The sequence below is a fragment of the Roseofilum sp. SBFL genome, from assembly GCF_017746885.1.
Lineage (GTDB): Bacteria > Cyanobacteriota > Cyanobacteriia > Cyanobacteriales > Desertifilaceae > Roseofilum.
The window spans coordinates 1-57,671 of sequence record NZ_JAGHZH010000157.1; the positions used below are offsets into that span (position 1 = coordinate 1).

Sequence of the window (57,671 nt, forward strand, 5' to 3'; positions counted from 1 at the left end):
CTTATAGCCCGGAAGTCAACCCGATTGAGCGATTATGGGAAGAATTAAAAGCCAAGCTAAGATGGCAGAACTGTAAAGACCTGAAAAGCCTACAGCAAAGGCTTTCACAAGTCCTTGATTCCTTCGATAAGGTAATGATCGCCTCGATAACTGGATGGGACTACTTGGTCGATGCCTTATTAAGCGCAACTTCATAGAGAAATGGGATTATTAGACATCTCCTAGAATTAGGCTGAAACCGTAATACTGTCGTTTAAAAAACGAAGTTTTAGGAGATGTCTATTGATTCAATTTCGACACCTTCGAGCCTGCCCACCCTACGATGACTACGATCGCTGAGGGACTTGAGTTATTTGGGCGATCACCGGCCCCAGTCGTGTAAAATGCTTGGGATTGAGCGTGAAGAGAGCATCAACTTCTGCTTTCAGGGCTGCTTGGGCAATCAGAGCATCAAAAATGCCCCCACCCGGAAGCTTAAGAGCAACCATACAGGCGATCGCGGTTTGATAAGCTTGTCTATCTAAAGAGATTAAAATCAATGTGAGCCAAAGAACCCGTTTCAATCACGAGCAGATTTTCTTTACGGCGCAGCCTGCTTTCGCCGACATCAGTAGAGGGGGGAGATTTAGGGCGATCTAGATCCGCTTGCAGAAATTCCAAGATCCTGAGTTTCTCAGCATCCGATAAATTTTGCAGGATTGGCAGCAACTCAGAAATACCCATGGCTGTTTTTCTAGGCTACTTCTTTAGGTTATCTCATCTCACATCCTTTAACCAACCCAACGGCGATCGCCTCCCAAAAGTAAACATCCGAATGTTCTTTTGGGCAAGGGATGAGAAAAATGCTGGGACAGAAACGGGCGATCGCCACGGAACCATAAAGAACAATCAATCACATCATGAGTACCCGTATTTTTGTTGTAAACTGGGGAAAGAGGATAAAACTAAGTATAAAATCAACAAAAAGTATCCCCACTCTCGGTACAAAGCTGAAAACTAAGGAATTATACGCAATCGCTAATTATAAACATCCGGATGATCCATAGGGTGAGAGTCTGTAAAAAAGGAGAGAGACTGTGTAAAATACCATTGTTTCCTAAAAAACACGGACTGGGACTTCAACAGCACAGAAGACTCGAATGTTGACCTCTGAACCAGTCAGTTCCCATAGCATCGGTATAGAGCCATGAATGACAAGCAGTTCGATCGCATACTCGAAGGACTCAACTCTATAGAGCAGCAAGTATTGGACGAATTGCTAAATGGAAGGGAAATCGCTACAACTGTCGCCAGTAACAAATCGGATGTACAGAAAATTAGGCGTGATATCTATAAACACTTTGGCGTGAACCAAGATGATGGGCGTAGAAGAGGACGCTTTTTTCTGATTGCACTATTTTTCAGGTATAAACCAGAGTTGGTGAATCTGCCCTGCCTGAAGAATTTCCAGAGTATGAGTGCAGAGAACTTTGAGCAACAATGCGATCGCCTCTCCCCCCAGGAAAAACCTGTCTTAGAGCAGTTCCTCCAGAACAAAACTGACGAACAAATTGCTGCTTCCCTCAACAAAAAACTCGGAACCAAAAGTCTTTTTTGGAGAGATCGAGCCCTAAAACGGTTTTTTCCATTGTTCTTCCCAACATCGGGTGTCTGGCCAGTGGCACTCACCGGCAGGATAAATCACTAACCTTGTTCATGCAGGCTATGCTCTCATGAGCGCCTTAGATACTCTCGAGTTTTTGGGGGCCTGTGTTCAGTTGGGTTGGCTTATCTACACGAGCAGATGAACAGGTCGTCATCTAAGGGGCGGGGGCAGGTTCACAATATTGATGGTTGAGTGGCGAAAATTTGGGTGAAACCTGCCCCTACGGGGATGGATACAATGGTTGAAAAGGGAGGACGGAACAATGTTAGAATAGGCCGATCGCAGCCGCTCTAAACATCTGGTAGACTTAATGCACAGCAACGACTTGTATCAAGGGGGCGAGATTACCGAAGCCGTGCAAGCCTTACTCCAGCGCTACGAAGCCTTGCAAACCGCAATCAACCAAAAACGCCAACCTCCCCAAAACTCCAGCGACAACAAAACCCTTGCCACCACTCGCCAAACCTTCGATACGTTTGTCGAGGATATCCAAGCCTTAGAAGCGGAAAAACAACAGGTTTGGCAAGCACTGCGCCGTCAAGATCCCGTTTTAGCCGGTTCCAAGGAAGTCGCTCCCCTGAGCTTAACCGAGATGCAGCACCTGCTCCCGGATACTACCACCGCTCTGCTCAGTTTCTACACGAATTGGGAAGTCTAGTAAGGTAAGCAAGATTTGCTTGTCAAGGTTGAAGGATCTTGCCTATTCTCCTGCCCACCCTGCGATCTGCGCTACGATCTCAGAAGCCGGGTTTCTCCGAGAAACCCGGCTTCTGGAGACTCTTCTCATGCCCTTTCTGTTTATCGCCCTAATGTCGCCGGGTTACCCAAGTCAAAGAGTCCGGCGATACAACCGGTCATTAAGGTGGCGAGAGTGGCGGCCCAGAGGGCTTTGAAGCCGAGGGAAGAGACTTCCGATCGCCGTTCGGGAATCAGGGAAGAAAGCCCACCGACGAAGATCCCATAGGACGCAAAGTGGGTAAACCCGCAGAGAACATAGCTGACGATGAGCATGGCGCGATCGCTAATGGCTCCTGCACGACTCAGATTAGCGAGACTAATATAGGGCGGCACATTGGTTTCAAACACCCGACGACCAATAATCACGGAAGCTTGCCAAATTTCATTAATATCCAGAGATACCCCCGTCAGAATAGTTAGGGGGAAAAACAAAAATCCCATGATATTTTGCAGCGTAACTACTTGAAATACCGTACCGACTGGTGCAGGTAATCCTGATAGGCTATCAAAGCCCATATTAATTAGCGCCACTAAACCCAAAATGGCGATAATTACAGCCGCAATACCAACGGCCATTTTCACCCCATCTAAGGCTCCCATAATCAGGCTATCCATGGGATTCGGTCGTTTTTCGGGGTCTTGCTCTGGCTCTTCAGGAATTTTGCCCAGGGTTTCAGGCACTCCAGTTTCCGGAACCAAGATTTTTGAAATCACGAAACAAGCGGGAATGGTCATAATTGAAGCGGAGACCAAATGACCGGCAATGGAGGGAAAGACAGGGCGTAAAAACCCAGCATAGAGTCCGAGAACAGAGGAAGCAATAGAACCAAAACAACTGGTGAGAATGGCACAGATTTCGCTGCGTGTCATTTTAGCCAGGAAGGGTTTAACGGCGATCGCCGATTCAATACCGACAAAAATATTGGCTGCTCCGGATAAGGATTCTGCCCCACTAATTTTCATCGTTTTCTGGAACAGTTGGGCAAAAACCTTCACAATCGGTTGAATAATATTCAATCGATACAATAGGGCGACTAATGCCGAAAAGAAGACCACTTGAGGTAGGGAGCGAAAGGCAAAGATATAGCCCGGATTGAGATGATCTGAGCCAAGTTTATCGCCAGGGATCGCTACATAGGGTTGACCAACTGCACGCATAATCCACCGTCCTGCCGGCCCCGGGCCAAGCACTCGGTTAGGATTAGGGACAAAAGCAGAAGTATCGCCACCAAACAGGAAGCGAGCGCCTGCTTCTGAAGCATCTAAAAGGGCATTGAGCAGATTATTGAGTTGGGCAATCAGATCGCGAGTGGGGAGAACAAAGACTAGGAGTCCGATCGTCATTTGTAGAGTAATGCCAATGGCGATCGTTCGCCAGGGAACCACTTTGCGGTCTTCGGAACCAACCCAAGCAATCAGACATAAGATAACGATTCCGAGGGCGGAGATCAGGTTTAAAATGGGATTCATGGGCAGAGTGCTTCCTCACAGTAGCCAGCCAATCCGGTGATGTCACACCACGTTGATTATTATCAGACTCCGGAATTACACCGATGTCAAGTCTAGGATAGCCATCATGGATGAAAAATTAGTGTTCATGGGTTTAAGCTTAGGGTATAAGCACTCCGTTGGTTTAGGGAGAATTTTAAGGTTTATGGAAGCGTTTGATATTCATCCACCAGCTTGGACAGAACAAGCTACCCATGCATTCAAGTTCTGTTGTCCTCGCTGTGCGGCGACTTCGAGGCAAGCTGAACGGGTGTGGTTAAATCGGCGATCGCCCGTTTACACAGAAGGCAATCGCCGTAAATGGCAAGAATTTTATTTATGTGAATGCGGACAAGCCTGGTGGGGTTGGAGCAACGAACGTCCTCCCTCAGAGTTGGCGGGGGAGGATCTTCCCCAACCCCAACCCCCGAATCCCTTTGATGGTCTTTAAAGGGAATTGGGATTAGGGTTGATCGACGGCGACTTGAGGTAAGCCCATACTGTAATTCACTGCCCGGCTTTCCAGGTTATAGCTGAGTTCCCCTTTTTGGAGGAGCGATCGGACAAAATGCTCCAAATCCGACCCAATCCGACGCAGATTATACTCGGTTAAATCCTGTCCTTCATAGGCTGCCACCAACTCCTCAAACTTACCATAGACCGCTTTTAGGGACGAATCCGTCCAATTTAATTCATTATCTGGGTCTACATCCAGAGTCAGCATATTGTCAGATGGATTAAGTTCTCCCTTTTCAATAACAGCCGTAAAAATGCGGATATGGCGGGTCGTAGATTTGAGTAACATATAATAGTCAATAAAAAACAGCCTATAGGTATTCTGTCATTGCTAGGCAAAGGACGCAATCTCTCAGCTATCTTAGGCAAAGATGCCATTGTATTGATCTCCCAGAAAGAATAACTTCAGAGCAGTTCCCGCTTCCCCCATGGCCAAAAGTAAACTCAAATCCAAAGGAAAAGCACCGAATCTAGCCGCCCTAGTCAAACCCCCTCCGACGAAAGAAGAACTAGCTGCCAAAAAACGTGAAGCTGCCAATGCTCGCAAAAAGTTCAATGGAGTCCTCGGACAGGCGATCGGAATTGGCTCTGTTTTCGGTTTAATTGGGTTCGCCGTTATGGGCGAACCTTCATTTTTCGTAGCCGGATTATTTGGGATTGGTGTTCTCATATTTGCCTTAAATTATCCCATTCAAGCTCTATGGGCTTTCTATATCTATATGCCCTTTAGCGGCACTATTGTTTATGGAGTGGGAGGAGGAAATGCACTCCTCCAGTTAGCCAAAGATGCGTTTTACATTCCCGGATTAATGGGCATCTATCAATACTGCCAACGATATCGTTTGCCGTTCCTTGTGCCCAAACCCCTAATTCCCTTCATATTTTCCCTATTAGGGTATTGTGTCTTTATCATCCTAGTCATCAATACAACTGGAAAAACTTACGGAGGAGATAAACCGATCTTATTAGGGATTTTAGGCTTAAAAGTATTCATGGGATACATCCCCTTAATCAGTTGTGGATTTTATATGATTCGGGGGAAAAAAGAATTGCTGTGGATTACCCGGATAACAACTATTTTGGCCATCATCACCTGTGTATTATGCGTCATGCAATATCGAGCGCTCTTATCCGGTGCATGTGAAGGCACTCGTAATGCAGTAGGAGACGATTTATTCAAAGCAAGTGTCGAAGCCAGATGCCTAGTTGGAGGATCTTTAACTTACAGTCCCCAGGTTGGTCAGATCCGTCTCCCCAGTACCTTACCTTCCCCTTGGCACTGGGGTTGGTATATGATTTGTAGCGCCTTCTTTACCTTTGCCACTGCTTTTTGCGATCCTTCTCCTCTATGGCAAATGGCGGGATTTGCTGGAATGGGATTAAACTTTGTTTGTTCTGTGATTTCAGGACAACGAATTGCGACAATGCTTGTCCCTGTGGTAACCGTTATTTTACTGGTGCTTACCGGTCAAGTTGCCAACCTAAAACGGTTCATTCCCATTGCAGTTGGATTAACCTTACTCTTGGGAGGTGCGGCGGTAGCTTTCCCCGATGTTGTACAAGAAAGATGGGATAGTTTAGTCGGTCGATTGGGTGCATCTAACCCAGCAGATTTTATTGCTGAACAAGCCGAACATTCTGCGAAGGAAGCGGGTTTCTTTGGCAATGGATTAGGACGGGCAACGAATTCGGCTAGAATATTTGGTAAAACTTTTTTGGTGGAAACTTGGTTCCCAAAAGTCCTCTTTGAATTAGGAAAACCAGGGCTTGCCTTATTTTTACTGCTGGTTACTGCTCTGACTTGGCAAACGTTTAAAGCTTATCGTTCGGTGAAAGATAAAAGCTTACGCAATTTTGGCGCTTGTTTTTGGGTATTTATTCTAATTATCAGTTACCAAACTTACTGGTATCCATTAGATACCGATCCGGTATGTGTCTACTATTGGTTATTTGCTGGTATTACCTTAAAGTTACCTGATATTGATAAGGAAGAACAAAAGAAACAGGAAGAACTGCAAGCGCTTCTGGAAGCACAAGCCGATCCGAAAAAACGCAAGAAATCTAAATCGGCTAAACCTGGCAAAAATGGGCGTAAATCGAGTAAAAAGAAGAAATAGAACTATAATCCCTGAGCGATCGCCGAATAAACAATGAATTTACCTTTTCTATCTGTGATTATTCCTACCTATGGGAGAGAAGAACCCCTACTCGATAGTATCCAGGATGTCCTGAAGCAGGATTATCCCAATTTTGAGGTATTAGTAGTCGATCAAACAGCCGAGCATAAGCCGGAAATTCAAGCATTCTTGGATGAGATGGCTAATTCAGGCAAAATTAAGCTGTTTCGGGTCAATTGGGCGAGTTTACCAGGAGCGCGAAATTATGCAGTACGGCGCTCTAGCGGAGATGTGGTGCTATTTATTGATGATGATGTGGTGTTACCAGAAGGCTATTTGATGGCCCATGCTCGCAATTACGATCGCCCGGAAATTGGTGCAGTAGCTGGTCGTGTTTTTGACCGCATGAAGTTGGGCGAGTCCAAGAATAGTTATACCATTGAAGAGTTACCGCCGCAAGCTTTTGACCCTGGAATTGCTTGGTATCACATTGATTTAGTCCATACGACAAAAGCCCAGGAAGTCATTTCTGCACGGGGATGTAATATGTCCTTCCGCCGTGACATTTTTAGCAAACATGGCTTGGAATTTGATGAGCGATTTCGCGGCAGTGCGGTACGGGAAGAGTCCGATTTTTGCCTGCGCTTGCGCCAGACGGGATACAAAATCTGGTACGATCCAGAAGCTAATTTGGTGCATTTGGGGGAAGAAACCGGAGGATGTCACGATATTTCCACGCGATCGCTAGAATATCAGATTACCTTCTACCATAACCACTTTCTCATGGGACTCAAGAATTTGACCGTAGGTCAACAAATCCGGTTCTTTAGCAAGTTATTTGACTGTCACGTTTTAGGTCATCCTCCCTGCAATAAAAGTGGCTCCCCCATCAAAATTGTTAGTCGCGCAGGGTTCTACACCATGGGTTACTTAAGTGCTTGGCAGACTCGGCTCAAAACATTATGGAAAACAGGGCAAACCTATAGCCAACAAGATGAACAATGGCAAGCTTCTGAATCGGTTTAATGGTGTTATTAGAGTCTAAATAATCATGAAAATTTTAATCGCCAGCCACACCTACATTGTCGATCTCAATCGAGAGAAATTAAGAAAATTAGCCCAACTCGATCCGAGCATAGAAGTAACTGTGGTTGTCCCCAAGCGATGGCGACCGGGAGGCGTGCAAAACAAAATCATTGAAACCCAACCCGTTGATGAGGGGAATTTTCGAGTTGTTCCCCTATCAAACTTGAGTGAAAATAACCAAGGCTTATTGACTTTTGGGCTGGATTTAGTGCAACTCCTCAAAACCTTCAAACCCCATATTTTGCAGACTGAGCAAGGAGCAAAAGCATTTAGCCATGCAGAATTAATTACCCTCAATAAGCAACTCAACTTGAACGCCAAAAATGTATTCTTTACTTGGTGGAATTTACCCTATGAAGTCAAATTTCCCATTTCTGTGTTAGAGGGATTTAATCTTAAACATTCCCATGGTATTATATCGGGCAACCAAGACGGAGCCGATGTACTGCGCGATCATGGCTATGATGGCCCCATCAAAGTGATGCCTCAACTGGGGGTAGATGAGCAGTTGTTTTCCCCCCAAGAGCAACCAGAATTGAGGATATCTTTGGGGATTGAGCCAGATGAATTTGTCGTAGGGTTTGTGGGGCGGTTTGTCGAAGAAAAAGGACTTTTGACTTTATTCAACGCCTTGAAAAAAATTACGGATTATCCGTGGAAATGGCTGTTGCTCGGTCGAGGTGACTTGAAACAAGATCTTTTAAACAAGGCTTCAGAAGTTGGATTGCGAGACCGGTTGATTTGTGTGGAAAGTGTTCCCCATGACCAGGTTTATCGCTATATTAATTTAATGGATGTCCTGGTTTTACCATCTGAGACCACCTATAAATTTAAGACGCTAACCGCAGCCGGTTGGAAAGAACAATTTGGCCATGTTCTGATTGAAGCGATGTCTTGTAAAGTGCCGGTCATTGGTTCTGATTCTGGAGAAATTCCCCATGTGATTGATGAAGCAGGATTGGTATTTCCAGAAGGGAATGTGGATGGTTTGCGAAACGGTTTGCGTCAAGTGATGGAAAATCAAGAATTCAGGCAAAATTTGGCGCAAAAGGGTTATGAACGGGCGATGCTTCACTATACCAATACGGCTTTGGCTAAAGAACAATACTCTTTTTATGAACAGTTGCTGTAGATTAATTCACGTTGAGTTCTTGTCTTTTCAATTGATTTCCCGCAACCTAAATCTTGCCCCATTCTCTATTCCCTAGCGCCAAGCGCTGTAACCATAATGCGCGTTTTACAAATTGTTCCTTCTATTTCTCTCGTCTATGGTGGTCCGAGTCAGATGGTCAAAGGGTTGTCTGCTGCCTTGAGTAATGAACCCGGTATGGACGTGACGATCTTAACTACAAATTCTAATGGTGATACGGGTGAAGCGCCGTTAGATGTGCCCCTAGACCGCCCCGTGGAGGAAAATGGCTATCAGACTCGCTACTTTCGCTGCTCCCCGTTCCGACGCTACAAATTTTCCCTAGATTTATTAAAATGGCTGTCCGAACATGCTTCAGAATACGATATTGCCCATATTCATGCCCTATTTTCTCCGGTTAGTTCGGCTGCTGCGACGATCGCCAGACAGAGGAGACTCCCCTATATTATGCGTCCTTTGGGAACGTTAGATCCGGCGGACTTACGCAAAAAACGCCAACTGAAGCGCATCTATACAGCTCTGTGGGAAAAGGGCAATATTAAAGGAGCTGCAGCGATTCATTTTACCAGCAGCATTGAAGCGAAAATTTCCGATCGCTTTGGCACCGATACCCCAGGCGTAATTGTACCTTTAGGGGTGCAACTGCCCCAACTACCAGAACCGGGCATGGCTAGAGAAAACCTGAATATCCCTGCCGATAAACCCTTAATTCTCTATATGTCGAGAATTGACCCGAAAAAAGGCTTGGATTTGCTCATTCCTGCTCTGGAAACCTTGGTGAATGAAAATTTTGACTTTGAGTTTGTTTTAGCGGGTGGGAATCCCCAAAATACCGCCTATGTGGAGCAAATTAAACAGCAGATCCAATCCTCTACCTTAGCCTCCTGTACCCAGTTTCCGGGGTTTGTCAGGGGAGCGGAGAAAGCGGCGCTGTTGCGAGATGCGGATCTGTTTGTACTGCCGTCCTACTATGAGAATTTTGGCATTGCTGTCGCTGAGGCGATCGCCTCCGGAACCCCTGTCGTTATCTCCACAGGCGTTTATATCTGGGAAGAAATCCAAAAAGCGGCGGCTGGATGGGTGTGTGGTTGTGATGTCAATTCGCTAACGGATAGCTTACGACTGGCTCTGAGCGATCGCCAAGAACGACTGAAACGAGGAGCAGCAGGGGCACAATACGCTAATACTCACTATAGCTGGTCGGCGATCGCCCAACAAACCATCGGCGTTTACCAACAGTTCGCGCGATCGTCCAGTTAAATTACTGTCCTGGTTTTCCCACTCCCTTCTCCATCGACTATCTATAGTACAAGCATCAGGTTAGAGAAAAAACCGAGATCACATCTTTCCAGGATATCTCTCACAGGCGATCGCCCTCTGTCCTCACCGTCATCACCCCCATCTCCAGAGCATCCTAGAACTATAGCCGAAATCATCCAGACGAAACCTCTAACCTCTCGTATGTTTTTGTATTTCCTGTCGAGGAACTCAACCGATGAAAGTACGATGGAAAACCCTAATCCCCAGGATAACCCTATGGTTAGCCTTAGAAATCGTTCTTAGTTGCTTAGGACTCGATCATCTCGCTGATTACAGCGAGTATGTCTTGGAAAAGAAAGCGATCTCTACATTAGTCGTGAGTCATAGGTAATGAGATTTTGTCTGGATCGATTGTAGAGGGTTGAGTGAATTTCCAGCGATCGGTTAAAGTGACTCACATTTGGGCGATTTTGATCTCTAGCTTTGCTGCCATCGACGCAAATATATACTATTTTCCTGGCGAACAGGAGGATTTGTGATCGTGAATTGGGATTATCGTGTTTTTTGTGAAGACAATGGTGATTATGTGATTCGTGAAGTGTTTTATGCAGAGGATGGTTCGATTCTAGGATGTACGGAAAATGAGGTGTGTCCTACAGGGCGATCGCTACAAGAGTTAACTGAGGATCTGCAACTCTTTAGAGCAGCTTTAACTCAACCAGTTTTGAGAGTCTCCGATGTGCCACTATATTCCAAGCAACGAGAAGATAGGAAAACAGAGAAGAAGACGATTTCTCACGAACAGGTTTTAGCCCAATTGGGATTGAGTGAATTTCCGGCGATCGGCTAAAGTCAGTTACATTTGGGCGATTTTGCTCTCTTGCCTAGCTTCCAAAGCTAGATTTTCTGACCGCAATACATTACTATAAAGTTAAGTAATAATTTTTAGTCTGACTCATGAAACCGATCGAACTCCTCGCCATGGGCACTCTCCTCCTGTGCCTCACTGTCCTGAGCCTCTGCGCTCCCCAAACAGCCCTTGCAAACCCCGATCCTGGTCAACTCTCCCATGCCATCGAAGAAATTGAAAACTTAGATGCCATGCGCTCTGGGCTAGCCTCAACCCTCAAAGACAGAACCAAAGCCATTACTCCACAAACCTTCAAGCAAGTCTGTAAACCCGTAGGTATGAAAGCCAAACAACTGAGCCAAGAAAACGGATGGCAAGTGAAACAAATAGCAGTCAAATATCGCAACCCTGCCCATGCTCCAAACACCCCAGAAGCAGAAGCGGCCCTTGAACTGCTAGATAACTATCCAGAACTGATGGGATTCTGGCAAGATGAAACTCTTAATGGTCAACCAGGACAGCACTACTATCGCCGAATTAATGTAGAAGCCACCTGTTTAGGCTGCCATGGCGCAAAAGCAGCACGGCCAGAATTTGTCAAACAAAACTATCCCCAAGATTTAGCCTATGACTTTAAAGTAGGAGATCTTCGAGGCATGTACGCTGTCTTTATTCCCGATCCTGTCGCTTCTGAATCTGAATGAACGTCCTAACCCACCCTTCTCTCCTTAAAGTCCCCTTTTCTCGAGGAGATTTAAGGGAATCGTGTCCAACTCACCCAGGAAAACACAGGGTCATTGCTTTTCTCGTTGCCCTGCTGCTCTTCCTCCTCCCCTCTACCCTTTTGGTTTCGCCACCCGCATCGGCTCTGATTCGCCAACAACTCGAAGCACCAGGACAAACCCTCTATCAATCTCGCCATAGCTTGCGAGATAGGAGTGGCAAAACCTGGCAAGTGATTCTCTTTAAGCGGATCAAAGTGGGAGAATTAGCCAATGTTCAGTTACGTTTAGTCGGATTTCCCGAGCAAACGGTTTTTCAACATCCTGCTCCTCTCAACCTCAAAGATAGCCAGAATCAGCAGTTGAGTGCCTCCGATGTTTTTGCAGATAAAGCTCCTGCCCCCAATGTGGGACAGTACGAGCTAACCGATATTCTGGATTTGGTTTCCGCTTCCGGTTCCCTAGAGCTATCTTTACCCGTGGAAAATGGGGAAACTCGGATCTCGGTTCCTGCTGTGATTATTCTGGAATGGCAATATTTAGCCCATGAATATTAATACAGCGCTTTGCTTGCGTTATAAGCGACAGTGTTGAATCCTCAAAGCTATGTACCAAAAGCCTATTCCCTATTCCCCATTCCCCATTCCCTAGCGCAAAGCGCTATATGAGGATGCTTTTAACCAGAATCTTAAGCTCCTTAGCTGTGCTGTACAATCAATAGGCAGCTTAAGACAGACACAGACCTATGGCGATCGCGTATAGTCGATGGATAAGAGTGCTACTGGTGGTCATGGCGATCGCCTTATCCGCCTGTAGCCCTACCCAGTTTCGCACATCTGCCGCTGAAGTGCCCCAACTGGTGCAAGCCATTCTCAGCGATCCCAAAACCTTTAACTACGCCCTCAGTCAAGAGACTCCCAACATTTTTGGACTCACCTACAAAGGACTGATTGAGACCAATGGTTTAACTGGAGAAATTGAACCCGGATTAGCCCAATCTTGGCAAATTTCCAACCAAGGTAAGCGCATCATCTTTACCCTCCGGGAGGATTTACAATGGTCCGATGGCTCTCCCCTCACCACCGATGATGTCGTGTTTAGCTACAACGATGTTTATCTCAATGAAGCCATTCCCACCTCCGCTCGGTTTGTACTGATGATCGGTGAAAGTCGCGCCCTACCGACGGTGAGAAAATTAGACGATCGCCGAGTCGAATTTACGATCCCCGAACCCTTCGCCCCATTTTTACGCAGTACCGGCTTACCGATTTTGCCTGCCCATGTCCTTAAACCGACCATAGAAACCCAAGACTCCGAGGGGAATCCCGTCTTTCTCTCCACCTGGGGAACCGATACTCCAGTCGAGCAAATTGTCGTCAATGGCCCCTATCAATTAGAGCGATATAATACAACCCAACGGGTCATTTTTAAGCGAAATCCCTATTATTGGAAAAAAGACGAAGGGGGCGATCGCCTCCCCAATATCGATCGCATCATTTGGCAAATTGTCGAATCCACCGACACCAGCTTTCTCCAATTTCGTTCCGGGAGTTTAGATTTAGTCGATGTTTCCCCAGAATATTTTTCTCTCTTAAAAAAAGAAGAAGACCGAGGAAAATTTATCATTCACGGACGACAACCCACCCTCAGTTCTGTATTTATCACCTTTAATTTGAATAAAGCCAGTCGTGATGGCAAGCCATTGGTCGATCCGATCAAATCCCGATGGTTTAATAACCTTAAATTTCGCCAGGCAGTTGCCTACGCTCTCGATCGACAAACCATGGTGAATAATATTTATCGCGGTTTAGGAGAACCCCAATATTCTAATATTCCCGTCCAAAGTCCCTACTATTTCTCCCCGGAAGAGGGATTGAAAATCTACAAGTTTAATCAAGAAAAAGCCCAATCCTTGTTAGAAGAAGCCGGTTTTCAATATAACAGTACAGGACAATTGGAAGACGATGCTGGTAATCTGGTTCGCTTCACCCTTCTGACTAATGCCGGCAATAAAATTAGGGAAGCATTAGGCGTACAAATTAAGCAAGATTTAAGCAAAATTGGTATTCAAGTCGATTTCCAACCCATCGCCTTTAGTACCTTAGTCGATAAACTCGGTAATACCCTGGATTGGGATGCTCATATTATTGGCTTTGCCGGAGGTGGAGTTGAACCCAATAATAGCGCCAATGTCTGGTCACTTGATGGTTCATTACATAGTTTTAATCAACAACCGCAACCGGGACAACCTCCGATTCAAGGATGGAAACCCGACCCTTGGGAGCAGAAAATTGCCGATTTGTATATCCAAGGGGCACAAGAATTAGAAGAAAGTAAGCGTCGGCAAATTTATGGAGAAGTTCAACAATTAGTCAAGGAAAACTTACCCTATATTTATTTGGTGAATCAACTCTCGATGACGGCTGTGCGCGATCGCATTCAACCCATTCAGTATTCTGCCCTTGGTGGGGCATTGTGGAATCTCGATGAACTACAGATTGTTGATGAGTAATGAGTAATGATTAATGAAGACTTACGCGCCCTTTTAGAGGCAGTAGCAGGGGGGCAAATCACTCCAGAATCGGCTCTAAACAAGCTCAAATACTTTGATTTTGAACCGGTGAGCGAATTTGCTCGGATTGACCATCATCGCGCCCTGAGAACCGGTTTTCCAGAGGTCATCTGGGGACCGGGAAAAACCCCCGATCAAATCGCCCAGATTATGAATACCATGCGTCAGGACAATCCGATCGTCATGGCGACTCGCATTGAACCCGATGTCTATCATCAATTAGACGATCGCGTGCCCCATCTGATCTACTATCCCATGGCTCGGATTTGTGCGATCGGCACTCCCCACATTCGTCACCCCGGAACCATCGGTATTCTCTCCGCCGGAACCGCCGATTTATCCGTCGCCGAAGAAGCCGCCATCACTGCTGAACTCTCAGGCTTTCACGTCCAAAGACTCTGGGATGTTGGCGTTGCCGGTATCCATCGCCTCCTCAGCAATCGTGCCGTTTTAGACCAAGCCCATGTCCTCATTGTCGTCGCCGGTATGGAAGGCGCTCTCCCCAGTGTCGTCGCCGGTTTAGTCGGCTCTCCTGTCATTGCCGTCCCCACCAGTATCGGGTATGGAGCCAGCTTTAACGGGTTAGCCCCCCTGCTCACCATGCTCAACTCCTGTGCAGCAGGCATTGGAGTCGTCAATATTGATAATGGCTTTGGAGCCGCCATTTTAGCCGGCCAAATCCTCAGAACTGCCCAACGGGTAAATAGGGAATAGGGGATTAGGGAATAGGGAATAACCTGAATTCGGGATCAACAGCGACTCTTTCCTCAGAATGCGCTCCGAGCAACCACTCCTTACGCGAGGGGTCTGGGGAACGCTCTCGTTCCCCAGTAGGGGATTTGGGGGACTAGTCCCCCAAAGAGATCTCGCACTTAAGCTCAACCAATCATCATTGTTCCTTCTCCCCTTATCCCGAACTCAGGTGAATAGGGAATGGGGAATAGGGCATCTTGCCCATCCAAAACAAAACCGCCCCAGGGTTATGTCCTCCCCAGGGCAGTTTGTGTGGATTTTAGATTGCTGAGATAGAGTGAATCCAAAATCCAAACTTGTTATTAGTTAGCCTGAGCTACCTCTAACACCTCATCCATAATGGTTCCCGACTGCTCCATCTTGCTGATATCCAAGATAGTCTTGAGAACAGAATCCGGGTTCAAACTCATGGAATCAATGCCGAGTTCAACCAAGAAGCGGGCGAACTCTGGATAGTCACTAGGCGCTTGACCGCAAATACCAATCTTGCGATTGTGTTTCTTAGCGGCTTTAATGGCAATTTGTACCATCCGACGAACCGCTTCATTCCGTTCGTCAAAGATGTGGGCAACCAAGGCAGAGTCACGGTCTAATCCCAAGGTTAACTGGGTTAAATCGTTAGAACCAATAGAGAAGCCATCAAAGACTTGGGCAAATTCATCAGCGTAGATCACGTTACTGGGCAATTCGCACATCACGTAAACTTGCAAACCATTTTCGCCGCGTTTCAAGCCATTGCTTTCCATTTCAGCCAACACTTTGCGACCTTCATCGGGGGTGCGGCAGAAGGGAATCATAGGAATCACATTGGTTAAGCCCATTTCATCCCGAACGCGTTTGAGTGCTTTACACTCTAAACCATAGGCTTCGCGATAGTTGGGGTCATAGTAGCGGGATGCACCACGCCAACCAATCATCGGGTTTTCTTCTTTGGGTTCAAACTGACGACCGCCTAAGAGGTTGGCATATTCATTACTCTTGAAGTCGGACATCCGTACAATCACTGGATTGGGATAGAAGGAAGCCGCGATCATGCTGATACCATGGGCCAGTTTGTCTACGAAGAAGTCAGGCTTGTTGTCGTAGAGAGCGGTAAGTTTAGCGATTTCCCGTTTGGCTAACTCGTCTTCGAGTTCGTTGTACCGCAGCAAGGCCAAGGGATGAGCTTTAATGTGGTTGGCAATAATGAACTCTAACCGAGCTAATCCAACACCATCACAGGGAATGGAGGATAAACCGAAGGCTTCTTCAGGATTACCCACGTTCATCAAGATTTGGGTGCGGGTCTTGGGTAGGTTGTCGAGTTGGGTTTCAATGACATCAAAGGGAACTAGACCGTCATAAACCCGTCCTTCTTCACCTTCAGAGCAGGATACTGTGACTTCTTGACCGGTGGTGAGGATTTCAGTGGCATCCCCACAACCGACGATCGCCGGAATACCCATTTCCCGGGCAATAATAGCTGCGTGACAAGTCCGACCGCCTTGGTTTGTGACAATGGCGCTGGCTCTCTTCATGATCGGTTCCCAGTCGGGGTCAGTCTTGTTGGTAACCAAGACTTCACCGGCTTGGAATTCATCGATGCGGTGAACTTCCATGATCACCCGTGCATTCCCTTGACCAATCATTTCACCGACGGCGCGACCGCGAACGGCGATGTCCGATGTGCCTTTGAGTTTGTAGTTCTTGAGGATACTACCGGATTTTTGGGATTGAACGGTTTCGGGACGCGCTTGCACGATGAACAGGTCGCCAGTTACCCCGTCTTTTGCCCATTCAATATCCATGGGGGTGTAAGTGCCCCGGACTTCGGAATAGTGGTCTTCAATAATACAAGCCCATTTGGCCAACTGAAGAATTTCATCGTGGTTCAGGCAGTATTTGCCCCGCTCAGATTCGGGAACGGAAACGTTTTTAGTGAGTTTCGATCCACCCAAGTCATAGACCATCTTCAGTTCTTTGGTACCCAGGCGTTTTTCCAGGATTGGACGATAGCCGTCTTTGAGGGTTGGCTTGAAGACGAAGTATTCGTCAGGGTTGACGGCTCCTTGAACTACGTTTTCCCCTAAACCATAGGCAGCCGTAACGAGAGCTGCGTTTTTGAATCCGGTTTCGGTGTCGATGGAGAACATTACACCAGAGGAAGCCAGGTCAGAACGTACCATTTTTTGTACGCCAACGGAGAGGGCAACATCAAAGTGATCGAAGCCTTTTACTGTCCGATAGGAGATCGCGCGATCGGTAAAGATGGAGGCAAAGCATTTATGGCATGCTTTGAGAACCGCATCTACACCATAGACGTTGAGGTAGGTTTCTTGTTGACCGGCAAAGCTGGCATCGGGCAAATCTTCAGCCGTAGCACTCGATCGCACTGCTACGTCTACTTCGTTGAGGTTACCGTTGTCTGGATTGCCATACCATTGGCACATTCTTTCATAGGCTTTGGCGATCGCCTGCTCAAGATCTTCTGGGAATGGGGTATCGAGGATCAGCGATCGGGCTTTTTTACCCCGTTGCCGTAAGTTACTCAGATCTTCGACATCTAAATCGGAGAATAATTCCCGCAGTTTGCTTTCTAACCCTGCGGATTGAATGAAGTAGCGATAAGCATGGGCTGTGGTAGCAAATCCATTGGGCACAACCACACCTTTGGGAGTCAATTGTTGGATCATTTCGCCTAGAGAGGCGTTTTTACCGCCAACTAAGGGAATGTCGCTGATGCCAACTTGTTCAAACCAAAGAACGAAAGCTTCATTTTTTTGAGCTTCACTGGTTACATTTCCTAGGGCTAAGGTTTGAGTCATGGTTCAATATCCTCCATGGATTTTTAATTCAATTCGACTTAGCTAGGCAGCACAGTACAGTAAAGTAATACTTTTTAATGGAGTTTTATTTCCACATACTGCCTGAGAAGTTACGAGAGATTAAGTTCTCTCTCAATTTGTGTCAACTTCTGTAATTTTGGACTATCAACTAACAGTTATTGATCGCTTGAAACCTTGATATACCAAGACTTTAGCGTTTTCTGCTGGGCAATTGCCCGTGATAGTGGCTTTGGATTCACTCTTCTCACAGCCTATTACTTTCTATTAAAATTACAAGGTAGGTACGCCCTGAATCCTTAGTTACCTAAAGGGAAAAAATAGGATGTAGTCAGGGATACAAACATATTTAAATAAACATTAAGGTTAGTAGTATTCGCTTATGAACTATCAACGGAACCCCATAGAAACAGAAGTCTCTATCCCAGAGTCTGCCTGTTTTGTACCAAGCTGTCCGATTCAGTTTGTCCTGGACTTGATTAGTTCTAAATGGTCAGTGTTGATTTTGCGGGAACTGTTCCAAGGCGATCGCCGCACCCATGCCCTTCTGGATGCCTTACCTGGTATTAGCTCTAAAACCCTTACCCTGCGTTTGCGAGAATTGGAACACCATGGGTTAGTCAAACGCACGGTATACCCTGAAATCCCGCCCCATGTTGAATATTCAATTACGGAAAAAGGCCGAGAACTCAAACCAGTTCTACTCTCTATTAAAGAACTCGGAGAGCGATGGTTAGAAACATCATGTTCATGTGATCGCATCCGTAACGGTTAGTTAACATCACCGTTTAATTTCCTAGGGACTGTTGTAAACACTCACTTTCAATTAAACCGGAGCTACAGGGTGACTATTATCTTTTTCACCCTCATTCGTAGCAAGCTTTTAAGGATTGGATTTCCTCTTCTGTCACTCTCCGAAAAAGAAGGGGTTAAACCCCTTACCCCTCAAAGCACAATCAATGGTAATCTGAAAGGCAAATCCTATTCACTACAGGTTGCCCTCTTGATTGGCCAAATTAATCCTCAATTAAATTTGTGAACTTTCCAGTCAGGAATCCTAATCATTTCGGGCTTTTTTTGTATTCATATATACAAAAAACAGAGAAAATAAAGATTTCCTAAAGAGCGTAAATTTATGTAAACTCTTTATAGAGTGATGTGAAGCCTTTGTTTCACAGGTTTTTCACATTCACATCCTATGATCATTCATATCAAGGAACACACAAGCAAGGAATTTGTAGGAGTTGATTATGCCCGTAAGTCTACCATCGATCATCCAAGAACAATTGGTACAACCCTTCAAATATTGGAACAATGGTGTTCAGGACGCTATGTCCTACCAGAATGAGATGTATACTTACGTTCGTTCTTACAGCCAAGAGAATCGCCTACAAGCCTATAGTTATGCCTGTGACATGGCTGAACAAAACATCAAAAGCTGCATTACCTGCTCAGAGAGAGGTTACAAAATTTGGGTGAATCTCAAGTGTGTATCGAATCATCAGTTAGAGACCCATCAAAACCTGAACTTCAGCCCAGCCTTTTCCTAGTCCTCGCTCTACGACGGTTCAAACAGCAGTCGTGCAGCGCCTTGAATCCGCACCAGAGGTTGAACAGAGCGAGGCAAGGGAGGGAGATGAATTACAGTTTGCTCGCTATCACAACCCAATAGGTCATGACGATTAGAAGCATAATTCCACACCACATAAGGTTGACAAACCTCTAGATCCTTTAAAGACTGACTTAATCGATGATGCTCGGCTAAAATTGCTGGTTGATTCTGAACCACACCAATAAACTCAGTATGCCGAGCATCTTTGAGTTTTTTCTGGGCTGCAACTACCCGTTTTCTTAGGGTACGGAGTTCTCCCATAAACTCGGTACGTCCGAGAACATCTTGGTATTTAATCCATAATTTGAACACCCAAGCTAACCAGTCTGCTAAAGCTGTGGGCATTTCTAGAAATCGGAGTAAATGCCCTGTAGGAGCGGTATCCAGGATAATCAAGTCTTGCTCTTGATTCTCTAGGAGTTCCATCACTGCTAAGAGGGCTAAAATTTCATCAATCCCAGGAAAGGAGAGGGAGACCAGTTTACGCCAAGCTTCCGGGCCATAGAGTAATTGTAAATTCTCTTGGGTGGGGGAATCGCCACTGATCATTTCCGCGAGTTCCCACAGATAGGCTTCGCGAAACTGATTGAGCAGGACTTGAGAATCGATTTCAGCGGCTGTGAGGTTGGGGAAATCGATCGCCTGGGGATTGTGGTCTAAAGGCTGTCCAAACGCATCCCCCAAGGAGTGGGCCGGATCGATCGAGATTGCCCGCACTTGACTTTCAGGATGGGTTTGAGCCATTCCCCAGGCGATCGCCGCTGCAACAGTGGTTTTACCCACTCCCCCTTTACCACCAATGATAATTAAGCGGCGCTGTTGGGCAATAAAATCAGGTAAACCCGGTGGGATGCGATCGGGCCAAATCACTTCAGTCGAGGTAATCCTTGCATCCTGCACCCCTACCGGTGACATCTGAGCAATGACCCCATCTAACGCTGCACCTCCCAACGGAGGACTCGGATATTGAGTAATTCCCAACAGAGGTAAACCCTCTGCAAGTTTCTGAAATTGCGGTAGAATCTGTTGCTGCTCTGCATAGCGGTCTCGATCCTCTGGCGATAAATCTTCCGATCTCGCTACCAACCGATTCACCCAAACCCCTCCCAAGGGAATCTGCAACCCTTGCAAAGAAGTCACAAAGCGCCGAGTTTCTTCTAAACTCATGGCTTCGGCAATTCCCACAACTACGCAACGGGTGCAGTCTCGATCTTGTAATAAGGCCCGTCCCGTTTGCAGATCGGACTTCATCTCTTGTAAAAACTCATCCCCTCGATCCCCTTGATAACGCCCGGTAAACGCTTGGCTGATAGCGCGATGTTTCTCCTGGAATAAATCCAGTGCTTCTAAAAACCGATCGAGAAAATCCATTAATCCCAAAAGATTGAGCGCATGACCACTAGGAGCCATATCCACCACCACCCGATCCACTTCTTGCTCCCGCAACAAGCGCTGAATTTCTAAGATTCCCATTAATTCATCGAGTCCCGGCCAACTTAAATCCCAGACGGGGGTTAAATCTTCGGCCGCGGCAAAACTTCCTCGTTCAACGAGCAGTTGTAGGACTTCACCGTAGCTCTGTTTGAATTCTTGTAATAATGCTGCTGCATCGAGAGCTTGCACTTCTAAATTGGGCAGATCGGGCAGAGAAAGGCGATCGCCGGTAACTGGACATTGCAACACATCCCCTAGGGAGTGAGCCGGATCTGTTGAGAGCAGCAACACTTTCTCTTGGGGAAACTGCTGACCCCAATACCGGGCAAAACCACAGGAGAGTGTTGTTTTCCCCACTCCCCCTTTACCACTCAAGAGCAATAATTCTAGGCGATCGTATGGATTCATATAAGTTTCTTGCGTCCTAATCCCCTATGGTACAACCAGAAGCGTAAGGTTTTGCAGCGATCGCGTTTTCTAGATCCATACCTCCTTTTCACTCGAGTAATCCAGCGAAAACATCTTGGACGCTCAAGTGTAATTCACTGGCAAACTGGGGCACAGGAAGAACCTCTTCGGGGCGATCGCATCCTTGAGGCTCTTGTTGAGGACAATAGACAAATACGGTATGCTCATCCGGATCGATTAACCAACCCATTTGTGTGCCATATTTGAGACCATGAAGAATATTTTTAATGACCTTGGTTTGACTTTGGTCGGGAGAGAGGATTTCAATTACCCAATCTGGAGCAACAGAAAAGACATTAGAAATTTCCCCATTGCGATCGCGGGGAATCCGTTCTTTGAGAAAAACTGAAATATCGGGAATAATGGAGCGAGCGCCAAACGTACAGCGCAATTCTGGAAAAGCACGAGCAATACCTTTGGGTTTAACTACTTGGTTGATCGTGGCAACTAATTCTCCCTGAATTGTACTGTGTTTTCCCTGTGGCATGGGTTTCTCAACAATTTGACCATCAATATATTCACATGCGGGTTTTGTTTCCGGCAACTTGAGAAACTCCACTAAGGTTAAAGGTTTAGAGGATAGTTGTATCATGGATTATGCTTTTGAATAACTTGGCTAATCAAGCAGTTATTCTAACCTGTAGGGGTCAACGGCCGTTGACCCCTAGATTATGTTGCCAATAGGGCAAGATTTAATGCAGGTAGAATTCAAGGAAGAGCATCAGGGAAATTTCTTGTTTTTATGGACGAAAGGAAGAACTGGAAACGCTGGAAAGTTGGGTGAGTTGCTCTCGCTTAATCTTGCTGCTGGGACTTCCGGGAATTGGTAAAACATCTCTGGCGCTGAAATTGATCGATCGCATCCAAACTTAGTTTGATCGCATCCTCTATTACAGTCTCCAGTTCTCTCCGCCCTTAACGGCGACTCTCAGGCATCTGTTGCAGGTTCTCACGGACTCTGAAGAAGCTCCCCATGAATTTGAAGCGTAACATGAAGAACTCTTGAAGGCTTTGAAGCGCGATCGCCACCCGATCATCCTCGACGATCTCCAAACTTTTTTGCACCACAGCAATCGGCTGGGCACTATCTGCCTAATTTAGAGAATTATCGCACATTACCCAAGAATTGAGGGGGCAAGTTGCGAGATCGCCAATTCAACGCTAACATTAAGAAAAGTTAAAATTCTTGACACAAGTTCCCAAATATGGGTTGAAATTGCGTCAACCGACTCTCGCATAAGGAGCAACCGTAGTGATATCCCAAGCAAACTTAGCCCCAACTGCCCTAGAAACGACCCAGGAACGAGATACTGAGCGGTTTTTCCGAGAAACAGTAGGGCGTTGGTTTTCTCAGCGACGCTACTATACGCTACCAGATGGAGACCCCCAAGAAATTTCCAGTATTATTGAAATTACCTATTTACCCCAAGGAAGCGAACCCCTACGGCATTTAGCTCGGTTACATCAGTTGGAAGATGAGACTATGCTGTTATTCGGTTCTGTAGTGAGTTGGGACGCTCAAGAGTCTGTTACAGGGAAAAAGCAGTCTAAGGGAGAAACAGTGATTGGGGTTTTAGGAAACTTGTTATATCGCGATCGCGGTTTTGCCACCTCTAAACCCGTTACAGCAGACTATTATCTCCCTAATCCCCACACCTTGTGCTTGCGCACTGAATACAACCAGTCGGTGTTTGAAGAAGAAATTAAACTGGTGGGTCAGCAATATCGCACCAGGCAAACCATTATCTCCCGTGCAGGAGAAGAACAAATGATTGGTCAATATCTAGAAAAACGGCTTGATTAAACCCATTACTAAGGGGGGTGAGCTGCACTCGAAATTGCCTCGATCCACGATCGTAAAGCATAAGGCGTGAGTGATAATAATACTTGGGGTACTATCGTAAGGAGTATAAATATAGTGTGGCGAACCCTAATTCTATCCCTTCTCTCATTCCCTATCTTTTTAGGTTCAGGGACGACTGTTGCTGAGGCTCAAGTGGCTGATGTACCAGCTTTCGACAATAATGGTGACTTTCAATCATCTCGTGTGCTTGGCAATCGAGGAACTTATCAACAGAAACAATGGTTGGTAGTCGATCCCGATCCAAAGGGTTTAAATTGTCGTGATAACCAGTTTTCTGTTGTCGTGACTCTTGGGTATGGTTCAGTGGTAGATGCTGTTTTTAGCAGTAACCAAGACAATGCGATTAGATCGATCAATGGTAATCCCTGGCTTCGGGTTTCTGCCAGTTTTCTTGATATCCAAACTCGGAATACTGGTGAGCGTTTAGACACTTACATTTGTTATGTTCGTGCCAATAGAGAGTATATCGCACCGATTAACCCGGACTCACAAGACCGATAAGCGACCAGGAGAGGCGATCGCGACTCATGTGGTTAATGTAGTGCATGAGAAAACTCCTGTCATTGTTGTGCTTGAGCGCTGCGATCTACCCTAATAGCGCTAAAGCACAACAACGGAGGAAATATAAAGCACTTTTCTCTGCCATATCAGGTACATTAACGACTGTTTTTAACGATCGCGAGAACAGCGAAATACTCCACCCAATCTGTTGCTTGCTCTCCCTATCTCCCCATCCTGACAAGTGAATGATTTTCACGATTGTGCATCCATAGACCCTCAGAGCGCCCTAAATTTCATAGAGTCATCTCATTCTCCGTGTCCCTGTGTCCCCGTTTCTCCCTGTCTTCCTGACTCGAATCTTAAAATCATTCCCTTGAAAGATCTCCCCATCCCCCTATCACAAAGCAAAGCGCTGTAACTGACCGCTAGTAGGAGTGGATTTCCAACCCACTCCTATCGGGAATTAATAATAACTGCCGGTTTTGCGATGGTGAACGGCGGTTACCCCAGTTTTATCAAAGACTTGACCGCTCTCAACGGTGGCGTAAACCATCCAATGGTCGCCGCATTCCATGCGATCGCCAACCGTACATTCAAGATAAGCGAGAGCATCTTTGAGAATCTTAGCGCCATTTGATGCCGTTTCCGTTTCCAAGCCCACAAACCGGTCTTCTCCTGGGGCAAACTTGCGCGTAAATTGGCGAATTAAGGGACTATTTTCCGGCAAGATATTCAGCACAAAGCGATCGCCCGAATGGGTTAAAGACTCCATCGCCCGATCTTTGGCCACTGCAACCGTTAACCCTGGCGGATTAAATGTCGCTTGAGACACCCAACTGGCGAGCATTCCACTATGTAACTCTCCCCGATGAGCTGAAACCACGCATAGCGATCCGACCACCCGGCCGACTGCTTGAGCGGTGCGATCGCTACTTGATACATTCACCGATCGCTTGGGAGTGCGTCGTTTGAGATCTCTCTTCAACTGTTGAGCAAAATCAATCCCAGCTTCCTTACATTGCTGCAAAATAGCATCCGTAGGAGCAAACTTGACCCGGATCGGCTCAAAGCCAAACTTATATCCAGCATCCTGTAACTTGCTCTCTAAAATATCGATCGCCTCTCCACTCCAACCAAAGGAGCCAAATACACCCGCTAATTTCGTTTTCGCCGCAGTTGATAAGACAATTCCCAAAGCGGTTTGGACTTGGGTGGGGGGATGTCCCGCTAAAGTCGGAGAACCTAAAATAAAGCCGTCACACTTCTCTACCTGGGTCTGAATTTCAGCCGGATCGGCCAGTTCGCAATCGATTAACTCAACAGCGACACTCGATTTCGTAATTCCACGGGCGATCGCCTGAGCTAATGTTCCTGTATTTCCATAAGCCGATGCATAGATTAAGGCTACTGATAAATCCTGTCCGCTTTGCTTCTCACTCCAACTATGATAGAGCTGTGTTAACTCCTGTTTTCCATAGCGTACCAAGGGGCCATGGCCAGGAGCATAAAACCGAGTGGGTTTATCTTTGATCCGGCCTAGAGCCGTCAACACCTGTCGAGGTTGGGCGGCATGGATACAGTCATAATAATAGCGTCGGTCTTCACTATAAAGTTTCCAGCCTTCATCAAATACTTGATCTCCGCAGACATGAGCGCCGAAAAACTTATCGGTAAACAAGATTTGTGATACAGGGTCATAGGTGCAGATGCCATCAGGCCATCGTGGGGTAGGGGTAGGGATAAACTGAAGGTGATGACCTTGTCCTAGATCTAACTCTAGATCCGATCGGTTCACCAATTGCACCTTGACCTGTAATTCTTCGTCTTCCCACAGTTTATCCAGGGCTAACTTAGCTGCTTTTGAGCAAACTAAGGTGAGTTTAGGAGCAAGTTTGAGGAGTGCTTTCAAAGTTGATCCCCGATTAGGATTGAAATGCTGAACGATCGCATAATCAATGGAGGCTAGATCGAGCCGCTCTTGAAGGGCTTTGATATAGTTCTCAGTAAAGGATTCTCCAGGAGGATCGATCAGGGCTATCTTATCGCTTTGAATCAGAAATGAGTTTGCCGTCGTTCCTTTTTGTAGGGAATATTCGACTTCAAATTTTAAACGATCCCAAGTGCGCGATCGCAATAGGGTAGTTTGGCGATCGAGATAAACCACTTGGACATCACGGGGTTTGGTTAGGGAGGACATAAGCTCAAGGCGGAGTGCTTCGCGCTAGGGAATAGGGAATCGGGTTATGGTACATGGCTTTGGGGATGCAACATTGTATTTGACGGGCAGCGGATTCATGTCCGCGATAGGCCAAAACACTGTAACCGTAACTTGTACTAAAATACCATGCATAATGGGTGCAATTAGGGAATAGGCATTCTAGAAATCGAAAAAAACTGAAGCGCAAAGCGCTATAATGGTGGGCTGGCTGATAACGGATAGAGAGAGATGAAAGTGGGACAGAAAACTCGTGTGGGGGCGATCGGAGGTGGACAATTAGCCTGGATGATGGCTTTAGAAGCCCAAGCATTGGGGATTGAATTGATTGTACAAACCCCTAAATCGAGCGATCCAGCCGTCTCTAGAGCTTCGGAGGTTATTTTTGGGGCGATCGCCGATGCGGGGGCTACAGAGCAGTTAGCACAGCGCTGTGAGGCAATCACGTTTGAAAATGAGTTTATTGATTTAGACGCTCTCTTTCCTCTAGAAAAGTCAGGGGTCTGTTTTCGTCCTAGTTTGTCAGCTCTCCAACCCTTATTAGATAAGTACGATCAGCGCTCTTTTCTTCGAGATTTAGGGCTTCCGGTTCCCTCGTTTCAGAATTTAGATTGGCATCAGATTCCGGAAAATCTGCATTTTCCTTTGGTTTTGAAAACGAGAAGACAGGGCTATGATGGCCAGGGAACTTTGATTTTAAAAGATTGGGATCAGTTCCATCAAGCGGCAAAAACATTTGCTGATGTCTCCGTTTTATTAGAGGAATTTGTACCTTTTGAACGAGAATTAGCAGTGATGGCGGCTCGATTTTCCTCTGGGGAAGTTGTTGTGTATCCAGTGGTAGAAACGAAACAAATAAATCAGGTGTGCCACTGGGTGTTAGTGCCGGCTCAAGTCGAAGAAAAGGTGCGACAAAAAGTTGAAGAAATTGCCCATACATTGCTCAATAAATTAGATGTGATTGGAATTTTTGGTATTGAGTTTTTCTTGACAACAGAATACCAGGTATTAGTGAATGAAATTGCCCCTCGTACCCATAATTCGGGGCATTTTAGCTTAGATGCTTGCCAAACGTCCCAGTTTGCTCAACATTTGCGATCGGTGGCAGATTTACCCGTGGGCGATCCGAGTTTGAAATCTGCCGGAGCAGTGATGGTGAATTTATTGGGCTATGAAGATTCAGAGAGTGAATATATAGAAAAACGGGAGGCATTAGCCCAAATTCCGGGGAGTCATGTCCATTGGTATTGCAAACCTGAAGTGAGATCTGGACGCAAGTTAGGCCATGTTACCGTCTGTACCGATAGCACAGAACGGGAGGCGTTGGTGGCGATCGCCGAAAAAATTGAATCGATTTGGTATCCAGGATAAGAATCTCTAATCTCCCCTAGCCGCCCCCGGAAAATTGGCTTACAATAGCTCTCAAGATAGGCTGCGGCGTTGGTGACTGCCAATAACGTTTTATGATCTATGCTTGACTTAATAAGGGAACTGAACCGAGATCCTAGCAGCAGTAAACCGAGCCAGTACTCGGAAACGAATGCGGGGACTTCAGTACCCACCTGGTAACCCCAGGTCAAAAGCTGAGGCAAGACGGCGTTGCGGTCTATCTTATCAAGGTGGGGAAACAGCAAGAGGTAAAAGAAAAACTGGTTCTACCTTGCTCTCACCACAAGAGACTTAAGTAATGATAAAATCGGGAACGCGCTGCAAAGGAGCGCACTTGTATTTTTCTCTACGGCAACTCCTATGACCCAAACCTTTAGTGTTGAAATCAACCACCAAGGAACAACCTATACCATTGAAGTTCCTGAAGATCGCAAAATTCTAGAAGTGGCGAATGAATATTATGAAAAAGACAAAAATTCTGACAAGAAAGCAGAAGAAAAATGCCCCGAACTTCCCCAGTCTTGTTTAGCTGGAGTCTGCGAAACCTGCGCTGTATTACTGACGGAAGGAACAGTGCGCTATGGGGATGACAATGATGCGATGGGGTTGAGTCCTGAATTGCGCGAGAAAGGATATGCTCTGTTATGTTCTGCTTACCCTCAATCGGATATTAAACTGGTGACCGAAAAAGAGGATGAGGTGTATGACCTCCAGTTTGTAAAACAGTAAAGTTGCAACACAAAATTACCCATTACCAGCGCGAAGCGCCATAAAGATATGACGACTCACTTTATTACAGCCGAAATAGATTTACAAGCTACACCCAACCAACTGCATCAAGAAATTGAAGCCGAACTGGAAAAGCGGGGAGAACCTTTGCGTTGGGCAGTGACTGCCGTGGATGAAGAGCAGCAAAAGGCGACGGTAGAAGCGGTGGTGATCCAAGAGGCGTGAATCATCGTCCCTATACGGTTGTTTTAATTATCCCGACGGGCATTGGTGCAGCCATCGGGGGCTATGCAGGAGATGCCCTACCTGTAGCTAAAGCGATCGCCTCCATAAGCGATCGCCTGATTTCCCATCCCAATGTCCTGAATGGTGCATCCCTCTATTGGAATATTCCCAATGGTTTGTATGTGGAAGGCTATGCCCTAGATCGGTTTGCTGCCCAAGACTGGGGACTGCGCCCCGTAAACAGTAACCGCATTGGCTTACTGTTAGATCGGGCGATCGAGCCAGAGTTACGCACTCGTCATCTCCAAGTAGCCGATGCAGCACGGGCAACCTTGGGATTAAACATTACTGGATATATAATTACCGATCGCCCCTTAGAAGTCCAGTTAACCCAGGGAGAAAGTCAAGCCAGTTGGGGAACCCTGGGCAACCCCGATAGCTTGCTCCGAGCGGCTGAAAAACTTAAAGAGGAACAGGGAGCAGAAGCGATCGCCGCAGTCGCCAGATTTCCCGACGATACCGACAGCGAAGCTTTACAAAACTATCGCCAAGGACAAGGTATAGACCCCATTGCCGGCGTAGAAGCCATTATCTCCCATCTTGTGGTTCGCACCTTGGGCATTCCCTGCGCCCATTCTCCTGCCCTACAACCCTTACCTCTCAATCCCCAGATCTCCCCCCGTTCTGCGGCGGAAGAACTCGGATATACTTTTCTCCCTTGTGTTTTAGTCGGACTCAGTCGTGCCCCCCAACTGCTGACTCCCCTGACTCCCTATCATCCCCAACCGACCGATATTTGGGGAGATCGAGTGGATGCCGTCGTGGTTCCCGCAACGGCCTGTGGGGGGAGTGCTATCTTAAAGTTAAGTCAAACCTCGACTTGCATCATTGCCGTGAGTGAGAATACAACCGAGATGCGATCGCCTCCAGAACTACTCAAAATCCCAGTGGTGCGAGTAAACTCTTATTTAGAAGCCCTTGGAGTCTTAGTCGCCCATCGGTCTGGGGTAAGCCTAGAATCTCTTGGGCAGAACCTGTTGCCTTTATAGCAATTTGCTCTTCTATGGAGTACAGCCTAAAGGCTTAGACCCTAAGCAAGGCAAGCTTTTGCCTAGCGCGAAACGCTATATAGGGGAAGGGATAAGCGACCCCAAAATTGACCTTTCTTCACCTAAACGCCTGTGAGTGACCAACATAATCCAGACTTGGAACCCATGACTCGATCGCAAATCCTGATTGCCATGGGAGTGACTGCCGTTATTCTACTGATTATCGCTAAACTGTGGTTGGCGATCGGTTCGATCGTGCATCTTCGCGCTCAATGGGAACTGGGTAAACTGGCGATCGGTATCTTGCTTGGTCTAGGGATTACTGCTGCTAGTGCCCTAGTTTATAGTGTATGGCCAGCCTATCGCCAAAGTGCCGATGTTTACCTCGGTCTTGTTCTCAAACCCTTAACCTATCCCGATATTCTCTGGTTAGGCTTACTGCCGGGTTTAAGCGAAGAATTTCTCTTTCGAGGGGTGATGCTCCCTGCCCTAGGATTGAACTTTACTGGTTTGATCTTATCAAGCCTCTGTTTTGGTGTTTTACACTTGAGTGGTAGCAATCAATGGCCGTATGTCATTTGGGCGACCCTAGTCGGACTAGCCCTAGGATATAGTGCTTTAGCCACCGGTAACTTACTGGTTCCGATTTTAGCCCATATTCTCACGAATCTAGTCTCTAGTTTCACCTGGAAAATGGGCAATCCAACTTAAGCCGTTAATCTTCTACTCACTCCAGCTTTTTAAATTCAGCTAGGAGGTTCAGGTGAAACCACACCCATACAATCCCCATCAGATTAGGGTAGCTCTAACAGCCTTAGGTTTATGGAGTTGCCTACTTTTGTTTGGGTTAGTGTTTGCACCTTTACATGGTGTCAACAGCTTACAGCAGATTTATCCTTTAATTAGCATTCTACTACCTCTGATGCTCCTCTCCTACTGGGGAGGATTGAAAGTAGGGTTAGGGAGTGCTATATTAGCGAATCTAATTCTTATCTATAATTATTTTATCCCTGGCGATCGCCTTGTTTTCCCCCAGACCCCTTTAGAATTGGGTTTATCGGGGTTCCTAATGTTTAGTCTGGCTCTTTTCATCGGTCATACCCAAGATCAAAATAAATCCCTGATCAGCAAGCTCCAAAATACCCAAAATTCCTTAGACAAAAGTTTAGATAGACTCACCAGCTATAATATTCTGCTTCAAGAACTACTTCGAGAAAGCCATGTTTACTATCAATCTTTAGCTGATATTCTACCCCAAATTATCTATCGGGTCGATTGTGAAGGTAAATTAACTTTTGTCAATCAAGCCTTTTTAAAAACCCTGGGACATGAACAGACAGAGATTATTAATAAACGCTTAGATCAAATTTACCCTCCAGAGTTAGCCCAAAAATTCATGAGTGAAGATCGATGGGTTCAAGAAACAGGAAAGGGGTTAGATAGGATCGATTCTCAATGCTTTCCCTCTAGCGATCGCCCCCATTATTTTCATGTCATTAAAACGCCCATACATAATGCCCATGGGGCTATTGTTGGCACTCAATCTGTGAGTTTAGATATTACTGAGCGTCACAGCATTTTAGAAGCCTTGCAAAAAAGTCAAAAACGCTATGAATTGGCAACCCAAGCAGGCAAAGTTGGCATTTGGGAATGGGATTTTATCGAAAACACTTTCAAATTAGATGCTAGTTTGCAACAATTATTAGGATATCATACTGAAGATAAACAGCCAGATTTTAAAGATTGGTCAAAACGAATTTATAGCGAAGACAAAAGAAGCTTAGTCCAACAAATCCATCGAGTCATCAATGGGGAAATGAAACACTATGAAATCACGAAAAGACTCATTCATAAAAATGGCACTATTCGTTGGTTTTTGTTGCGCGGTAGTGTACAAAGAAACGAGCAAAACCAAGCTGTTCAGTTAATGGGCACAGGGACTGATATTACCGAATTTAAAGCAACTGAAGAAGCTCTAATCAAAGCGGAGAAGAAATATCATAGTATTTTTGAAAATGCCATTGAAGGTATTTTTCAATCTACGTTGGATGGGGCATTTATTAACGTTAATCCTGCATTTGCCAAGATTTTAGGGTATGCTTCACCTGAAAATCTCATACAAATTATTGAGAGTATTCAAGAACAAGTTTATGTGGATTCACAACAGCGCGATCGCTTGATTACTCTGATTGAGGAAAAGGGAGAAGTATTAGGGTTTGAATCTCAAGTTTATCGTGTTGACGGGAGCCAAATCTGGATTTCGGAAAATTGTCATGCCGTGCGAAGTAACAAAGGTCATTTACTATACTTTGAAGGGACAATTGAAGATATTACAGAGCGCAAGAAAGCCCAAGAGATTCTAGAATATCATGCGTTTCATGACCCATTAACCGGACTGTGTAATCGTTCAGCATTGGTGGGTAAAATTGAAGAGTGTTTAACTCAAGTTCTGGGAAAAACAGGACATTTTTTTACGGTTTTAATGATCGATCTCAATCGCTTTAAGATCATTAATGATAGTTTAGGTCACTTTGTGGGAGATCAACTCTTAATTAGTGTGGCGAGACGATTAGAAACCTATGTGGCTAATTGTGGAATTGTATCTCGATTGAATGGAGATGATTTTGCGGTTCTGATTCCAGAAATCCAGAATTATGAGGAAATTATGGAATTAGCAAATTGCATGGAAGAAGCACTTGCCCATGAGCCGTTTTGGGTGCAAGGTCATGAAGTATTTCTCAGTGCTAGTATAGGCATTGTTTTATCCCATCATGCGTCTACCGGATTGGTGTATGAGGATGCCGAACGTTTACTCAAAGATGCAGATACGGCGATTCATCATGCCAAACGCAAGGGTAAAAATCATCATCAATTGTTTGATAGTACCATGCGATCGGTCGATGAATGTCAGTTTCAGCTAGAAATGGATTTGCGTCGGGCGATCGAACGACAGGAGTTTTGCTTGTACTATCAACCGATTATTTCTTTACATACCGGAACAATCAGTGGATTTGAATCGTTAATTCGGTGGAAAACCCAGGACAATCAAGTGATTAGTCCCGGTCGGTTTATTCCTTTAGCGGAAGTAACGGGTTTGATTGTGACCATAGGAGAATGGGTGATTGATGAGGCCTGTAGACAAATTAAGCAGTGGGAAATCGATGGATTGTTATTCGATCCCTTCTATGTGAATGTGAATGTGGCGGGTCGCCAGTTTTCTCAAGCGGGCTTGGTTGATATTATTATGCAATCTTTGCAACGTCATCAATTGCCCCCGAATTCTTTCCAAGTGGAAATTACGGAAGGGTTAATGATGGAAAATTTGGACTCTGTGGTGAAGCAATTATGCCAACTGCAAGAGTTAGGAGTCAATCTTTGTATTGATGATTTTGGGACGGGACATTCGAGCTTAAGTCGCCTGCAGTTGTTTCCTATTGATACCCTGAAAATCGATCAGTCGTTTATTCCTTTACGTTCTGAGGTGGAAAAAGATTGGGAGTTGGTGAAATCGATTGTGAATTTGGGCCATAGTTTGTCGATGCATGTGGTGGCGGAGGGGGTAGAAACGGTGGAACAGCAGCAGAAGTTGACGGAATTGGGGTGTGATTATGGACAAGGGTATCTGTTTGCGAAACCCTTGAGCCAGGAGGCGGTGAGAGAGTTGTTACGGCAAAGTCCCGTTTTCTAAGGTTTCAGAAATCTTCTGACTTGTTCTAAGATGCGTTCGGAAGCGTGACCATCTCCAAAGGGGTTAATCGCGGTTGCCATGCGCTGATAGAGGTTGGGTTGAGAGAGGAGTTCAGAGGCAGCATTCAAGATAGAGTGAGACTCTGTACCGACTAAGCGGGCAGTGCCAGCGGCGATCGCCTCTGGACGTTCTGTCGTCTCCCGCAGTACTAATACCGGTTTGCCTAACGAGGGCGCTTCTTCCTGAAGTCCTCCAGAGTCGGTTAGCACAAAATGACAGGCGGCGATCGCCCCCACTAACTGGGCATAATCTAAGGGTTCCGTTAAAAAGATGCGATCGTGGTTGCCGAGTATTCGCTGTAAGGGTTCGCGCACTGTGGGATTGCGGTGTAAGGGCAAAACCAGGGCGGTATCTGGGAATTTGGCTAAGATTTGTAGGAATCCTTCGGCGATCGCCTCTAACGGACTGCCCCAATTTTCCCGCCGATGCACCGTCGCCAATAACACCCGATATTTAGACCAGTCTAACCCCCCAATCTCACACCCACTCTGAGATTCAGCCACCTTCAAGAGCGCATCAATGACCGTATTTCCCGTCTGATGAATCTCTCCCACCACCCCAGAGCGCTGTAAATTCTCCACCGCCAACTCCGTAGGGGCAAAATGTAAATGGGCTAACTGGGAAATCAAGCGCCGATTCGCCTCCTCTGGATAGGGATTCCAAAGTTGATCCGTGCGTAATCCAGCCTCCACATGGGCAACCGGAATTTTCTGGTAAAATGCCGCTAAGGTCGCTGAAAATGCCGTGGTCGTATCTCCCTGTACAATGACCAAATCTAATCCCAACTCCACAAACAGAGCTTCTAAACCCTGCAAACTGCGACAAGTAATATCCGTAAGCGTCTGTTTCGGCTGCATAATCTGCAAATTATGGTCAGCCGTTAGCCCAAATAACTCCATTACTTGGGCGACCATCTCTTGATGTTGACCCGTTAAAATAACTTCAGTCTCAAACTCTGGAGCTGCTCTAAACTGAGCGATCGCAGGCGCTAACTTAATCGCCTCTGGGCGAGTGCCCACAATAATCCCAATTCGCCAAACTTTAGACATACTTTATACAAATAAAACAGAAAAAAAGGAGTACAATGGAAAATTAACTGGTTTCCCTTGGATGCCATCTTACACCTTAACCTTTTGATGCATCGATCGCCGATGCCCGAAGTTTTATAAGACACATGCCCAACCCCCCGTGAATTCATTCCGAGGATGAAGGCTAAAGTGTAGGTTAAAACCTGCACTTACTGATGTATTGTACAGGACTTAGCTATGACCCAATCCCCCCAGAAAAAACCGCCCTCTCCTCCTCCTCGTCCCCCGGCTCCTCCCCCGCGTGCAGCCACTAGTGCAGATGGAGCTACCCAACAAATGCCTGCCAGAACCATGCCCATGAATCCCCAGGCAGCGAAGGCAGCCAAGGCTAAGGCAGCTCCCCCTCCAGGAGCAGCGCCCAAAGCCGCCAAGCGGTCAGCGGCTAAAGCAGGGCCGAGTCCGGGTAATCCCACCCTCCAAGAAATTGTTAAACGAGCCGACGAAGATGGGGTCTCTGATATCCACGTAGGGGTTAATGAAATTCCTCGCTTTCGGAAACGGGGTGATATTACCAGTCTGGAATATCCCAGAACTGACCTGAATACCTTCATGAGCTGGTTGCGAGAATGTATGACGGATGAAGAAATTCGTCAATTCCAAGACCACCTCGATTTTGACGGTGCATTTGATTTTGGCTTTGTGCGAATTCGGATTAATGTCTTTGATTCGTTGGCCGGACCAGCTATGGTGCTGCGCTTGATTCCATCGAATATTTTGACGATGGAACAGTTGAAATCTCCAGAAGTGTTCAAGGATATCTGTCACTATCACAAGGGGCTGATTCTGGTGACGGGGCCCACGGGTTCCGGGAAATCGACCACCATGGCGGCGATGATTGACTATATCAATCGGAACATGGCCCACCATATTATTACGATTGAAGACCCGGTGGAGTTTGTCCATGTGAGTCAGAAATCCTTGGTAAAACACCGGGAAGTCGGCCGTCATACCCGCGAATTTAAGAATGCCCTGAAAGCGGCTCTGCGGGAAGATCCGGATTTGATGCTAGTGGGGGAAATTCGGGATAAGGAAACGATGGGAATTGCCCTCAAAGCTGCCTCTACCGGTCACTTGGTCATGGGAACTCTGCACACCAATAGTGCGGTAAAAACCATTGAGCGGATCATGGGGATGTTTCCCCCGGCAGAACAGCCCGCCCTGCGAGTGTCTTTGGCGGAATCTTTGGTCTGTATTGTTGCTCAAGGTTTGTGTAAAACAACGGATGGGAAGCGGGCGGCATTCCATGACATTATGATTGCTACGGATGCGGTGAAAGAGTATGTAATCAAAAATGACTTAGAGGCCATTACCCAAATTATGCTTCGGTCAGAGTTTGAAGGGATGACGACGATGAATAAGGCTCTGTATAATCTCTATCAAGAGGGTCGGATCACGGAAGAAACGGCCCTAGAGAAATCGCCAACGCCAAATGAAATGGCCCAATTCCTCCGAGGTCGGATTTAATTTAGACTAAGGGAATGATGGGTTCTGAGTCATTCAAGGCGATCGCCCTATTCACTCCTGGGGGGGACATTGTTTACTGCATCGATCCGAGTAAACGGAATCGATGGCATATCGATCTGTGTGCTAAATTGCAGACGCTTTTGGATCTGAGTGCTGCCCCCCATTTTTTGGTTCCCTGTTATACGGCAACCCTAGATCGATGGATCGATCCCCACACTCAGCAAACCCATTGTGTGGCTGAAGCTTATCCCCTGGTGTTTGATTATGCACCGCTGTTAAATGCGCTCTTTGGCTTAGAGGTCGAGTGGAAACGGGTATCTTGTGATACTGAGATGTGCGATCCGATCGCGATCGCCTCCTATTACGAACAATTTCCCCAACTCTGGGAAGATCATGATTGGGTGGTGCGAGTCCAACATCGCTCTGTAGAAGAGAGGCAACCGGACTTATCCCTAGAAGAATTCAACCCCCACGGCTATATTTTTCGCTTATTTGTCTCTGGAAATCACAACACAACAGAGCGACTGTTACACAAAGTTCACTTGTTTTTAGAACAAAGTCTTTCTCAACCCTACACCCTGAAGGTGATTGATATTCTCAAACATCCCGATCTCGCCGAACAGGATCAGGTCTTAGCTACCCCCACCCTACTCCGGGTTTGGCCTCAACCCATGCGTCGCGTGGTCGGAGAAATTGAATATCAGGAACAACTATTTCGCCTGATTCATTAGGGAATGGGGAGAGCTAGATATAATAGGCGTGAGTTTCTGAGGTTGAGCTATGACAGAGGAAACGCGGGAAGAAGAACAAGAAGAACAGCGATCGGAATCAGTAAAAATTGATAACGCATCCGCTCGCCAATGGATTCGCGGACCGTTGTTGACCTTTGTGCGCTGGATGCCATTAGGAGCCACTGGTGGCCCATTTATTGCCTTCCTCTTACAAGAAGAGTGGTTGATGGCAGTGCTACTATTACCGGTGAATGCGGTTAGTGTCGCTTGGGGTGCTTATTCTGAGAGCTTTTTGATAGGTTTAGCTGAGATCTATGAGGGGAGAGGCAAGGAAGATGCGAAAGGTTTAATTAACTGGATAGACCGGACAAATAAAAGGATTGAAGAAGCGATTCAATGGCAGTTGGCGGGAGTCGATGAGAAATACTTAACGCTGCAAGGCAATACCTGCCGAGACTTTAAGATGGAAGGGTTTAAGCCTGGCTTAAGTATCTTTACTCCCTTACTCAATGAAGTCTTTGTTCCCTTGGGTTTAAGCAATGCCTTTATTCGCAACTTTGAAGGGTACTCTTTGCCCCTCTTTGCAGGAATGAAGTGGAATCGGAAAAAGCTCGAAAAATTACAAGAAAAAGGCTTACAGATTTGGGAGATTTTAAGACAAGCGGAGAGAATTGAAGCCTATCGCCGGTTAGCGATTATTTCCTGGGGTGGATATGGGAAAACGACGCTGTTGCGCCACATCACCTATATTTATACTGAAAAGAAAGAAGGAAAATATAGAGCGCCGAAACTATTGCCGGTTTTATTATTGCTGCGTCATTGGCAATCTGTAATTGTGAATGAAAGTCAGTTAACGCTACCCCAACTCATTGAAGAGTATCATATTCCTCAGCTACCTGGATATGACAACTTAAATCTCCCCCCCAATTGGGCTAGGAACCATCTGCGAGACGGTAAACTGTTGGTGATGATTGATGGGTTTGATGAGGTCAAAGAAGACTGGCGGAGTAAGGTTAGTGAGTGGATTGGCAAAGAAATGAATCAGTATCCGCAGGCTTATTTTATTCTCACCTCCCGTCCGTCAGGGTATACGTCGTTTTCTTCGGAGTATAAACTGAAGGCTGAGTTATTTATTCAGCCGTTTAATCGCCATCAGCAAGAGAGATTTATTCAGAATTGGTATGGATGCCAAGAGAGATATGCGAGAGGGGGAAGGAATACTCCAGAGGTGAAAGCGGAAGCAACAACAAATGCCAATAATTTATTACAGCAGTTAGAGCAGCGTCCGGAACTGGATGACTTGGCGAAAATTCCCCTGTTGTTAAATTTAATTGTGAATGTTCATCGGTCTTATCCCGGTGAAAAATTACCTAAGCGGCGCAGTGAATTATATCGAGAAGTGATCAGTTTGCAGTTGGGTAATCGTCCTTTAGCGAGGAATATAGACTTGCTGTTACCGGCGGATGAAGCGCAGAAAAATTTACAGGGATTAGCATTGTATATGGTACTAAAAAATAAGCCAGAAATTGATTATCATTTGTTATACTATTGTATCAATGCTCTAGTGACCAGGATTGATGCTTCAGTAGATACGAATGCTTTTATTCAACAACTGGTTGATGTGAGCGAACTACTGGTGAAACGCGATAATGGTTATCAGTTTGCTCATTTAAGTTTTCAAGGATATTTAGCTGCAAGCGAAATTATTCGCATTCATAAAGAGGTGTTATTAATCAAAAATTGGCAAAAGTCTTGGTGGCGAGAAACGATATTGTTGTATGCGGCACAAGTGAATCCCAATCCGTTTTTGAAAGCGTTAATTAATGTGGGTACGTCAGAGTCTGTTGCTTTGGCTTATGATTGCATTCAAGAAACGCCTCGCAAAGTCTCTCCAGAGATAGAAAATGAGTTACAAGAACTAGAAGCGAGTGTTAGTAATTTATTGTTTCGAGATTTGCAACGTTATCTGAGCAATAGAGAATGGCGAAACGCAGACGAGGAAACAACCCGTTTAATGCTGCAGTTAGGCGATGATGAAAATAAAGGGTATTTGGATGTCGGTGATTTGCGCAAGTTTCCCCGCGATGAGTTACGAGCAATAGATGAGCTGTGGGTAAGATATAGTGATGGCAAATTTGGCTTTTCGGTACAAAAGCAAATTTGGCTTGACTTGGGAGGGAAATTAGACGATTATAATTACGATACGTTTGGAAAACTCGGCGATCGCGTCGGTTGGAGAAAAGAAGAGGAAGGATGGTTGAAATATCCCGAAGATTACACTTTTAATACAAACGCACTACACGGACATTTGCCTGGCGTGAGTTGGAGTGTAGGGAGTCGGGGTGTTAGGATCGTGGGTGTTATTTCATTTCTCTTCTCTAGACTCTAGCACATAAGGGAGTTACAGAATTATAAAGATTTATTATCAATCAATTGAATACGCTAGTTTCACGCTTTCAGCATTTCATTACCTGCTATATCAATGAACAATGAACAATTAACAATGGTTCTGAATATCAAGTCTGAATCATCAATTACGATATGTCATTGCGAATGAAGCGCCAGCGCAATGAAGCAATCGCAAAATTCCCGAATCTTGGCGATTTCTTCCCTGCGATCGCAATGACAACTCAAATCTATCAATCAACAATATACCTCATAGCAGCGCGAAGTGCTGTATCCTGCCCACCTTACGATAATTTGCTTGTCACTATTACCCATTACCAGCTAGATTAGCGTTTCCAGGCTAAAGTTAAGCCATCGCCAATGGGGACTAAACTTAACTCAATTCGCTCATCTTTTTTGAGCGTTTGATTAAACGCTCGAAGGGCTTTGGTGCGGGGATCGTCTACTTGCGGATCGGCGACTTTTCCTGCCCATAACACATTATCAATGGCAATTATTCCTCCGGGACGCACCAAGGTTAAGGCTTTTTCGTAATAATTAATATAATTGCGTTTATCGGCATCAATAAAGGCAAAATCAAATGTATTGTTTTCTCCGTTCGCTATCAGTTGATCCAGGGTGTCTAGAGCGGGAGCAAGGCGTAAGTCGATGCGATCGCTAACTCCTGCCTTTTGCCAATAGCGACGTGCTATATTCGTTACCTCTGCATCCACATCACAAGCCACGATCTGACCTTCTGGAGGGAGTGCTAAGGCCACAACTAGGCTACTATATCCTGTAAACACCCCAATCTCTAAGGTTTTTTTTGCCCCCATTAACCGCACTAGAAACGCCATAAACTGACCTTGTTCCGGGGCAATTTGCATTCCTCCCCCAGGATTTGCAGCCGTTTCTGCTCGCAGTTCGGCTAAAATCTCCGGTTCTCTCAGGGAAACTTTTTGTAGATAATCATACAGCTCAGGGGTTAGATTTAACGATTTTAGGGACATACCAAAATCATCACTTTAAGAACTTTAGACTTTAGACTGGCTCTCCAGCAACTCTAGAATACCACGCTCATCAAACTCAGCCGTTAACTCTAGGAGGCGATCGCTAAACGCTTCATATTCGCTTTTCTTCTCTTTTAGCCGATAAGCCGTTTCCTCAATCGCGTCAATATCTCCAATTTTCAGCGCTCTATAGAGGGGTTGTAAATACTCTGGCTTCGGCACAATCATCGGCGATGGATCGGAGGGAAGCAATGAGGGCTTCTGTTCATAAATCCATTGTAAGTGGAGATAGCGCTTCAAAGCAGTAAACAACTTTTCCATATCCAACGGCTTATCTAGAAATTCATTACATCCAGCGGCGATCGCCAAATTCTGATCTCCTAAAGACACAGTTGCACTCACCGCCAATACCGGCAGATCTTGTGAATAGGATTCACGAATCCCTTTAGCAAATTCATAGCCATCCATCTCTGGCATTATAATATCCGTCATCACTAAATCAGGAGCTACTTTCACCAATTTTTCTAATCCTTCTCGTCCATTTTTAGCCTCTGATATCACAAACCCCAAGGGAGTTAAAATTTCATAAACAACGGTTCGATTCAGGGTTTGATCGTCAACCACCAGAATCTTTTTCGGTTCCCCTTGATAACCGATAATTTTACCTTGTTCTAAAATCGCAGCACGGCTTACCCATTCATCAGAAACCTCTAGCTCTACTTCAAAAACAAACTTACTCCCCCGCCCAAATTCACTTTCTACTTCAAGGTTACTTCCCATCATCGTCACAATTTGCCGACAAATAGTTAACCCCAAACCTGTTCCCTCTGACTTCCTAGACTGCGAACCCACCTGTTCAAACGGCAAAAAAATCTGCCCCAATTGTTCAGGAGTCATCCCGATCCCTGTATCTTCAATCACAAAGCAAATTCTAACTCGATGAGAATCCAGATCGCGATCGCACACATCCACCTTAAATGTCACCGCACCTCCATCGGTAAATTTAATCGCATTGCCTAATAAATTCAATAACACTTGTCGTAGACGCTTTTCATCTGCTTTTACCCCGACTGGCAAGCAATCATCGATCAATATTTTCAGATCAAGCCCTTTACTGGTTGCTTTTACTTTTGCCATTTCTGCTACAGCTATCAAAAAAGATGGAAAATGAAAATCGCTGTTCACCAAATTCATTTTCCTAGCTTCAATTTTAGCCAGGTCTAAAATATCATTAATTAAAGTCAATAAGTGAGATCCTGCTTGGTGAATAATCGTCACTCCCTTACGATAGTCATTGAGATCCTGAGCGCGATCCATAATTTGGGCATAACCGAGAATACCATTCAAAGGGGTACGCAACTCATGGCTCATATTAGCTAAAAATTCACTTTTAGCTTGGTTTGCACTATCGGCTACTTTTTTCGCTTCCGCCAATTCTGCTGTTCGCTCTTGTACTCGTTGTTCCAAATCTGTAAAATAGGCTTTCAGTTGACTTGTCATGCGATTAAACGCATCTGCTAAGGTTTTCAGTTCTGTAATATTACCCTTTTTAACCTGTTGATTTAAATCTCCATGAGACATTAATTCTGAAGATTGAACAAGAGCTAAAATAGGTTGGCTAATCCAACGAGATGTATAAATTCCCAGGGTGATAGCAATTCCTAATGCAGCTAAACAAAGCCATGTCGTTCTCACTGTATTGGCATCAATTTCCGCCATAAAATCTGATTCAGGAATCACCACCAGAATCAACCAATCTAATCCCTGTTCATTTCCTAAGGGAGTAACTTGTAAAAAATACTTTTCTCGATCGATCCAAAACTCCAATTGTTGGGTTCGATCGATTTGACTCAGTTGTAAAAACTTTGCTTCTAAAAATTGGCTGGCTTCGCGAATGGATGCCCTTGAGCTTTCGCTGGCTTCTAATCGCTTCAGTTCTTGGGTTATCTCATCTTTAAGATAAGGAGATTCCTGGGTTGAAGATCCAATCACATAGCCAGATCTTTCCATAATCACAATTTGACCGGATTGCCCTACTTTAATCGAGGCTAAAAACTGGTTAATTACATCTAAGGGAATATCCACACCAGCGACACCGATGAATTGATCCTCTGGATCAAAAATAGGTTGAGCAGCCGTAACGCCTAAAATATTATCAGCGTAGGTATAGACCTCACTCCAGACTTGGCTATTTTCTTTAACTGCTTTTTGATACCAAGGTCGTGTCGTGGCATCAAAAAAATTGTAGGTGGTCAGTACATCAGTGAAGTTACCTTGAGAATCGGCTGGATAACTGATCAATTCTCCAGGTTCCAGATTTTCCGTAAATTCCCAAACAAAAGCATCGTTGATCTCATATCGACCAGCACCTGCAAATCCTCCAACTTTATTTCCTACATAAATGTAAAGGGGATAATTTTGACCAAAGGCATAGCTTTGATTTAAAAATTGGCGATTTAACGCTTCAATATTATTCAAATCTAGCCATCCTTGTTGAATGGCATGAGCATTGGCTGCATTAATTTGATGGGGAATGGCTAAATAGTTGTCGAGATAGCTCTGAACGCGCCCAGTGATTTCAGTTCGCAGTTGAGAGGCGACATTATTCACTGCTTTTTTTCCATTTTTTAAAGAAAAATAACCGGTTAGTCCAACTGCGGCAAAAATCTGTATCAGAAAAGGAATAACCAGAACCAGACGAAGAGGAAGCGATGGTGAGGCTTTAGAATCGCTCATGAGTTGGTCTCCAGTTTTTAGTAATAACTTAATTATAGATATTTACTCAAGTATACTAACCTTATGGGGGCGATTGTAAATGTTATCTAGATTACGACTCAACTCGGTTAGATTTTTCGTTATTAAAGTTCAATTAGGAGAGTTGCATTCTATCAACTCTCCTAGATTCTGATTAGCGATCGCGGCTAATCAGTAGCAACTGTGCTAGTTGCAACACTGCATATAATGCGGTGGCCACATAAGTCCAAGCAGCCGCTTGTAGAACCGCCTTAGCGCCTCGATTTTCTTCTCCTTGCAGAATCCCTAGATTATCAATTAACTTCAGGGCGCGACTAGAGGCATCAAATTCTACCGGCAGAGTAACCACATGGAAGGCGATCGCGCCCACAAATAATCCGATTCCTAAATTAATCACTAAGCTAGAAATTGTACCTAAACCGCCCAAAAATAACCCTAAAATCACGAGCATCGGGCCAAACTGAGAGCCTAAATTAGCCACGGGCACTAAATTTGCCCTTAGATTCATAAAACTATAACCCTTCTTATCTTGCAATACATGACCACATTCATGGGCTGCCACCGCAGCAGCAGCTAAAGAAGAAGAATTATAGATCCCTTGAGAAAGGCGTACCGCTTTCGCATTCGGGTCATAATGGTCGGTTAATTCTCCAGCAACCGGTTCAATACTAATATCTGTAATTCCCATTTGATAGAGAATGGTTTGAGCCACTTCTGCACCCGTCATTCCCATACTAGAGGGAATTTGGGCATAACGCTGATAGGTGCTACGGATTTGGTTTTGCGCCCAGAACATTAAGAGTATTCCTGGGATCAGGATTAGATAGGAGCTATAGTAAGACATACAAGAATCAATCTCCAAAACGCTCAAAGTGATAGCGCGACGCGCCAGTAAGGGTTTGAGTGCCTTAATCTCAGAATTGCTATTGAATCTAGTATAGTCTTGAACGTTTGAAAACCGCATTGTAAGGGAGATACGGTTTTCTCGAATGTGAACCGAATCACCGATTAAAAGCCGGATGCTCAGGGAGAGATCTAGTGAGAAACCGCCCCTCTAGCTGTTATTGAAAACAACAAAACTGCCGTAGTCTAGCGGATTCTACTACTGACATGAGAATATCTGTAGCTACCGGTTTGACCAAATATCCATCTACCCCTAAATGGGATTCTTGATATAACCAACTGGGAGCATGACAATCCGTTAGGGCAACAATAGTCACACCACATTTTTGGGCTTGCTTTCGTAATTGATTCACAAAATCAGCCGACCATTGATGGCAATTTCCTGATAGAATCACTAAGGACGGAAGGGTTTGACTCGATAGAGTCACGGCTTGTTCGGGTGATTTGGCGATCGCGACTCGACAAGGGACATGATTGAGCAACGATTGCAAGAGGTTGAAATCGTCTAACTCTTGCCCTAAGACTAAAACATTATTTTTTAAAGTTTCCATATTCCCGTTAAATCTCATGACTGGTGGCTCAAGAGCGACTAACGGTTCCGGTTCTCTTGAGATGGATATGCAATTGATCCTCTGACCCTATCATTTCAGAAGATCTCGATCGATCCCCCATAATTTCCAGTTTTTTTCGGTTTTACCCCACAAAAATTCAATCATAAACATTTACAAGATGCTTACAAGAGAAAAACTTCCGACTATTCTAAGTTTTATAAAGAATTACATCGAAACTTGAAACGGTTTAATAGACTCTATCAAGGCGATAGGGCACAATACTTGACCCATTCTCCATTCCCAGTACGTAGCACTATAGGCGTTTTGCCAATCTCAATTTTGCCGATCGCGCACGGGGATTGTTTTGGATTTCTTCTGCGTGAGGAATTATCGGTTTTTTGGTCAAAACGGTAAGTTCTGCGGAGTCCTTAAAGTAATGTTTAACGCATCGGTCTTCTAGGGAATGAAAACTAATCATCCCAATGATTCCCCTAGGTTTTAGCCAGTGTGAAGCGAGATCTAGAAATTGGGGCAAAACAGTTAGCTCTTGATTCACTGCAATCCGTAGGGCTTGAAACACTCGTGTAGCGGGATGAATCCGCCCATGACGGGCGCGAGGAGGATAACAGGAAGCGATCGCCTGTGCCAACTCAGTCGTCGTGTTAAAGGGACGTTTAGCCACAATAGAGCGAGCAATACGCCGGGACAAGCGCTCCTCACCATATTGATAAAAGATATCTGCCAATTCCTTCTCATCCCCATGATTAATCAAATCCGCAGCCGTCAGGGATTGCTGTTGATTCATCCGCATATCCAAGGGGGCACTATGGCGAAAACTAAACCCCCGTTCCGGGATATCAAATTGGGCAGAACTGACCCCTAAATCGGCAATAATACCATCAAATTGTTCAGCATTACCTGGATAATCAACAAAATTGCCCTGCCAAAATGTGAGCCGATCGCCATACTCAGATAAAGCCAGTTTAGCCGCCTCTAGTGCCTGCGTATCTTGGTCAATAGCAGTTACCCAGATATCCCGACATTCGGCAAACAGCAGCAAGCTATGCCCTCCCCCTCCCACCGTCGCGTCCAGATACTTGCCCCCTGGACGCACGTCTAGACCTTCAATTAACTCCGATCCTAAAACAGGAATATGTACAAACTCATTACCCATTCCCTATTCCCTAATCTAAAACTCTCCAGCGCCCCAACCTTCAACTTCTTGAGCCGCACGAATCAGAAAAGCCGATAAATCTTCCAGTTCTTCAGAAGACATCCACTCTGGACTCACTTCACGACAGGCATATTTTTGATAGTCCCCTTTTTGTTTTAAGGGAGCGCGTAGATAACCCACCATATTATTGATGTTATCCAAGGGAGGAGTAGAATTGTGCAGAGACTCTAAAGACAAGGACTCATAGTCACTCAGCAGGGTAGTGCCCCCTAAATGACAATTTTCACAATTTTTGTTAAACAGAGTTTTCCCTTCCGATAACTGATCTGGGGTCACCGTTTGCGTATTACCTGCCGTATCTAAGGGAATTTCTACCGGATCGAAGGCTTTTAGGAAACGGATGACATAGCGATCTGAAGCCAAAGCTGAAGGGGTGGCTAGAGTCCAGAGTAAACCGATGGTTAAGGCGATCGCCACCACTGGACGCAGCCAACACCTCCATTGTCGCCCACTCTCAGCCAAAAAAACGTTTAAACCCAATTTGAATCGAGGGAAATTAATCATGAACTTTAGATAAATCAACATTAAGAGCAGCAGTGCTCAAGACTGCTGCTATTGAACTGGAAAAAGTGCCACTCCTACCCCCAGGAGTCGGAGCGCCTCTTTTGAGAATTAACGAGTATTTTTACCCGCTCCCCACTGATTCGGACGCACATTCATTTCCACCAGAATATAAGAGCCGATCGCTTTTAAATCGTCATCACTCAGGTTTCTCATTTCTGGGAAAATATCCGCACTCCGAGTACTCGGATGGAGTTCATAAATTTCAATCTCTCCATCATAGGTGGTGGGATTCTGCATATAGTCAACTAAAGCCGCTAGATTATCACGGGGGGGTTCTGCTCCAGCCATAGCCTCAACACCCAATCCCACATTCGGGTTGGTTTTGGTCATCCCTGTTCCATGACACTGGGAACAGGTATCCACAAACAGTCTCTTCCCTAACACATACTCATCTTGAGTAATTGTTGTGGTCTCGCCTGCTTGATTAACGGGAATAGTGCGGTTCTTTTCCGAAATATTGGCAGCCGTCGCACTCCCGACAACAACGTTCAGGGCCAGAAATACAGTGGCTAATATCAGCACAATGTATCGTTTCAGCATGGTTCTCCCTCAAAGACTATGACATTTTGTTATTGGAATTTTCAACACTTTGGCCTACCCAAGACCCATGAGGAGTTAAAATACCTACTGGACTTGGGATTGTTACCCTCTATGTCGATCTTCATTTTGACATCCTCACCGCCCTGGAAGGACGGTGATTCCCAAACCTCACGATTTGGGTTCCTGCTTCTGTCCCTTGCGGGTTTTTCGCAACAGCGTTCTAGGGCACAATGCCTTTCGAGTCTGACATTCGCTCCACAGGCTGAAACGGTGTGTCCCACCGCCAAAAGCACAATATGAATATCATGCCACTGCGGGGTCTTTAGACCAACTCTCCGGTCAGATTTTCACCAACCTTAAACGAAAATAGGTTGACGCATAGTCTAGATATTTTGTCAATAGGTAGGGAGTAGGCAGTAGGGGCGAAAAATAGGCAAGCCCCTACTCAGGGTTTGAGCCTTTGATCGCGCGGTTTTTCCGATTCCCGATTCCCGACTGCCGACTCTCCACTGTCTTATACACTGGAACAAACTGAGTGTGGGATTAGAACAAAGATGAGTAATGGGTTTGTGGCATCTGATTATCCGAATCTGTCAGTGCTAGAAAAGGCGAATTTAAGTCATGCCGTGAATTATAGTCACTTAGGATCGATCGCCCAAATTTGGCCGATCGCCGCCCAAAAGTTTGGCGATATTGTCGCGCTCGAAGATATCCATAGCCAACAGAAGGTCAGCCTAACCTATAGCCAGATGTACGAGCAAATGCAACAGGTGGCGATCGCTCTGCAACAAATAGGTGTTAATCCTGGCGATCGCATTGCCCTGTTTGCCGATAATAGCCCCCGATGGTTTGTCGTTGACCAAGGGATTATGATGGCTGGAGCCGCCAATACGGTGCGAAGTTCCCAAGCAGATATCGACGAATTGCTCTATATCCTCCAAGATAGCGGCAGCAGCTTTCTGATTGTGGAAAATCTCAAAACCCTGGATAAACTGGCTCCTCGCTTAAACTCGATTACTCTACAAGCGATTATCCTCCTCAGTGATGAAGACCCACCCATTTCTTCTGGTGAGGCTCCTCTATATCTTAATTTTGGGCAATTATGCGACCGTGCCCAGGGAGAATCCTATCAACCAGTAGAACACAACCCCAAGCAGTTAGCGACGCTCATTTATACGTCTGGAACTACGGGAAAACCCAAGGGTGCGATGCTCTCCCATCGTAATTTGCTCTATCAAGTCAGTACTTTGGCAGTCGTGGTGGCTCCCGATCCGGGCGATCGCATTTTAAGCATTCTTCCCTCTTGGCATGTGTACGAGCGCACGATCGAGTACTATCTGCTCTCCCAAGGTTGTTCCCAGCGATACACCAATATCCGCAACTTCAAACAAGACCTAAAAAACTATAAACCCCATTACATGGTGGGTGTGCCTCGGTTGTGGGAATCTATTTATGAAGGTATTCAGAAAGAATTTCGGGAACAGCCCCAAAGTCGGCAAAAATTAATCCAAACCTTTCTCGGATTTTCGGAAGACTATGTTTCGGCCAAACGGATTAAGGAACAACTAGAGTTAGAGAATCTCAACCCATCTGCTTCAGAACGTACTTCAGCTACCATTAAGGCGGCGCTACTGGCTCCTTTACATTATTTAGGCGATCGCCTGATTTATCAAAAAGTTCGCCAAGCCACAGGTGGACAGATGAAACAAGTCATTAGTGGAGGAGGTTCCTTAGCCAAGCATATTGATAAGTTCTTTGAAATGATTAACTTTGAGATTTTAGTTGGCTATGGTTTAACCGAAACGGCTCCAGTACTCACCGCTCGGCGCTGCGATCGCAATTTACGCGGATCGTCCGGTACACCCCTACCCGGCACTGAAGTGCGAATTGTCGAGCCAAACACACGCCAACCCCTGCCCCAAGGCGATCGGGGATTGATTGTGGCTAGAGGCCCCCAAATTATGCAAGGCTATTATGGGAATATTCAAGCCACGGCTAAGGCCATTGACTCTGACGGATGGTTTGACACCGGAGACTTAGGCTTCCTCACCCCAGAGGGACAACTGGTGATTACCGGAAGAGCTAAAGATACCATTGTTTTAACCAATGGGGAAAATATCGAACCCCAACCCATTGAAGATGCTTGTACCCGCAGTCCGTATATCGATCAAATGATGCTTGTGGGGCAAGATCGGCGATCGCTCGGAGCCTTAATTGTGCCCAATGTCGAAGCCCTAGAGACCTGGGTTAAACAACATCATGCTGGCGATCGGGCAATTGCCCAAACCCTTGAGGATAGTACCTTGCAGTTCAACTTTGCTCATGAAGCCATTCAAGAGCTGTTCCGAGCCGAACTCAACCGGGAAGTCAAAAATCGCCCAGGATATCGCCCCGATGACCGTATTGGCCCCTTCCGTTTGATTACTGAACCCTTCTCCATTAACAATGGCATGATGACCCAAACCCTGAAAATCAAACGTCCCATTGTGAGAGAACAGTATCGCGATATGATTAACGGGATGTTCACTTAATCATCTTCAGAAACAGGATCGCCTGTTTTGACCCTCAATTGCACTGGACTTACACAGCGTGAATTTGCTAAACATGGATACCCAAAACCTGCTGCTCAAACGACCCGTTCGGATTAAAGTGATTGTGACTTCTCGATGGAAGGAAGAAGTTCAAGAACAACTCCAAAATCAACTCAACCAAATGGATACACAAATCCAACAGGTAGAGATGCAGGGCCAGAGCATGATTACCAATATGCAAACCCAAAATCCCCAACAGGTTGCCCAGATTCAAGCCCAGTTGAATCAGAAGAAAAATGAGTTACTGCAACAAAAAAATCAACTTCTAAACCAACTGAATCAGGTACAAACCTTAGAGTTAGATAAGGAAGTCGATCAAGGTCAAATGGATAGCTTCTTTACCGTTACCCCAGGAGAAAACCTGATCCAGAAAATGCAGGTGGAAATTGTCCTCCGAGATGGGGTGGTCGAAGAAATTCGAGGTCAGATTTAGCCGAAATTATAGACTTCTGGAAGAAGTCAGGCAAAAAGCAAAAAGCAAAAGGAAATAGGGAGCCACTGGTTTTTCCTATTCCCTATTCCCTATTACCCAATTAAAATTTTAAGGATAACAGTGCCATGATTCATGAAGTGTTCATGCCTGCCCTCAGTTCTACCATGACTGAAGGCAAGATTGTTTCTTGGGAAAAGTCCCTAGGGGACAAAATTGAGAAAGGAGAAACCGTCGTTATTGTCGAGTCTGATAAGGCAGACATGGATGTGGAATCCTTTTATGAAGGCTATCTCGCCACCATTATTGTAGATGCAGGTGGGGTTGCACCGGTAGGAGAAGCGATCGCCTTCATTGCGGAAACCGAAGCCGAAATTGAAACCGCTAAACAACAAGCCAAAAGCGCTCCTGCCGCTGCTGCCCCAGCCCCAGCCCCAGCTCCTGTTGCTGCCGCACCCGCTCCTGTTGCTGCAACGGCTCGCAGCAATGGCCGTACCATTGCCTCTCCTCGCGCCCGAAAATTGGCTAAAGACTTAAAGGTGGATTTAGCGACTTTAGTCGGGAGTGGCCCCCATGGACGCATCGTAGCCCAAGATGTGGAAAGTGCGGCTGGTGTGGCCCCCAGTGTAGCGCCGATCGCTGCTCCTGCCCCTGTTGCCGCTCCCAAACCTGTGGCTGCCCCTGCTCCCGCTCCCAAACCCGCAGTTACCCCCGGTCAGGTGGTACGCTTCAATACGTTGCAACAGGCTGTTATCCGCAACATGGTGGCTAGTTTAGCAGTGCCCACGTTCCATGTTGCTTATAGCATTACCACCGATAACCTGGATCGGCTCTATAAACAGATTAAGTCTAAGGGAGTTACCATGACCGCTCTGCTGGCAAAAGCCGTGGCGGTGGTTCTGGCTAAACATCCCATTGTCAATGCCGGTTATACCGAGGAAGGCATCCAATATCCCTCCAATATTAATGTAGCGATCGCGGTTGCCATGGATGATGGCGGCTTAATTACTCCAGTACTACAAAATGCCGATCGACTCGATATTTATTCCCTCTCGCGCACCTGGAAAGATTTAGTCGCTCGTTCTCGCTCCAAGCAGTTACAACCAGTAGAATACAATAGTGGAACCTTCACCCTCTCCAATTTGGGAATGTTTGGTGTAGATCAATTTGACGCTATTTTACCCCCAGGTCAAGGTTCAATTCTTGCCATTGGTGCCTCTAAACCCCAAGTGGTAGCCATGGACAATGGTTTAATGGGTGTGCGCCGACAAATGACAGTGAATATTACCTGCGATCATCGTATTATCTACGGTGCAGATGCAGCCGCATTCCTTAAAGATTTAGCCGATTTAATTGAAAATAATCCCGAATCTTTAACCCTGTAGGAGGGCGATTCCCTCTAGATCGCGAGGGAATGTCTACACCTAGAATAACTCGACCTTATCCCCCATCCCTGCATAGCCCTCTGCCATAGGATTAACGTACTATGCCAGAGGGTTATCGTATCTTACGAGCTATCATGCAACTTCAACTTAAACCGTCTTCAATTCAATTATCTCCCTTGCCCATCAACCGTCCGTTGTTGATGATTGGCCATGGGAGCCGAGATCGCGAGGGGCGAGAGGCATTTATCGATTTTGCGGCTGCCTATGAAGCTCTAGACCCTTCTCGACCCGTAATTCCTTGTTTTTTGGAGTTAACAGAACCCACCATTCTAGAAGGCGTTAAACGCTGTGTAGAGCAAGGGTATACGGAAGTGTCTGCGCTGCCGATTTTGTTATTTGCTGCCCGCCATAATAAATTTGATGTCACCAATGCCTTGGATGCAGCCCGGTTAGAGTATCCGCACGTGACATTTCACTATGGTCGGCATTTTGGGATTACGCCCAGTATTTTAGAGTTATGGGGCGATCGCCTAACTGCCCTGGATACCCCAGAGTATCCCCGCGCTGACACCGTACTCCTCTTTGTAGGGCGCGGATCGAGCGATCCAGATGCCAATGGAGATGTTTATAAGTTAGCCCGCATGGTGTGGGAAGGAAGCGGTTATCAAACCGTCGAAACCTGTTTCATCGGTATTACCCATCCTCGCCTAGAAGAAGGGTTTCGCCGCGCTCGGCTCTATCAGCCGAAGCGAATTATCGTGTTACCCTATTTCTTATTCACTGGAGTATTGGTGAAGAAAATTGCCGATATCACCGCCGAGCAACAGGAACAGTTTCCAGAGATTAACCATGTGTGCTTATCTGAGATGGGAATCGATCCTCATTTAATGCATCTGGTGCGCGATCGCGAAATTGAAACCCAATTGGGACAAGTACAGATGAACTGTGAGTTATGCAAATTCCGGTTAGCTGCTCTCGGTGATGGCGATCATTCCCACGATCGCAGTCATCATCACCATCATCACCATCACGATCATCCCCCAGTCGATCCCTATGCCGATCCTCAAGCCTATCATCAACGGATTTGGCAAGTACCATGAGTGAATCAAAAACCTTTCAAGTCGGCGATCGTGTGCGCGTAGTTGCCCTTCCGCCCTACGTCAAAACCGCCGAACCCATGCCCATGCTTCGCCCTCCCGATGTCATTCAACTCGGTGAAGAAGGCACAATTCTTGACTGTCGTCCCGGAGGCTATTGGGGCGTTCGCTTTGCTGGAGGGGCGTTTCTGATGGATAGCCAATATATCGAAGTCGTTTCCTGACGGAGATAGGGAGATGGGGAAGACGCGGGGACACGGAGATGCAGAAACCTCTTTCCCATTCCCCATTCCCCATTCCCCATTCCCCATTCCCTATTCCCTATTCCCAAAATTTTTTCCCCATCTCCTTGACAAACCCCAAAATTCATGTAACTATAGATATTGGCTTGATTAAGGGACTGTAGTTCAATTGGTTAGAGCACCGCCCTGTCACGGCGGAAGTTGCGGGTTCGAGCCCCGTCAGTCCCGTTAACCCCTCTGAATAGAAAAACGTTTCTCCTAGACTCACTGCCCGGCAAAACGTCTAGGAGTTTTTAGTATTAAACAGCCGATAGGGTGGGCAGGATATCGTTGGTAGAATTTGAATCATATTGCAACCTTCTCCTGCCCATTCCCTATTCTCTAATTCCCTATTCCCTCACCCATCGTTACCCCTGGACAAGAAACCTTCGTTCCTCCCAACCCACAATAGCCACCAGGATTTTTAGCTAGATACTGTTGGTGATAGTCTTCAGCATAATAAAACTCAGGCGCGTCAAGAATTTCCGTCGTAATTTCGTTATATCCAGCTTTCTTAAGCGCCTCTTGGTAGACTTGGCGGGATTTTTCAGCCAGTTCTTTCTGAGCCTCAGAATAGACATAAATCCCAGAACGGTATTGGGTTCCCACGTCATTCCCTTGGCGCATTCCTTGGGTAGGATCGTGGCTTTCCCAGAAGACTTTGAGGAGATTTTCATAACTAACTTGCTGGGGATCAAAAACCACTAGCACGACTTCGTTATGACCCGTTTTACCCGTACACACTTCATGGTAGTTTGGGTTGGGGGTATACCCACCTGCATAACCCACAGCAGTGCTAAAGACTCCTGGTTGTTTCCAGAAACAGCGTTCTGCTCCCCAAAAACAGCCTAAGCCAAACACCGCCATTTCTAATCCCTCTGGGTAGGGAGGTTGAAGGGGGTTACCGTTAACAAAGTGTGTATCAGGTACAGGCATGGGGGTTTTACGCCCTGGTAAGGCTTCTTCAGGAGTGGGGAGGGTGGTTTTCTTACCTAATCCAAATAGAAACATAGATCAATTCTGACATAAGGAACTGCTTCTATTGTTACAAAACTTTGTGAAGTTGGCACGATGAGGAGTTGAGAAGATGGTGAAGACAGGAAGATGTAGGGAGATGGAGAAACTCCAGACTTAGAGATAGACTCGCCTCAACTCATGACTTATTACTCATTGCTGATACTGATTAATTCGTTCAGGATGATAGGCTAGGGGAGTAAATTGCCATGAGAAATGCATGGGAAAAAAGAAGAAAGCGAGTGAACCAAAACCGCGTAAACTCTCCAAGAAAAGATATGAATCTGCATTAACTCAGCTTCATGCTGAATTGGTGAAGTTGCAATATTGGGTACAAGCCAAAGGGCTAAGGATTATTATCGTCTTTGAAGGTCGGGATGCAGCCGGAAAAGGCGGTATTATTAAGCGCATAGTCGATCGCGTCAGTCCTAGGGTATTTCGCATCGTTGCCTTACCCACTCCTTCAGAACGGGAAAAAACTCAATTATATCTACAGCGTTATATTCAACATTTTCCCGCAGCCGGAGAAGTCGTCATTTTCGATCGCAGTTGGTACAATCGCGCTGGAGTTGAACGGGTGATGGGGTTTTGCACCGATAAGGAATATCAGCGTTTTTTGCACTATACCCCAACGTTTGAACAGATGATTGTCGATGCCGGCATTCAACTAATCAAGTATTGGTTGGATACGAGTATGGCAGAACAAGAGCGTCGATTTCAAGACCGAATTGACGATCCGCGTAAAATCTGGAAATTAAGCACCATGGATGTAGAATCCTATCGACGCTGGTATGATTATTCCCAGGCTAGGGATAAAATGTTAAGGGCAACAGACACTCATTTTGCTCCTTGGTATATTGTGCCGGCTGATGACAAGAAACGGGCCCGCCTCAATTGTATTTCCCATTTCCTCAGTTTGATTCCCTATGAAGAGTTGCCGATTAAACCGGTGAAACTGGGCAAGCGAGATCTGAGCAATCAATATGACGATCATTTGTCCTTAAAGGGTAGAAGGTTTATTCCTCAAAACTTCTAGATGATGGCTTATGATAGATCTCTGAGTTGGGTCGAGCAACGAAACGCAACTCATTCAACCTTTAAGGAGCGCCAAATGTCCAGTCAGAATATAGATTCGATCAAAACTATCTTCCAAAGTCGCCTAACCACTCTCGAACACCTCCTAAAGTCAGCATCGGATCATTTTAGTGGCAGTGAGTCGTTTCTTCACAAGCGGATTGCAACGGATATGCTTCCCTTCAGTACACAAGTTGCGTTCACCTGTAATCAACCCCGAAACTTTGCTTTATGGTGCGAGGGCAAACCGATGGATAATCTCGATCCAGACGTTATCTCTTTGGCACAGGCATACGAACATATAGCAAATACCCAGAAACAAGTTTCTGGCATTAATGTTGACGACCAAAAGCTAAGTGAATTGGCGCGCATCGATCTCAATGAGGGTCGTTACATCGAGCTGTCGGGTGATGCCTATGTGAACGAGTTTCTCATGCCAAACTTTTACTTTCATCTGGTTACAGCTTACGATATTCTTCGCATGGCTGGTGTACCCATTGGTAAGCAAAATTACATGATGCACTTGGTGCCACCGATCGAGTTGCCAAGCCAGTAGGGTGGCAGTGCTTACCCCTTGACTCCATTATTTTACCCATTACCAGCGCCAAGCGCTATATCCCTAATGTCTACCGATCTATCTACAGAAATACAAAACGCGGTTGATGGCCGGCGTAATTTTGCAATTATTTCTCACCCTGATGCGGGTAAAACCACGTTAACAGAAAAATTACTCCTCTATGGAGGGGCAATTCATGAAGCGGGGGCAGTGAAGGCAAGGGCAAGTCAGCGCCGAGCAACTTCAGATTGGATGGCAATGGAGCAACAACGGGGAATTTCGATTACTTCGACGGTGTTGCAGTTTGAGTATCAAGACTGTCAGATTAATTTGTTGGATACTCCGGGACACCAGGATTTTAGTGAGGATACTTATCGCACGTTGGCGGCTGCGGATAATGCGGTGATGTTGGAGGATGCGGCGAAGGGGTTGGAGCCACAAACCCGCAAACTGTTTGAAGTCTGTCGAATGCGGAAAATTCCGATTTTTACGTTTTTTAATAAGATGGATCGTCCCACCCGCGAACCTCTAGAGTTGTTGGACGAAATTGAGCAGGAGTTGGGGTTAAAAACGTATCCGGTTAATTGGCCGATTGGTACGGGCGATCGCTTCCAAGGGGTGTACGATCGCCGTACCGAGGAAATCCATTTGTTTGAACGCAATGCCCATGGTAAACAAGCGGCAAAGGATACCATGATTCGCTTGGGCGATCCGCGCATTGAGGAGTTGTTAGACCAGGATTTGTATTATCAGCTTAAGGAAGATTTGGAATTGTTGGATGGGTTGGGGTCAGAGTTTGACTTAGACGAAATCCATGCGGGAGAACTAACCCCTGTGTTTTTTGGCAGTGCCATGACTAATTTTGGCGTGCAGTTGTTTTTAGATGCGTTTTTAGATTATGCGCTCAAACCGGGAGATCGCAAGAGTAACCAGGGTTTGATGTCCCCAGAGTATCCAGAGTTTACGGGGTTTGTGTTTAAGTTGCAGGCAAATATGGACCCGAAACACCGCGATCGCGTGGCATTTGTGCGAGTTTGTACGGGTAAGTTTGAAAAGGATATGACGGTCAGTCACGCTCGCACTGGGAAAACAGTGCGCCTCTCGCGCCCCCAGAAGCTGTTTGCTCAAGACCGAGGATCGGTGGATGTGGCGTATCCGGGGGATGTAATTGGGTTAAATAATCCTGGCGTGTTTGCGATCGGAGATACGATTTATACGGGTAAAAAATTGGAATATGAAGGTATTCCCTGTTTTTCCCCAGAATTATTTGCCTATTTGAGAAATCCCAATCCCTCGAAGTTTAAGCAATTCCATAAAGGGGTAACCCAATTGCGGGAAGAGGGAGCTGTACAGATTATGTATTCGAGTGATGAATCTAAGCGCGACCCGATTTTAGCTGCTGTGGGACAGTTGCAATTTGAGGTGGTGCAATTTCGACTGCTAAATGAATATGGGGTGGAAACGCGCACAGAACTCCTACCCTATTCTGTCGCTAGATGGGTACTCAATGGCTGGGAAATTTTGGACAAGATTGGCCGCTTATTTAATACGATGACAGTCAAGGATAATTGGGATCGACCCGTGTTGTTGTTTAAGAATGAGTGGAATTTTCAGCAAGTGCAAGGCGATCATCCAGAGCTGAAATTGAGTGCGATCGCGCCCTTATCCTCTGGAATGAATTAAAAATTCACAGTCATCTATGAATTCAGCAAACCCTACTTGGTTATTTATGGATCAAACCCCAAAAAGGAGTTGACTTTTGTCATATCGTACTAGGCTGCACCTGGTCGCACGAACCTATATTAACGCCCACTCCTGGCTGGAATTCATCCCAATTCTTACGGACTTACTCGTAGCATTGAGGTGGTGTGATGGGTAGGTTTTTCAAGTAAAATAAGGTCGCCCTATCGAAAGACTCCAGCAACAATACAACCTCTGTGGTTGTATCGTAATTATCGACAACTTCCAAGATGTGAGCAATCATAAAGTGATGGGGCAAAATTGCACTCTCAGAAGCCGCTAATCAGGCATTCAGGAACGGCGCAAGGCGAGAAAGTCTGACAAAATGGATTTGGAATGATTCTTCGCCAACCCCCAATGTTGGAGAATTTGTGCTACAAGAGATCGCGCCGCGCTTCTGACTGAGATGACCAGCCCAGTGCATTATAGCCAATGACCAACAAATTACTGGCAATAAAATTTTGATGCCAATTCGATCCATCGTTGGTTTCACTCATTAAAGATCTCTATGCATGAAAGTAAATCCAGTTGAGATTTAGGTTAAAGGTAACACCCACTGCCTGCAATTCATTGCGGATGCGATCGCCACTCGCGTCAACCTCTGCCCGAAAGCCTTGTTCTTGAAGTTGTTGGGCAGCAGCTTCAGGTGGTAGGCGAAACAGTACTATCTTGACAATTAGCGTAGGATTAGCTAGTATGATGATGTAGTCATACCCATCTGTCGCATACGGTTGGCAGCCATGAGTAAGAAAGTCAGCATAACCTTGGATGACGAAATTCTAGAGTTCGTAGATCGGTTAGCAAGCAATCGTAGCAGTTTCATAAATGATATTCTCTGGCAAGAAAAGAGGAGGATTTTTATGAAGGAGCTAGAAGATGCTTACAAAGATCAGGCTAATGACCCAGAGTTGCAACAGGAAATTTATGTATGGGATATTACAGTGGGCGATGGTTTAAATGCCTAACGGACACTTAACCTACAAGCGAGGGGAGATATGGTGGGTCGATCTACACCCTGTTGTTGGTCATGAGACTGATAAAAAGCGACCTTGTCTGATTTTGCAAAATGATATTGGCAACCAAAATGGGGCAACGACAATAGTTGCTCCATTGTTGCCTGGGGCAAGGACTTATCCGTTTGTTGTGAATATTACACCGACTGCCAAGAATGGATTAGATAACGATCGACACATCAACTTAAGTCAAATGAGAGCTGTGGATGCCCAGAGGATTAAAAATAAACAGGGTGATTTAGAGGAGATTTACTGGGAAGAGATTGAGAAAGCGGTATGTATTGAGCTTGGTTTTAGTTTAGCATTTAGGTCT

Annotated in this window: 54 protein-coding genes, 1 tRNA gene, 1 other RNA gene and 2 pseudogenes (1 of these 58 running past the window's edge); 39 read left to right on the plus strand and 19 right to left on the minus strand. The window is 45.7% G+C overall.

The features are described 5' to 3' along the window. Positions 1–197: pseudogene (locus J7545_RS16300) on the plus strand (IS630 family transposase); the annotation flags it as partial. 129 nt (positions 198–326) lie between these two features. On the opposite strand, the gene J7545_RS16305 reads toward J7545_RS16300, so the two are convergent. Genes J7545_RS16305 through J7545_RS16315 form a run of 3 tightly spaced genes read right to left on the minus strand, consistent with a single transcriptional unit; the run spans position 327 to position 896 of the window. Continuing rightward, positions 327–563 (minus strand): hypothetical protein, encoded by a 237-nt coding sequence (locus J7545_RS16305; protein ID WP_318719866.1) that lies wholly within the window; start codon positions 561–563, stop codon positions 327–329. Beyond that, complete coding sequence (locus J7545_RS16310; protein ID WP_318701815.1) at positions 517–723, minus strand: hypothetical protein; 207 nt, start codon at positions 721–723, stop codon at positions 517–519. The genes J7545_RS16305 and J7545_RS16310 overlap by 47 nt, the downstream gene beginning before the upstream one ends. A 47-nt stretch (positions 724–770) precedes the next feature. Continuing rightward, positions 771–896, minus strand: coding sequence for a hypothetical protein (locus J7545_RS16315; RefSeq protein ID WP_318701816.1), 126 nt, complete (start codon positions 894–896; stop codon positions 771–773). A 290-nt stretch (positions 897–1,186) separates the two neighbouring features. On the opposite strand from J7545_RS16315, the gene J7545_RS16320 reads away from it, so the two are divergent. After that, the gene (locus tag J7545_RS16320) at positions 1,187–1,687 is read left to right on the plus strand and encodes a hypothetical protein (protein ID WP_318701817.1); all 501 of its coding nucleotides are present in this window, start codon (positions 1,187–1,189) and stop codon (positions 1,685–1,687) included. 268 nt (positions 1,688–1,955) lie between these two features. Then, positions 1,956–2,303 (plus strand): hypothetical protein, encoded by a 348-nt coding sequence (locus J7545_RS16325; RefSeq protein ID WP_318701818.1) that lies wholly within the window; start codon positions 1,956–1,958, stop codon positions 2,301–2,303. Between the two features lie 140 nt (positions 2,304–2,443). On the opposite strand, the gene J7545_RS16330 is transcribed toward J7545_RS16325, so the two are convergent. After that, complete coding sequence (locus tag J7545_RS16330; protein WP_318701819.1) at positions 2,444–3,853, minus strand: NupC/NupG family nucleoside CNT transporter; 1,410 nt, start codon at positions 3,851–3,853, stop codon at positions 2,444–2,446. A 184-nt stretch (positions 3,854–4,037) separates the two neighbouring features. Here J7545_RS16330 and J7545_RS16335 point away from each other — a divergent pair, with 184 nt between their 5' ends. Then, positions 4,038–4,322, plus strand: a complete 285-nt coding sequence (locus tag J7545_RS16335) for a hypothetical protein (protein WP_413038623.1) — start codon at positions 4,038–4,040, stop codon at positions 4,320–4,322. Positions 4,323–4,334: 12 nt separating this feature from the next. Here J7545_RS16335 and J7545_RS16340 read toward each other — a convergent pair whose 3' ends face one another. Beyond that, positions 4,335–4,676, minus strand: a complete 342-nt coding sequence (locus tag J7545_RS16340) for an NAD(P)H-quinone oxidoreductase subunit M (protein ID WP_318719867.1) — start codon at positions 4,674–4,676, stop codon at positions 4,335–4,337. 139 nt (positions 4,677–4,815) lie between these two features. Between J7545_RS16340 and hpsL the strand changes: the two genes are divergently transcribed. The 10 genes from hpsL to larB all read left to right on the plus strand — a co-directional run bounded on the left by hpsL (position 4,816) and on the right by larB (position 14,858). Continuing rightward, on the plus strand, positions 4,816–6,504 hold the full coding sequence (gene hpsL, locus J7545_RS16345) for a hormogonium polysaccharide biosynthesis protein HpsL (protein WP_318719868.1): 1,689 nt from the start codon (positions 4,816–4,818) through the stop codon (positions 6,502–6,504). A gap of 33 nt (positions 6,505–6,537) precedes the next feature. Further along, positions 6,538–7,530, plus strand: a complete 993-nt coding sequence (gene hpsN, locus J7545_RS16350) for a hormogonium polysaccharide biosynthesis glycosyltransferase HpsN (RefSeq protein WP_318701823.1) — start codon at positions 6,538–6,540, stop codon at positions 7,528–7,530. Positions 7,531–7,555: 25 nt separating this feature from the next. Continuing rightward, entirely contained in the window at positions 7,556–8,722 is a 1,167-nt protein-coding gene (gene hpsO / locus J7545_RS16355; RefSeq protein ID WP_318701824.1) for a hormogonium polysaccharide biosynthesis glycosyltransferase HpsO, read from the plus strand. Between the two features lie 96 nt (positions 8,723–8,818). Next, positions 8,819–10,000, plus strand: coding sequence for a hormogonium polysaccharide biosynthesis glycosyltransferase HpsP (hpsP, locus tag J7545_RS16360; RefSeq protein WP_318719869.1), 1,182 nt, complete (start codon positions 8,819–8,821; stop codon positions 9,998–10,000). A gap of 235 nt (positions 10,001–10,235) precedes the next feature. Beyond that, the gene (locus J7545_RS16365) at positions 10,236–10,391 is read left to right on the plus strand and encodes a hypothetical protein (protein ID WP_318719870.1); all 156 of its coding nucleotides are present in this window, start codon (positions 10,236–10,238) and stop codon (positions 10,389–10,391) included. A gap of 150 nt (positions 10,392–10,541) precedes the next feature. After that, a complete protein-coding gene (locus J7545_RS16370; RefSeq protein WP_318719871.1) occupies positions 10,542–10,850 on the plus strand; it encodes a hypothetical protein in 309 nt (102 codons plus the stop codon). Between the two features lie 107 nt (positions 10,851–10,957). Beyond that, positions 10,958–11,554: a DUF3365 domain-containing protein gene (locus J7545_RS16375; protein ID WP_318701827.1), complete on the plus strand. Its 597-nt coding sequence runs from the start codon at positions 10,958–10,960 to the stop codon at positions 11,552–11,554. Beyond that, the gene (locus J7545_RS16380) at positions 11,551–12,129 is read left to right on the plus strand and encodes a DUF3122 domain-containing protein (RefSeq protein WP_318701828.1); all 579 of its coding nucleotides are present in this window, start codon (positions 11,551–11,553) and stop codon (positions 12,127–12,129) included. Before J7545_RS16375 ends, J7545_RS16380 begins: the two co-directional genes overlap by 4 nt. 188 nt (positions 12,130–12,317) lie before the next feature. Then, entirely contained in the window at positions 12,318–14,084 is a 1,767-nt protein-coding gene (locus tag J7545_RS16385; protein WP_318719872.1) for an ABC transporter substrate-binding protein, read from the plus strand. Between the two features lie 6 nt (positions 14,085–14,090). Then, positions 14,091–14,858, plus strand: a complete 768-nt coding sequence (gene larB, locus J7545_RS16390; protein WP_318701830.1) for a nickel pincer cofactor biosynthesis protein LarB — start codon at positions 14,091–14,093, stop codon at positions 14,856–14,858. Positions 14,859–15,199: 341 nt separating this feature from the next. Here the strand turns inward: larB and ppsA are convergent, their stop codons facing one another. Further along, positions 15,200–17,701 (minus strand): phosphoenolpyruvate synthase, encoded by a 2,502-nt coding sequence (gene ppsA, locus J7545_RS16395; protein WP_318701831.1) that lies wholly within the window; start codon positions 17,699–17,701, stop codon positions 15,200–15,202. A 400-nt stretch (positions 17,702–18,101) separates the two neighbouring features. On the opposite strand from ppsA, the gene J7545_RS16400 reads away from it, so the two are divergent. Together J7545_RS16400 and J7545_RS16405 are read left to right on the plus strand one after the other, a co-directional pair. Then, positions 18,102–18,494: a winged helix-turn-helix transcriptional regulator gene (locus J7545_RS16400; RefSeq protein WP_271941990.1), complete on the plus strand. Its 393-nt coding sequence runs from the start codon at positions 18,102–18,104 to the stop codon at positions 18,492–18,494. Positions 18,495–18,969: 475 nt separating this feature from the next. Continuing rightward, entirely contained in the window at positions 18,970–19,269 is a 300-nt protein-coding gene (locus tag J7545_RS16405) for a hypothetical protein (protein ID WP_318701832.1), read from the plus strand. A gap of 8 nt (positions 19,270–19,277) precedes the next feature. Here the strand turns inward: J7545_RS16405 and J7545_RS16410 are convergent, their stop codons facing one another. Continuing rightward, on the minus strand, positions 19,278–21,173 hold the full coding sequence (locus J7545_RS16410; protein WP_318701833.1) for an ArsA family ATPase: 1,896 nt from the start codon (positions 21,171–21,173) through the stop codon (positions 19,278–19,280). A gap of 88 nt (positions 21,174–21,261) precedes the next feature. Continuing rightward, entirely contained in the window at positions 21,262–21,825 is a 564-nt protein-coding gene (locus J7545_RS16415; protein WP_318701834.1) for a Uma2 family endonuclease, read from the minus strand. Positions 21,826–22,485: 660 nt separating this feature from the next. On the opposite strand from J7545_RS16415, the gene J7545_RS16420 reads away from it, so the two are divergent. Together J7545_RS16420 and J7545_RS16425 are read left to right on the plus strand one after the other, a co-directional pair. Further along, positions 22,486–23,037, plus strand: coding sequence for a phycobiliprotein lyase (locus J7545_RS16420; RefSeq protein WP_318701835.1), 552 nt, complete (start codon positions 22,486–22,488; stop codon positions 23,035–23,037). A 114-nt stretch (positions 23,038–23,151) separates the two neighbouring features. Further along, positions 23,152–23,598, plus strand: a complete 447-nt coding sequence (locus tag J7545_RS16425) for a hypothetical protein (RefSeq protein WP_318719873.1) — start codon at positions 23,152–23,154, stop codon at positions 23,596–23,598. Between the two features lie 463 nt (positions 23,599–24,061). On the opposite strand, the gene J7545_RS16430 is transcribed toward J7545_RS16425, so the two are convergent. Further along, positions 24,062–25,795: a diflavin flavoprotein gene (locus tag J7545_RS16430; RefSeq protein WP_318701837.1), complete on the minus strand. Its 1,734-nt coding sequence runs from the start codon at positions 25,793–25,795 to the stop codon at positions 24,062–24,064. A gap of 249 nt (positions 25,796–26,044) precedes the next feature. Here J7545_RS16430 and J7545_RS16435 point away from each other — a divergent pair, with 249 nt between their 5' ends. The 7 genes from J7545_RS16435 (at position 26,045) to J7545_RS16465 (ending at position 32,893) form a co-directional block, all read left to right on the plus strand. Further along, positions 26,045–27,184, plus strand: a complete 1,140-nt coding sequence (locus J7545_RS16435) for a 5-(carboxyamino)imidazole ribonucleotide synthase (RefSeq protein WP_318701838.1) — start codon at positions 26,045–26,047, stop codon at positions 27,182–27,184. 55 nt (positions 27,185–27,239) lie between these two features. Beyond that, positions 27,240–27,425, plus strand: a non-coding RNA gene (gene ssrS / locus J7545_RS16440) — 6S RNA. A gap of 137 nt (positions 27,426–27,562) precedes the next feature. Continuing rightward, positions 27,563–27,931, plus strand: coding sequence for a 2Fe-2S iron-sulfur cluster-binding protein (locus J7545_RS16445; RefSeq protein ID WP_318701839.1), 369 nt, complete (start codon positions 27,563–27,565; stop codon positions 27,929–27,931). 48 nt (positions 27,932–27,979) lie between these two features. Further along, complete coding sequence (locus J7545_RS16450) at positions 27,980–28,156, plus strand: hypothetical protein (RefSeq protein ID WP_318701840.1); 177 nt, start codon at positions 27,980–27,982, stop codon at positions 28,154–28,156. After that, on the plus strand, positions 28,153–29,205 hold the full coding sequence (locus J7545_RS16455) for a DUF3326 domain-containing protein (RefSeq protein ID WP_318719874.1): 1,053 nt from the start codon (positions 28,153–28,155) through the stop codon (positions 29,203–29,205). The genes J7545_RS16450 and J7545_RS16455 overlap by 4 nt, the downstream gene beginning before the upstream one ends. A 132-nt stretch (positions 29,206–29,337) precedes the next feature. Next, on the plus strand, positions 29,338–29,916 hold the full coding sequence (locus tag J7545_RS16460) for a CPBP family intramembrane glutamic endopeptidase (protein WP_271941967.1): 579 nt from the start codon (positions 29,338–29,340) through the stop codon (positions 29,914–29,916). A gap of 52 nt (positions 29,917–29,968) precedes the next feature. Then, positions 29,969–32,893 (plus strand): EAL domain-containing protein, encoded by a 2,925-nt coding sequence (locus J7545_RS16465; protein WP_318719875.1) that lies wholly within the window; start codon positions 29,969–29,971, stop codon positions 32,891–32,893. Here the strand turns inward: J7545_RS16465 and wecB are convergent. Next, entirely contained in the window at positions 32,890–34,002 is a 1,113-nt protein-coding gene (wecB, locus tag J7545_RS16470) for a non-hydrolyzing UDP-N-acetylglucosamine 2-epimerase (protein ID WP_318701843.1), read from the minus strand. The genes J7545_RS16465 and wecB overlap by 4 nt on opposite strands. Positions 34,003–34,218: 216 nt before the next feature. On the opposite strand from wecB, the gene J7545_RS16475 reads away from it, so the two are divergent. From J7545_RS16475 to J7545_RS16485, 3 genes are read left to right on the plus strand one after another with little or no spacing between them, the layout of a single operon-like run. Then, a complete protein-coding gene (locus J7545_RS16475; protein WP_318719876.1) occupies positions 34,219–35,505 on the plus strand; it encodes a type IV pilus twitching motility protein PilT in 1,287 nt (428 codons plus the stop codon). A gap of 14 nt (positions 35,506–35,519) precedes the next feature. Then, on the plus strand, positions 35,520–36,236 hold the full coding sequence (locus tag J7545_RS16480; RefSeq protein ID WP_318719877.1) for a circadian clock KaiB family protein: 717 nt from the start codon (positions 35,520–35,522) through the stop codon (positions 36,234–36,236). 49 nt (positions 36,237–36,285) lie between these two features. Continuing rightward, positions 36,286–38,625, plus strand: a complete 2,340-nt coding sequence (locus tag J7545_RS16485; RefSeq protein ID WP_318719878.1) for an NACHT domain-containing protein — start codon at positions 36,286–36,288, stop codon at positions 38,623–38,625. A 343-nt stretch (positions 38,626–38,968) separates the two neighbouring features. Here J7545_RS16485 and J7545_RS16490 read toward each other — a convergent pair whose 3' ends face one another. From J7545_RS16490 to psbV, 7 genes are all read right to left on the minus strand, one after another. After that, positions 38,969–39,631, minus strand: a complete 663-nt coding sequence (locus J7545_RS16490; protein ID WP_318700440.1) for a class I SAM-dependent methyltransferase — start codon at positions 39,629–39,631, stop codon at positions 38,969–38,971. A gap of 24 nt (positions 39,632–39,655) precedes the next feature. Beyond that, entirely contained in the window at positions 39,656–42,367 is a 2,712-nt protein-coding gene (locus tag J7545_RS16495) for a hybrid sensor histidine kinase/response regulator (RefSeq protein ID WP_318700439.1), read from the minus strand. 172 nt (positions 42,368–42,539) lie between these two features. Further along, entirely contained in the window at positions 42,540–43,229 is a 690-nt protein-coding gene (locus tag J7545_RS16500; protein WP_318700438.1) for a zinc metallopeptidase, read from the minus strand. Between the two features lie 217 nt (positions 43,230–43,446). After that, the gene (locus J7545_RS16505; protein ID WP_318700437.1) at positions 43,447–43,839 is read right to left on the minus strand and encodes a response regulator; all 393 of its coding nucleotides are present in this window, start codon (positions 43,837–43,839) and stop codon (positions 43,447–43,449) included. Positions 43,840–44,152: 313 nt separating this feature from the next. Further along, a complete protein-coding gene (gene rsmH, locus J7545_RS16510) occupies positions 44,153–45,013 on the minus strand; it encodes a 16S rRNA (cytosine(1402)-N(4))-methyltransferase RsmH (protein ID WP_318700436.1) in 861 nt (286 codons plus the stop codon). A 15-nt stretch (positions 45,014–45,028) separates the two neighbouring features. Then, a complete protein-coding gene (gene psbV2, locus J7545_RS16515; RefSeq protein ID WP_318719879.1) occupies positions 45,029–45,577 on the minus strand; it encodes a photosystem II cytochrome PsbV2 in 549 nt (182 codons plus the stop codon). A gap of 108 nt (positions 45,578–45,685) precedes the next feature. Then, positions 45,686–46,177, minus strand: a complete 492-nt coding sequence (gene psbV / locus J7545_RS16520) for a photosystem II cytochrome c-550 (RefSeq protein ID WP_318700434.1) — start codon at positions 46,175–46,177, stop codon at positions 45,686–45,688. A gap of 554 nt (positions 46,178–46,731) precedes the next feature. Here psbV and J7545_RS16525 point away from each other — a divergent pair. The 6 genes from J7545_RS16525 (at position 46,732) to J7545_RS16550 (ending at position 52,150) form a co-directional block, all read left to right on the plus strand. Next, a complete protein-coding gene (locus tag J7545_RS16525) occupies positions 46,732–48,708 on the plus strand; it encodes an AMP-dependent synthetase/ligase (protein WP_318700433.1) in 1,977 nt (658 codons plus the stop codon). A 73-nt stretch (positions 48,709–48,781) separates the two neighbouring features. Further along, positions 48,782–49,201: a YlqD family protein gene (locus tag J7545_RS16530; protein WP_318700432.1), complete on the plus strand. Its 420-nt coding sequence runs from the start codon at positions 48,782–48,784 to the stop codon at positions 49,199–49,201. 125 nt (positions 49,202–49,326) lie between these two features. Beyond that, positions 49,327–50,583 carry a dihydrolipoamide acetyltransferase family protein gene (locus tag J7545_RS16535; protein ID WP_318700431.1) on the plus strand — a complete coding sequence of 419 codons (1,257 nt, stop codon included), beginning with the start codon at positions 49,327–49,329 and terminating at the stop codon, positions 50,581–50,583. 134 nt (positions 50,584–50,717) lie between these two features. Then, positions 50,718–51,683, plus strand: a complete 966-nt coding sequence (locus J7545_RS16540) for a sirohydrochlorin chelatase (protein WP_413038744.1) — start codon at positions 50,718–50,720, stop codon at positions 51,681–51,683. After that, a complete protein-coding gene (sipA, locus tag J7545_RS16545) occupies positions 51,680–51,904 on the plus strand; it encodes a regulatory protein SipA (RefSeq protein ID WP_318700429.1) in 225 nt (74 codons plus the stop codon). The genes J7545_RS16540 and sipA overlap by 4 nt, the downstream gene beginning before the upstream one ends. A gap of 172 nt (positions 51,905–52,076) precedes the next feature. Beyond that, positions 52,077–52,150: transfer RNA gene (locus tag J7545_RS16550), tRNA-Asp, on the plus strand. A gap of 153 nt (positions 52,151–52,303) precedes the next feature. On the opposite strand, the gene msrA is transcribed toward J7545_RS16550, so the two are convergent. Beyond that, on the minus strand, positions 52,304–52,972 hold the full coding sequence (gene msrA, locus J7545_RS16555; RefSeq protein ID WP_318719881.1) for a peptide-methionine (S)-S-oxide reductase MsrA: 669 nt from the start codon (positions 52,970–52,972) through the stop codon (positions 52,304–52,306). 223 nt (positions 52,973–53,195) lie between these two features. On the opposite strand from msrA, the gene ppk2 reads away from it, so the two are divergent. The 3 genes from ppk2 to prfC all read left to right on the plus strand — a co-directional run bounded on the left by ppk2 (position 53,196) and on the right by prfC (position 56,288). Further along, entirely contained in the window at positions 53,196–54,011 is an 816-nt protein-coding gene (gene ppk2 / locus J7545_RS16560; protein ID WP_318700427.1) for a polyphosphate kinase 2, read from the plus strand. Between the two features lie 75 nt (positions 54,012–54,086). Beyond that, positions 54,087–54,605 (plus strand): DUF1993 domain-containing protein, encoded by a 519-nt coding sequence (locus tag J7545_RS16565; protein WP_413038745.1) that lies wholly within the window; start codon positions 54,087–54,089, stop codon positions 54,603–54,605. 66 nt (positions 54,606–54,671) lie between these two features. Beyond that, complete coding sequence (prfC, locus tag J7545_RS16570; RefSeq protein WP_318700425.1) at positions 54,672–56,288, plus strand: peptide chain release factor 3; 1,617 nt, start codon at positions 54,672–54,674, stop codon at positions 56,286–56,288. 166 nt (positions 56,289–56,454) lie between these two features. Here prfC and J7545_RS24150 read toward each other — a convergent pair. After that, positions 56,455–56,842: pseudogene (locus J7545_RS24150) on the minus strand (hypothetical protein); the annotation flags it as partial. Positions 56,843–57,085: 243 nt separating this feature from the next. Here J7545_RS24150 and J7545_RS16580 point away from each other — a divergent pair. Next, complete coding sequence (locus tag J7545_RS16580; RefSeq protein WP_318700423.1) at positions 57,086–57,310, plus strand: hypothetical protein; 225 nt, start codon at positions 57,086–57,088, stop codon at positions 57,308–57,310. Next, a protein-coding gene (locus J7545_RS16585; RefSeq protein ID WP_318700422.1) for a type II toxin-antitoxin system PemK/MazF family toxin crosses the window boundary here: on the plus strand, positions 57,303–57,671 show its 5' portion. It continues 9 nt past the right edge of the window; the window shows 369 of its 378 coding nt (coding positions 1–369); its start codon is at positions 57,303–57,305; its stop codon lies off the right edge, out of view. Before J7545_RS16580 ends, J7545_RS16585 begins: the two co-directional genes overlap by 8 nt.

Excerpts from the sequence above, each read along its gene's own strand:
- J7545_RS16310 (WP_318701815.1), bottom strand. The coding sequence starts at position 723 with ATGGGTATTTCTGAGTTGCTGCCAATCCTGCAAAATTTATCGGATGCT.
- J7545_RS16320 (WP_318701817.1), top strand. The coding sequence starts at position 1,187 with ATGAATGACAAGCAGTTCGATCGCATACTCGAAGGACTCAACTCTATA.
- J7545_RS16325 (WP_318701818.1), top strand. The coding sequence starts at position 1,956 with ATGCACAGCAACGACTTGTATCAAGGGGGCGAGATTACCGAAGCCGTG.
- J7545_RS16330 (WP_318701819.1), bottom strand. The coding sequence starts at position 3,853 with ATGAATCCCATTTTAAACCTGATCTCCGCCCTCGGAATCGTTATCTTA.
- J7545_RS16335 (WP_413038623.1), top strand. The coding sequence starts at position 4,038 with ATGGAAGCGTTTGATATTCATCCACCAGCTTGGACAGAACAAGCTACC.
- J7545_RS16340 (WP_318719867.1), bottom strand. The coding sequence starts at position 4,676 with ATGTTACTCAAATCTACGACCCGCCATATCCGCATTTTTACGGCTGTT.
- hpsL (WP_318719868.1), top strand. The coding sequence starts at position 4,816 with ATGGCCAAAAGTAAACTCAAATCCAAAGGAAAAGCACCGAATCTAGCC.
- hpsN (WP_318701823.1), top strand. The coding sequence starts at position 6,538 with ATGAATTTACCTTTTCTATCTGTGATTATTCCTACCTATGGGAGAGAA.
- hpsO (WP_318701824.1), top strand. The coding sequence starts at position 7,556 with ATGAAAATTTTAATCGCCAGCCACACCTACATTGTCGATCTCAATCGA.
- hpsP (WP_318719869.1), top strand. The coding sequence starts at position 8,819 with ATGCGCGTTTTACAAATTGTTCCTTCTATTTCTCTCGTCTATGGTGGT.
- J7545_RS16365 (WP_318719870.1), top strand. The coding sequence starts at position 10,236 with ATGAAAGTACGATGGAAAACCCTAATCCCCAGGATAACCCTATGGTTA.
- J7545_RS16375 (WP_318701827.1), top strand. The coding sequence starts at position 10,958 with ATGAAACCGATCGAACTCCTCGCCATGGGCACTCTCCTCCTGTGCCTC.
- J7545_RS16380 (WP_318701828.1), top strand. The coding sequence starts at position 11,551 with ATGAACGTCCTAACCCACCCTTCTCTCCTTAAAGTCCCCTTTTCTCGA.
- J7545_RS16385 (WP_318719872.1), top strand. The coding sequence starts at position 12,318 with ATGGCGATCGCGTATAGTCGATGGATAAGAGTGCTACTGGTGGTCATG.
- larB (WP_318701830.1), top strand. The coding sequence starts at position 14,091 with ATGATTAATGAAGACTTACGCGCCCTTTTAGAGGCAGTAGCAGGGGGG.
- ppsA (WP_318701831.1), bottom strand. The coding sequence starts at position 17,701 with ATGACTCAAACCTTAGCCCTAGGAAATGTAACCAGTGAAGCTCAAAAA.
- J7545_RS16400 (WP_271941990.1), top strand. The coding sequence starts at position 18,102 with ATGAACTATCAACGGAACCCCATAGAAACAGAAGTCTCTATCCCAGAG.
- J7545_RS16405 (WP_318701832.1), top strand. The coding sequence starts at position 18,970 with ATGCCCGTAAGTCTACCATCGATCATCCAAGAACAATTGGTACAACCC.
- J7545_RS16410 (WP_318701833.1), bottom strand. The coding sequence starts at position 21,173 with ATGAATCCATACGATCGCCTAGAATTATTGCTCTTGAGTGGTAAAGGG.
- J7545_RS16415 (WP_318701834.1), bottom strand. The coding sequence starts at position 21,825 with ATGATACAACTATCCTCTAAACCTTTAACCTTAGTGGAGTTTCTCAAG.
- J7545_RS16430 (WP_318701837.1), bottom strand. The coding sequence starts at position 25,795 with ATGTCCTCCCTAACCAAACCCCGTGATGTCCAAGTGGTTTATCTCGAT.
- J7545_RS16435 (WP_318701838.1), top strand. The coding sequence starts at position 26,045 with ATGAAAGTGGGACAGAAAACTCGTGTGGGGGCGATCGGAGGTGGACAA.
- J7545_RS16445 (WP_318701839.1), top strand. The coding sequence starts at position 27,563 with ATGACCCAAACCTTTAGTGTTGAAATCAACCACCAAGGAACAACCTAT.
- J7545_RS16450 (WP_318701840.1), top strand. The coding sequence starts at position 27,980 with ATGACGACTCACTTTATTACAGCCGAAATAGATTTACAAGCTACACCC.
- wecB (WP_318701843.1), bottom strand. The coding sequence starts at position 34,002 with ATGTCTAAAGTTTGGCGAATTGGGATTATTGTGGGCACTCGCCCAGAG.
- J7545_RS16475 (WP_318719876.1), top strand. The coding sequence starts at position 34,219 with ATGACCCAATCCCCCCAGAAAAAACCGCCCTCTCCTCCTCCTCGTCCC.
- J7545_RS16480 (WP_318719877.1), top strand. The coding sequence starts at position 35,520 with ATGATGGGTTCTGAGTCATTCAAGGCGATCGCCCTATTCACTCCTGGG.
- J7545_RS16485 (WP_318719878.1), top strand. The coding sequence starts at position 36,286 with ATGACAGAGGAAACGCGGGAAGAAGAACAAGAAGAACAGCGATCGGAA.
- J7545_RS16490 (WP_318700440.1), bottom strand. The coding sequence starts at position 39,631 with ATGTCCCTAAAATCGTTAAATCTAACCCCTGAGCTGTATGATTATCTA.
- J7545_RS16495 (WP_318700439.1), bottom strand. The coding sequence starts at position 42,367 with ATGAGCGATTCTAAAGCCTCACCATCGCTTCCTCTTCGTCTGGTTCTG.
- J7545_RS16500 (WP_318700438.1), bottom strand. The coding sequence starts at position 43,229 with ATGTCTTACTATAGCTCCTATCTAATCCTGATCCCAGGAATACTCTTA.
- J7545_RS16505 (WP_318700437.1), bottom strand. The coding sequence starts at position 43,839 with ATGGAAACTTTAAAAAATAATGTTTTAGTCTTAGGGCAAGAGTTAGAC.
- rsmH (WP_318700436.1), bottom strand. The coding sequence starts at position 45,013 with ATGGGTAATGAGTTTGTACATATTCCTGTTTTAGGATCGGAGTTAATT.
- psbV2 (WP_318719879.1), bottom strand. The coding sequence starts at position 45,577 with ATGATTAATTTCCCTCGATTCAAATTGGGTTTAAACGTTTTTTTGGCT.
- psbV (WP_318700434.1), bottom strand. The coding sequence starts at position 46,177 with ATGCTGAAACGATACATTGTGCTGATATTAGCCACTGTATTTCTGGCC.
- J7545_RS16525 (WP_318700433.1), top strand. The coding sequence starts at position 46,732 with ATGAGTAATGGGTTTGTGGCATCTGATTATCCGAATCTGTCAGTGCTA.
- J7545_RS16530 (WP_318700432.1), top strand. The coding sequence starts at position 48,782 with ATGGATACCCAAAACCTGCTGCTCAAACGACCCGTTCGGATTAAAGTG.
- J7545_RS16535 (WP_318700431.1), top strand. The coding sequence starts at position 49,327 with ATGATTCATGAAGTGTTCATGCCTGCCCTCAGTTCTACCATGACTGAA.
- J7545_RS16540 (WP_413038744.1), top strand. The coding sequence starts at position 50,718 with ATGCAACTTCAACTTAAACCGTCTTCAATTCAATTATCTCCCTTGCCC.
- sipA (WP_318700429.1), top strand. The coding sequence starts at position 51,680 with ATGAGTGAATCAAAAACCTTTCAAGTCGGCGATCGTGTGCGCGTAGTT.
- msrA (WP_318719881.1), bottom strand. The coding sequence starts at position 52,972 with ATGTTTCTATTTGGATTAGGTAAGAAAACCACCCTCCCCACTCCTGAA.
- ppk2 (WP_318700427.1), top strand. The coding sequence starts at position 53,196 with ATGGGAAAAAAGAAGAAAGCGAGTGAACCAAAACCGCGTAAACTCTCC.
- J7545_RS16565 (WP_413038745.1), top strand. The coding sequence starts at position 54,087 with ATGTCCAGTCAGAATATAGATTCGATCAAAACTATCTTCCAAAGTCGC.
- prfC (WP_318700425.1), top strand. The coding sequence starts at position 54,672 with ATGTCTACCGATCTATCTACAGAAATACAAAACGCGGTTGATGGCCGG.
- J7545_RS16580 (WP_318700423.1), top strand. The coding sequence starts at position 57,086 with ATGAGTAAGAAAGTCAGCATAACCTTGGATGACGAAATTCTAGAGTTC.